The 49,253-nt window shown below is 68.0% G+C and carries 50 protein-coding genes and 2 pseudogenes; 23 read left to right on the top strand and 29 right to left on the bottom strand.

The genetic code is table 11. The annotated features are described in order from the left end of the window. Positions 1–133: 133 nt before the first annotated feature. Positions 134–1,594: an alginate lyase family protein gene (locus ACI2L1_RS31585; protein ID WP_404742816.1), complete on the bottom strand. Its 1,461-nt coding sequence runs from the start codon at positions 1,592–1,594 to the stop codon at positions 134–136. 78 nt (positions 1,595–1,672) lie between these two features. On the opposite strand from ACI2L1_RS31585, the gene ACI2L1_RS31580 reads away from it, so the two are divergent. Further along, positions 1,673–2,044 carry a VOC family protein gene (locus ACI2L1_RS31580; protein WP_404742815.1) on the top strand — a complete coding sequence of 124 codons (372 nt, stop codon included), beginning with the start codon at positions 1,673–1,675 and terminating at the stop codon, positions 2,042–2,044. Here the strand turns inward: ACI2L1_RS31580 and ACI2L1_RS31575 are convergent. From ACI2L1_RS31575 to ACI2L1_RS31555, 5 genes are all read right to left on the bottom strand, one after another. Next, positions 2,016–2,351, bottom strand: coding sequence for a hypothetical protein (locus ACI2L1_RS31575; RefSeq protein ID WP_404742814.1), 336 nt, complete (start codon positions 2,349–2,351; stop codon positions 2,016–2,018). The two genes, ACI2L1_RS31580 and ACI2L1_RS31575, sit on opposite strands and share 29 nt — an antisense overlap. Positions 2,352–2,380: 29 nt before the next feature. Beyond that, complete coding sequence (locus ACI2L1_RS31570; RefSeq protein ID WP_404742813.1) at positions 2,381–2,863, bottom strand: hypothetical protein; 483 nt, start codon at positions 2,861–2,863, stop codon at positions 2,381–2,383. A gap of 306 nt (positions 2,864–3,169) precedes the next feature. Continuing rightward, on the bottom strand, positions 3,170–4,300 hold the full coding sequence (locus ACI2L1_RS31565; protein WP_404742812.1) for an NAD(P)/FAD-dependent oxidoreductase: 1,131 nt from the start codon (positions 4,298–4,300) through the stop codon (positions 3,170–3,172). Further along, positions 4,297–4,728, bottom strand: coding sequence for a signal peptidase I (locus tag ACI2L1_RS31560; RefSeq protein WP_404742811.1), 432 nt, complete (start codon positions 4,726–4,728; stop codon positions 4,297–4,299). The genes ACI2L1_RS31565 and ACI2L1_RS31560 overlap by 4 nt, the downstream gene beginning before the upstream one ends. Before the next feature lie 39 nt (positions 4,729–4,767). Continuing rightward, positions 4,768–5,745 (bottom strand): toll/interleukin-1 receptor domain-containing protein, encoded by a 978-nt coding sequence (locus tag ACI2L1_RS31555; RefSeq protein ID WP_404742810.1) that lies wholly within the window; start codon positions 5,743–5,745, stop codon positions 4,768–4,770. Between the two features lie 130 nt (positions 5,746–5,875). Between ACI2L1_RS31555 and ACI2L1_RS31550 the strand changes: the two are divergent. Continuing rightward, a pseudogene (locus ACI2L1_RS31550) lies at positions 5,876–6,152 on the top strand (transposase); the annotation flags it as partial. Between the two features lie 14 nt (positions 6,153–6,166). Here ACI2L1_RS31550 and ACI2L1_RS31545 read toward each other — a convergent pair. Next, a complete protein-coding gene (locus tag ACI2L1_RS31545) occupies positions 6,167–6,583 on the bottom strand; it encodes an SsgA family sporulation/cell division regulator (protein ID WP_404742809.1) in 417 nt (138 codons plus the stop codon). A 195-nt stretch (positions 6,584–6,778) separates the two neighbouring features. Here ACI2L1_RS31545 and ACI2L1_RS31540 point away from each other — a divergent pair, with 195 nt between their 5' ends. Together ACI2L1_RS31540 and ACI2L1_RS31535 are read left to right on the top strand one after the other, a co-directional pair. Further along, positions 6,779–8,545: a sigma-70 family RNA polymerase sigma factor gene (locus ACI2L1_RS31540; protein ID WP_404742808.1), complete on the top strand. Its 1,767-nt coding sequence runs from the start codon at positions 6,779–6,781 to the stop codon at positions 8,543–8,545. Between the two features lie 117 nt (positions 8,546–8,662). Continuing rightward, the gene (locus tag ACI2L1_RS31535) at positions 8,663–9,460 is read left to right on the top strand and encodes an SAM-dependent methyltransferase (protein ID WP_404742807.1); all 798 of its coding nucleotides are present in this window, start codon (positions 8,663–8,665) and stop codon (positions 9,458–9,460) included. Positions 9,461–9,474: 14 nt separating this feature from the next. On the opposite strand, the gene ACI2L1_RS31530 is transcribed toward ACI2L1_RS31535, so the two are convergent. The 3 genes from ACI2L1_RS31530 to ACI2L1_RS31520 form a co-directional block, all read right to left on the bottom strand. Beyond that, the gene (locus ACI2L1_RS31530; RefSeq protein WP_404742806.1) at positions 9,475–9,777 is read right to left on the bottom strand and encodes a zinc-ribbon domain-containing protein; all 303 of its coding nucleotides are present in this window, start codon (positions 9,775–9,777) and stop codon (positions 9,475–9,477) included. Between the two features lie 207 nt (positions 9,778–9,984). Beyond that, positions 9,985–10,653: a hypothetical protein gene (locus tag ACI2L1_RS31525; RefSeq protein WP_404742805.1), complete on the bottom strand. Its 669-nt coding sequence runs from the start codon at positions 10,651–10,653 to the stop codon at positions 9,985–9,987. Continuing rightward, positions 10,650–11,492, bottom strand: coding sequence for an ATP-binding cassette domain-containing protein (locus ACI2L1_RS31520; protein WP_404742804.1), 843 nt, complete (start codon positions 11,490–11,492; stop codon positions 10,650–10,652). Before ACI2L1_RS31520 ends, ACI2L1_RS31525 begins: the two co-directional genes overlap by 4 nt. A gap of 195 nt (positions 11,493–11,687) precedes the next feature. Here ACI2L1_RS31520 and ACI2L1_RS31515 point away from each other — a divergent pair, with 195 nt between their 5' ends. After that, positions 11,688–12,296, top strand: coding sequence for a dihydrofolate reductase family protein (locus tag ACI2L1_RS31515; protein WP_404742803.1), 609 nt, complete (start codon positions 11,688–11,690; stop codon positions 12,294–12,296). Between the two features lie 22 nt (positions 12,297–12,318). Here the strand turns inward: ACI2L1_RS31515 and ACI2L1_RS31510 are convergent, their stop codons facing one another. After that, positions 12,319–13,302: a BtrH N-terminal domain-containing protein gene (locus tag ACI2L1_RS31510; protein ID WP_404742802.1), complete on the bottom strand. Its 984-nt coding sequence runs from the start codon at positions 13,300–13,302 to the stop codon at positions 12,319–12,321. A 214-nt stretch (positions 13,303–13,516) separates the two neighbouring features. On the opposite strand from ACI2L1_RS31510, the gene ACI2L1_RS31505 reads away from it, so the two are divergent. Both ACI2L1_RS31505 and ACI2L1_RS31500 read left to right on the top strand, forming a co-directional pair. Further along, on the top strand, positions 13,517–13,663 hold the full coding sequence (locus tag ACI2L1_RS31505; protein WP_404742801.1) for a hypothetical protein: 147 nt from the start codon (positions 13,517–13,519) through the stop codon (positions 13,661–13,663). A gap of 105 nt (positions 13,664–13,768) precedes the next feature. After that, entirely contained in the window at positions 13,769–14,809 is a 1,041-nt protein-coding gene (locus ACI2L1_RS31500; RefSeq protein ID WP_404742800.1) for an LD-carboxypeptidase, read from the top strand. A gap of 216 nt (positions 14,810–15,025) precedes the next feature. Here ACI2L1_RS31500 and ACI2L1_RS31495 read toward each other — a convergent pair whose 3' ends face one another. From ACI2L1_RS31495 to ACI2L1_RS31480, 4 genes are all read right to left on the bottom strand, one after another. Next, a complete protein-coding gene (locus ACI2L1_RS31495) occupies positions 15,026–15,703 on the bottom strand; it encodes a Type 1 glutamine amidotransferase-like domain-containing protein (protein ID WP_404742820.1) in 678 nt (225 codons plus the stop codon). Positions 15,704–16,015: 312 nt separating this feature from the next. Continuing rightward, positions 16,016–16,483, bottom strand: coding sequence for a hypothetical protein (locus tag ACI2L1_RS31490; RefSeq protein WP_404742799.1), 468 nt, complete (start codon positions 16,481–16,483; stop codon positions 16,016–16,018). Between the two features lie 85 nt (positions 16,484–16,568). Then, positions 16,569–16,793 (bottom strand): DUF397 domain-containing protein, encoded by a 225-nt coding sequence (locus ACI2L1_RS31485; protein WP_404742798.1) that lies wholly within the window; start codon positions 16,791–16,793, stop codon positions 16,569–16,571. Between the two features lie 121 nt (positions 16,794–16,914). Continuing rightward, positions 16,915–17,403, bottom strand: a complete 489-nt coding sequence (locus ACI2L1_RS31480) for a hypothetical protein (protein WP_404742797.1) — start codon at positions 17,401–17,403, stop codon at positions 16,915–16,917. 194 nt (positions 17,404–17,597) lie between these two features. On the opposite strand from ACI2L1_RS31480, the gene ACI2L1_RS31475 reads away from it, so the two are divergent. Genes ACI2L1_RS31475 through ACI2L1_RS31465 form a run of 3 tightly spaced genes read left to right on the top strand, consistent with a single transcriptional unit; the run spans position 17,598 to position 19,243 of the window. Next, complete coding sequence (locus tag ACI2L1_RS31475) at positions 17,598–17,861, top strand: hypothetical protein (RefSeq protein WP_404742796.1); 264 nt, start codon at positions 17,598–17,600, stop codon at positions 17,859–17,861. Next, positions 17,830–18,363 carry a DUF6879 family protein gene (locus ACI2L1_RS31470; RefSeq protein WP_404742795.1) on the top strand — a complete coding sequence of 178 codons (534 nt, stop codon included), beginning with the start codon at positions 17,830–17,832 and terminating at the stop codon, positions 18,361–18,363. Before ACI2L1_RS31475 ends, ACI2L1_RS31470 begins: the two co-directional genes overlap by 32 nt. Before the next feature lie 25 nt (positions 18,364–18,388). Beyond that, positions 18,389–19,243, top strand: a complete 855-nt coding sequence (locus ACI2L1_RS31465; protein WP_404742794.1) for a helix-turn-helix domain-containing protein — start codon at positions 18,389–18,391, stop codon at positions 19,241–19,243. Between the two features lie 53 nt (positions 19,244–19,296). Here the strand turns inward: ACI2L1_RS31465 and ACI2L1_RS31460 are convergent, their stop codons facing one another. Together ACI2L1_RS31460 and ACI2L1_RS31455 are read right to left on the bottom strand one after the other, a co-directional pair. After that, positions 19,297–19,503: a DUF397 domain-containing protein gene (locus ACI2L1_RS31460; protein ID WP_404742793.1), complete on the bottom strand. Its 207-nt coding sequence runs from the start codon at positions 19,501–19,503 to the stop codon at positions 19,297–19,299. Then, positions 19,503–20,348 carry a helix-turn-helix domain-containing protein gene (locus ACI2L1_RS31455; protein ID WP_404742792.1) on the bottom strand — a complete coding sequence of 282 codons (846 nt, stop codon included), beginning with the start codon at positions 20,346–20,348 and terminating at the stop codon, positions 19,503–19,505. The genes ACI2L1_RS31460 and ACI2L1_RS31455 overlap by 1 nt, the downstream gene beginning before the upstream one ends. A 203-nt stretch (positions 20,349–20,551) precedes the next feature. On the opposite strand from ACI2L1_RS31455, the gene ACI2L1_RS31450 reads away from it, so the two are divergent. Further along, positions 20,552–21,193, top strand: a complete 642-nt coding sequence (locus tag ACI2L1_RS31450) for an ATP-binding protein (RefSeq protein WP_404742791.1) — start codon at positions 20,552–20,554, stop codon at positions 21,191–21,193. Positions 21,194–21,285: 92 nt separating this feature from the next. Here the strand turns inward: ACI2L1_RS31450 and ACI2L1_RS31445 are convergent, their stop codons facing one another. Continuing rightward, complete coding sequence (locus ACI2L1_RS31445; protein ID WP_404742790.1) at positions 21,286–22,323, bottom strand: hypothetical protein; 1,038 nt, start codon at positions 22,321–22,323, stop codon at positions 21,286–21,288. 41 nt (positions 22,324–22,364) lie between these two features. Here ACI2L1_RS31445 and ACI2L1_RS31440 point away from each other — a divergent pair, with 41 nt between their 5' ends. Next, on the top strand, positions 22,365–23,000 hold the full coding sequence (locus ACI2L1_RS31440; protein WP_404742789.1) for a hypothetical protein: 636 nt from the start codon (positions 22,365–22,367) through the stop codon (positions 22,998–23,000). Positions 23,001–23,023: 23 nt separating this feature from the next. Here the strand turns inward: ACI2L1_RS31440 and ACI2L1_RS31435 are convergent, their stop codons facing one another. Further along, a complete protein-coding gene (locus ACI2L1_RS31435) occupies positions 23,024–26,164 on the bottom strand; it encodes a DUF3427 domain-containing protein (RefSeq protein WP_404742788.1) in 3,141 nt (1,046 codons plus the stop codon). Positions 26,165–26,432: 268 nt separating this feature from the next. After that, complete coding sequence (locus ACI2L1_RS31430; protein WP_404742787.1) at positions 26,433–27,281, bottom strand: DUF4394 domain-containing protein; 849 nt, start codon at positions 27,279–27,281, stop codon at positions 26,433–26,435. A 357-nt stretch (positions 27,282–27,638) separates the two neighbouring features. Here ACI2L1_RS31430 and ACI2L1_RS31425 point away from each other — a divergent pair, with 357 nt between their 5' ends. Continuing rightward, on the top strand, positions 27,639–28,892 hold the full coding sequence (locus tag ACI2L1_RS31425; protein ID WP_404742819.1) for a PucR family transcriptional regulator: 1,254 nt from the start codon (positions 27,639–27,641) through the stop codon (positions 28,890–28,892). A gap of 57 nt (positions 28,893–28,949) precedes the next feature. Here the strand turns inward: ACI2L1_RS31425 and ACI2L1_RS31420 are convergent, their stop codons facing one another. Further along, the gene (locus ACI2L1_RS31420) at positions 28,950–29,960 is read right to left on the bottom strand and encodes an SEC-C domain-containing protein (RefSeq protein ID WP_404742786.1); all 1,011 of its coding nucleotides are present in this window, start codon (positions 29,958–29,960) and stop codon (positions 28,950–28,952) included. A 98-nt stretch (positions 29,961–30,058) separates the two neighbouring features. Further along, positions 30,059–31,531: a beta-1,6-galactanase gene (locus ACI2L1_RS31415; protein ID WP_404742785.1), complete on the bottom strand. Its 1,473-nt coding sequence runs from the start codon at positions 31,529–31,531 to the stop codon at positions 30,059–30,061. 310 nt (positions 31,532–31,841) lie between these two features. Between ACI2L1_RS31415 and ACI2L1_RS31410 the strand changes: the two genes are divergently transcribed. From ACI2L1_RS31410 to ACI2L1_RS31395, 4 genes are all read left to right on the top strand, one after another. Then, entirely contained in the window at positions 31,842–32,624 is a 783-nt protein-coding gene (locus tag ACI2L1_RS31410; RefSeq protein WP_404742784.1) for a class E sortase, read from the top strand. Between the two features lie 112 nt (positions 32,625–32,736). After that, complete coding sequence (locus tag ACI2L1_RS31405) at positions 32,737–33,048, top strand: DUF6412 domain-containing protein (RefSeq protein ID WP_404742818.1); 312 nt, start codon at positions 32,737–32,739, stop codon at positions 33,046–33,048. Positions 33,049–33,141: 93 nt separating this feature from the next. Further along, on the top strand, positions 33,142–33,855 hold the full coding sequence (locus tag ACI2L1_RS31400) for a YidC/Oxa1 family membrane protein insertase (RefSeq protein ID WP_404742783.1): 714 nt from the start codon (positions 33,142–33,144) through the stop codon (positions 33,853–33,855). 115 nt (positions 33,856–33,970) lie between these two features. Then, positions 33,971–34,828, top strand: coding sequence for a fumarylacetoacetate hydrolase family protein (locus ACI2L1_RS31395; RefSeq protein WP_404742782.1), 858 nt, complete (start codon positions 33,971–33,973; stop codon positions 34,826–34,828). Positions 34,829–34,936: 108 nt separating this feature from the next. On the opposite strand, the gene ACI2L1_RS31390 is transcribed toward ACI2L1_RS31395, so the two are convergent. From ACI2L1_RS31390 to ACI2L1_RS31380, 3 genes are read right to left on the bottom strand one after another with little or no spacing between them, the layout of a single operon-like run. Then, entirely contained in the window at positions 34,937–35,794 is an 858-nt protein-coding gene (locus tag ACI2L1_RS31390) for an LLM class F420-dependent oxidoreductase (RefSeq protein ID WP_404742781.1), read from the bottom strand. A 45-nt stretch (positions 35,795–35,839) separates the two neighbouring features. Next, entirely contained in the window at positions 35,840–36,349 is a 510-nt protein-coding gene (locus tag ACI2L1_RS31385; protein ID WP_404742780.1) for a heme-degrading domain-containing protein, read from the bottom strand. Continuing rightward, a complete protein-coding gene (locus ACI2L1_RS31380) occupies positions 36,346–37,419 on the bottom strand; it encodes a Gfo/Idh/MocA family oxidoreductase (protein WP_404742779.1) in 1,074 nt (357 codons plus the stop codon). The genes ACI2L1_RS31385 and ACI2L1_RS31380 overlap by 4 nt, the downstream gene beginning before the upstream one ends. 48 nt (positions 37,420–37,467) lie before the next feature. Here ACI2L1_RS31380 and ACI2L1_RS31375 point away from each other — a divergent pair. The 3 genes and pseudogenes from ACI2L1_RS31375 to ACI2L1_RS31365 all read left to right on the top strand — a co-directional run. Further along, positions 37,468–37,605 (top strand): annotated as a pseudogene (locus ACI2L1_RS31375) (ROK family transcriptional regulator); the annotation flags it as partial. A gap of 429 nt (positions 37,606–38,034) precedes the next feature. Then, positions 38,035–39,042 (top strand): ROK family protein, encoded by a 1,008-nt coding sequence (locus tag ACI2L1_RS31370; protein WP_404742817.1) that lies wholly within the window; start codon positions 38,035–38,037, stop codon positions 39,040–39,042. A 105-nt stretch (positions 39,043–39,147) separates the two neighbouring features. Continuing rightward, entirely contained in the window at positions 39,148–39,888 is a 741-nt protein-coding gene (locus ACI2L1_RS31365) for a hypothetical protein (RefSeq protein ID WP_404742778.1), read from the top strand. Between the two features lie 40 nt (positions 39,889–39,928). Here ACI2L1_RS31365 and ACI2L1_RS31360 read toward each other — a convergent pair whose 3' ends face one another. After that, complete coding sequence (locus ACI2L1_RS31360) at positions 39,929–40,708, bottom strand: HAD-IIA family hydrolase (protein WP_404742777.1); 780 nt, start codon at positions 40,706–40,708, stop codon at positions 39,929–39,931. Between the two features lie 184 nt (positions 40,709–40,892). Here ACI2L1_RS31360 and ACI2L1_RS31355 point away from each other — a divergent pair, with 184 nt between their 5' ends. Further along, complete coding sequence (locus ACI2L1_RS31355) at positions 40,893–41,453, top strand: hypothetical protein (RefSeq protein WP_404742776.1); 561 nt, start codon at positions 40,893–40,895, stop codon at positions 41,451–41,453. Positions 41,454–41,459: 6 nt separating this feature from the next. Continuing rightward, positions 41,460–42,155: a class F sortase gene (locus ACI2L1_RS31350; RefSeq protein WP_404742775.1), complete on the top strand. Its 696-nt coding sequence runs from the start codon at positions 41,460–41,462 to the stop codon at positions 42,153–42,155. Between the two features lie 372 nt (positions 42,156–42,527). Here the strand turns inward: ACI2L1_RS31350 and ACI2L1_RS31345 are convergent, their stop codons facing one another. After that, complete coding sequence (locus ACI2L1_RS31345; protein WP_404742774.1) at positions 42,528–43,382, bottom strand: GAF and ANTAR domain-containing protein; 855 nt, start codon at positions 43,380–43,382, stop codon at positions 42,528–42,530. 115 nt (positions 43,383–43,497) lie between these two features. Here ACI2L1_RS31345 and ACI2L1_RS31340 point away from each other — a divergent pair, with 115 nt between their 5' ends. Further along, positions 43,498–44,538 carry a glycoside hydrolase family 6 protein gene (locus ACI2L1_RS31340; RefSeq protein ID WP_404742773.1) on the top strand — a complete coding sequence of 347 codons (1,041 nt, stop codon included), beginning with the start codon at positions 43,498–43,500 and terminating at the stop codon, positions 44,536–44,538. Between the two features lie 74 nt (positions 44,539–44,612). Here ACI2L1_RS31340 and ACI2L1_RS31335 read toward each other — a convergent pair whose 3' ends face one another. After that, positions 44,613–46,550 carry a galactose oxidase-like domain-containing protein gene (locus tag ACI2L1_RS31335; RefSeq protein WP_404742772.1) on the bottom strand — a complete coding sequence of 646 codons (1,938 nt, stop codon included), beginning with the start codon at positions 46,548–46,550 and terminating at the stop codon, positions 44,613–44,615. Next, positions 46,547–48,574 carry a glycosyltransferase family 2 protein gene (locus tag ACI2L1_RS31330; RefSeq protein ID WP_404742771.1) on the bottom strand — a complete coding sequence of 676 codons (2,028 nt, stop codon included), beginning with the start codon at positions 48,572–48,574 and terminating at the stop codon, positions 46,547–46,549. The genes ACI2L1_RS31335 and ACI2L1_RS31330 overlap by 4 nt, the downstream gene beginning before the upstream one ends. Between the last annotated feature and the right edge of the window lie 679 nt (positions 48,575–49,253).

Raw genomic sequence — 49,253 nt, 5'->3', positions numbered from 1 at the left:
GGGCGGACACCCCCCACCCCGTCCCCTTCGCGCCGTACGCGGCGAACAGCCCGTCGTGCTTTTAGGGGCGCGGGGAACTGCGCGATCAGCCCCCACCGGCCCGCAGTCGCCCCACAACCCGACCCGGCACCCCCTACTGCGTACGCCCACGCCGCCGCAGCAGAAGCAGTCCTCCCGCCACCGCGGTGATCCCCGCGGCCGCCGACCACTCGACGATGTCGTTGGAACCCGTGGCAGCCAGGTCCTGGCCGCCGGTGGCGGGGGATGCCGTACCCCCGGTCTGAGGCCGCGCACCGGAACCGGAGCTCGAAGAAGCACTCGAACTCGCCGCAGGCTGAGGCGAAGCCCCCGTGTCCGCCACCTTGTCTCGCGTGAACGTCAGCGTTCCGAAGCCGAGTTGGTCGTAGCCGCCGCTGTTGGGGCCGTAGTCGCCACCGCCCCCCTCCGGCGCCGACTTCGCCGCGGCCCGCGTGACGTACGACGCCGACAGACCCCGCCGCTTCGTGTAGTGGTTGGCGATCACCGCCCAGATGGGACGGGTCATCGCGGGGTCCACCCCGGCCGCCGCGGACGCCGTCTCCCGCCCCGACCAGATCCCGGCCGCCCCCTTCTCGCGGGTGTTCGCGGTGTAGGAGACCTCCCCGCCCAGACTCCACTTCGCCACGTACTGGGCCCCCTTGAGGAACCGGCTGTCGTCGTAGCCGTACAGGTCGTACCCCTGGTTCCACGCCATCTCGCAGAACGTGCCCATGAGGCCGACGCCGAGCAGCGCGTGTCCCTGGTCCCGGCCGGCTTCCAGCCATTCGGCGAGGCCGTCGTCGTGCACGACGGGGATGGCCTTCTTGATGGAGCCGAGGCCCTCGCCGTTCTTGAAGTAGTCGATGGCGCGGGTGACTTGGGACCTGTCGTCGCAGAAGATGCCCGTGGCCAGGACGCAGGCCATGGCGCACAGGTCCCAGTTGGTCCAGTAGTTGGTGATGACGGCGCCGTTGTGGTGGACCAGGAAGTCGTCGCTGAGCGGTGCGAAGACCTTGGAGAGCATCTCCTGGAAGCGGGCGAGTTCGAAGTCCGGGTGGTCGCGGACGAGTTCGGCGGCGTTGGCGAACTGGTAGCCGTAGAGCCCGGCGGCGAGGAAACGGTCCGCGGTGCCTTCGACGGACGTCAGCTTCGCTGACCAGGCGTTGAGGATCGCGACGGCCGTGTCGGCGTAGGCATCCTCGCCGCTGACGTGGTGGCGGAGGCCGTTCTGGTAGGCGGCGTGGATGTCGTTGTAGAGGGTCGCGTAGTTCTCGGGCGAGCCCGATCCCCGGTACACCGTCGCCTGCGGGTTCGCCGTCCAGCCGCTCTGCGCATGGCGGTTGGCGGTCAGCTTGGCGAAACCGGCCGTGTACGGCGCGGCACCCGCCTTCACCTTGGCGGCCATGCGGGAGAGGTCGGCGCTGGTGTGCAGCAGACCCGGGTGCGCGAGAGCGGAGCCGGCGGCGCTGGCGGTGGCGGGCAGTGCGGTCGCGGCGGTCACCGCGACACCCGCGGCTCCCGCCGCCTTGAGCATGCTGCGGCGGCTGATCTGTGCGGTCGAAGTCACGTACGTCATTCCTCGCGTGCCGGTGGCTGGGGACGGTCAGGAGACGCGAGGGTGGGACCGTCGATAACAGAAAAAGGAGCCGTGCCGATGAGCATCCGCAGGATCATGCCCGACATTCATGTCGAGTCGGGGGAGGCCCTGACGGCCAACCGCGCCTTCTACGGCCTGCTCGGCTTCGAGGAGGTCATGGACATGGGGTGGGTCGTGACACTGGCGTCGCCCGCCAACCCCACCGCCCAGATCAGCTTCCTCACCGAGGAGCGCACCGCCCCCGTCGTACCCGACCTGAGCGTGGAGGTCGAGGACGTCGACGCCGTGTACGCGCAGGTGCTGGCCTCGGGCGCGGAGGTCGTACGAGACCTGCGGGACGAGGAGTGGGGCGTACGGCGCTTCTTCGTACGGGATCCGAACGGCCGCGTGGTGAACGTGCTCACGCACCGGGCCGGGGGAGTGCGGTGACCTCTTGGGGTTTGCGGTCCGCCACCGCCCAGGACGCCAGCGCCACCGCGCCCGCGACCCCGAGCACCGCGGGCCATGCGCCCACCTTCCTGGCCAGCGGGTGGGACCCCGCGAAGGCGGCGACATAGGCGGCCGTCAGAGCCCCGGCGGCCTTCCCGCCGGCCCGCTCCCGCCACTGCTGGGCCGCCGCGGCTCCGGCGACGGCCAGCACCGCCCCGCCCAGCTGCCGCTTCTTCGTCCACCGAGCCACGCCGTACCCGCCGACGAGCCCGCTCGCCGCGACCACCGCGCTGGGAACCTTCGCCATGTCCGCCTCCACGGTCGATTTGTCCGAGGCTAACCTTCCGCCTCGCCCTTCCGTACGGCGGCCCTGGCGCGCAGCTCCGTCACATACGCGGAGGAGACGGCACAGCCGGCCGCGGCGAGGGCGAGGCCCACGGCGACGGGAGTGACGTACCCGGGGACCTCGTCGGCCGGGTAGCTGCCGCCGTCGTTCGTCTCGCAGACGAAGGAGAGGGGCAGGAAGCTCACCGAGTAGTCGACGACGTGGACGGCTCGTGCGTCCGTACGGCACGGCATGATCGGTGACGAACTCGTTCCGCCGTCCTCCGCCTCCAGGATCGCGCCGACGACGTACAGCAGGCCCCACGTGTAGACGAGGGCCGCCATCGCCCCCGCGAGCGCGGCGAACCCGCGCAGAGCGGTGGGGAGTTGGGCGCGGCGGGCGAGCCAGTCGGCAGTCCGCCCGCCGCCGTAGCCGAGGAACCCGCAGGCCGTGACCACGAGCACCAGGATGAGCAGCGGAACCAGCAAGAACATCCCCGGGCCCCCGTCCGATCGTTTCCGTGTCCGTCGGGGGTGAGCGTAATCGGGTGGTGGAGCGGCGCCGAGGGAACCTGTCGTCGCACGGCCAACCACGAGGAGACGAGGAGCAGTAGCTCATACAGCAAGGCATACGCCTCGCCGAAGAACGCTACGAGGCACCCGACTGTTCCTCCGGCCGCACACTCGAAAGGCTCGCCGCCGCACGGATCCTCATCGAACGCCGAGCCCGAAGCCGCGTGGGACCGCCTGCGCGGACCCATGAACATCTTCCTCAACGCGGCCCACGAGAACGACGGGTGCCTACTCCATCGATGTCTCGTCCCAGGGCCTCATGGCTACATCTTCGGACGGAAGGTCACGGCATATCCTGTGAACGAGCCTGTCTGTGACATAAGGCGCTTCTGTCAGCTTTCCGGGTAGTACGCAGTACACGTCTTCAGCCAGTTGCCTGATATCAGCTTCTACGGACAGTGGGGCCTGACCTTCCCCTATGTCGACCTTGATGCACGCATATGCCGAGAAGCGTGTCAGATCGGTTCCAGGAAGGACTGTTCTGGCCAGTGCGCCACGCAATAGATCAACTCGCTCCGCTTTCACGGATGTATCGGTGTCCTGGACTTCGTAGGCGTCATTGGTAAGGCCCACTACGTTCAGACCGGGCGGATGGTGCATCACGGCTGCTTCCAGGGAATCGAGCCAGAAAACGGGACGGTCCAGCACTGCCGGCCCATACAGAATGTGACTTTTCCAGAGGCGTATGGGAATGTCACATCCAAGATCCTTCACCATGCGACCCGTCTCACGCCCGGTGGCGAGTACAATTTTTTTCGATTGAACGGTACACGCAAGGACCCCCCTGTCGTCGCGGCATCGAATACCCCCGCCCGGATCGAACACGAGGCGGTGTCCCGTGAGGACCACAACACCATGTAGATTCGCCTCGGTCAGCAGGCGGCGATACAGGATACGCGCATCGAATCCGATATCCTCCACATAATAGGCTCTGTGGACTCGGCTCAGATCAGCAGATGCCAGGTTGGGTCGCAATTCGGCGAGATCGGCCCGCCGGAATGGAACCCCGGCTTCCTTCCAGCGTGCTTCGGCTTCGCCAGAACGATGGGGGTCATTTACCAGAGCGACTGCGGGCTCGTCCGCAGCGTAAAGCGATTCAGGCGCTATTTGCCGGATCTGACTGTTCCCGTAGAGGCACTTACGTGCCACTCGGACGGCAGTGCGGAAATCTGAAATGGCGGCAGCGTGATATGATCCAGAATGTAGCCATCCTTCATTTCTGGAGGACGCACCGGAACCGATCTTCGACGCTTGCTCCACCAGGACCACACGCAGACCGACACGGGCCAGCTTTACGCCGAGAAGCAATCCCGAGATGCCGGCTCCAGCGATCACGACATCGGTCTCGATATCTTTCACGACTTGAGACCACTCCTGATGTCGACCTGACTTCCCAGTGATCCTTCAGGCGGGACTTCAGGCATCCAGCGCACGGTCATGACGACCGATTCTTCAAGTGCCTCCCATGTGTGAAGCACGCTCGGTCCGTACATGACGTAGTCCCCCTGCGACAGCAGCTTCACCTCCGCCGGATCCTCGTCGGGGAAGGTGAAGCAAAAACTCCCCGAAACAAGCACGGCCAGACTCGTCGTTCCGTCACGGCCGCTTACCCCGTCTCTCTGGGCGCCGGCAACATGGTTGCTCCATTTGACTTCAACCAATCCGGAGCCTCGCAGGCCCACGCCTGGTCCCCAGAATGGTCCGACGAACCACCCTCGACAGGCATCGAATGCCGAATCCGTTGCGTTTCCCGTTGCAATGCGATCACCATCTGTGATTCTTAGCACGCGTGACTCCGTCGCGATTAAGAGCCTGCTTACCGGATTTCACGCCCCTGAGCTGGCTGCAAGCCCGCCACGAAGGGAAAATTCCGGGCTACGATCTCGAAACATGCTGTCACAGGTGTAATAGATCGAGTCGATCCAGCCGCCACTCTCGTTCCCCGAATTACGCAGGATGAAAGAGTAGCGTTGGTCGAATGAAAGTCCGGCACCGATCTCGAGTACTCCGCACGGCCCGGCGGAATCCTTGTAGTAGGTGAAGGAAAGGAGAGGGGAGTTTGGCAGGAAGTAAAGATCGAATGATCCCCCTGAGGATGGAGACAGGGGTGGCATCAATCGGAGTTTCTCGACGCTCGGCCCCACGTCGACTGTGGCATACGCTGACGGTGTCAGCCAATCCGAGGCGGCCAATGAAGGGTCCACCAGGCCGAACCGCGCACGCACCGCCTTTTCTTCGCAGACCGTCCAGATTCCTCTGAATTCCCTGGCCCATGCTTCGAGACTGCGTCCGACCACCAGCAGTTCCGACGAGTCTGTAATCCTGTCAAGAATCTGAGACACGGTGTACATCTTGAAGAGCTGAGTCCGACCGGAGAATATGTTGGATACGCCCAGCTTCTGCAGGTGCGCGCCTGTTGCAGGGATCTCGGCACGTGCTCCCTGTATGCGTGAGATCAGCCGGTCCCATTGCCGACTCCGAGCGTCCACGAAATCCAACCGGTCCAAGCCTCCAAGTCCGGCAGGAAATTCCAGAGCCCGCTCATAGACAACCGGAATCACGGGAATTTGCAGCCCAAGAGCGTATGCCCACTCGAACGTCACTTCATGAGACTGAACGGATCGGCTTGTGCAGATGACGACCAATGCGGCAGCTCGATGGATCGCGGCCACGATCTCGTTTCGCCAGTTGTCTCCCGCTTTGATCGTCGAGGAATCGATGAAACATGGAATCGAAGCGTCGCTCAACCGGTCCCGCAGTGCTCGTGCGATGTCCTCGTCATCCCGGCTGTAGCTGACGAACACGCCTTGATCTACTCCCCCCGCCACGGCCACTCCCTGCCCCTCAGCCGATATGTGTCGCTCGTTGTACGGGTCATACCCAAGCCCGGCGTCCATAAGTACGGGGGCCGTGCCGACACGCTGAGACTGGTTTCCGGCTGTTCCGATACGACAGCAGGGTGGTGGCCGGCCTATGTATGGGGACGGGCAGGTGCTGGCAGCCATCGTGTTCGTGGCCACGACGGGCTGCACCTGGAGGCAGCTGCAGCCGGGCTTCGGCCCGTCCGGGCCGAGCGCGCATCGGTGGTTGACCGAGTGGAGCCGAGCCCGGTTGTGGGGCAAAGCTGCGCCTGGTCCTGGACGAGCTCGGCGCCCGGGGTGCTCTGGACTGCTCGCGGTGGAGCGCATGCGGGTCTGGGAGGGCGTCCCTGTCGAGATCGCCGCCTCACACCTCATCGAGCAGCGCCGCCAGCCCGTGGTCCAACTCCGGCCCCAGGTCCTCCGTACCCGGCGCGACGACGTCGTAGGAGCGCAGCAGGAAGCGGCGGAGGGTGGCCGTGCTGAAGCGGATCATGGCGAGGCCGAGTGGTGAGTGGAACTCGATGACGGTTCGGGCCCAGCCGTGCGGCCGTATCCGTACGTCCCCCTCCCCCGTGGGTGAGCTGAGCCCCTCCTCAAGCAGGGCCCGCGCGAACATCCACGTCACGCCCTCGTCGTCGGCCGAGACGTGCGCGGGGAAGTCGATGTGCACGGCGAAGGGCTCGGCGGAGGTGTAGCGCAGGGTGGGGCGGATCGGGAGGTCCGGGTGGTCGGAGGTGATCAGGCGGGCGCGGACGGTCTGTTCCAGGGTGGTGAGGCGCATGAGCGGTGGTCCCCGTTTCGCGTCGGAGATGAGTCGGTTGCCTTGTCGAGTGGCAGCAGCGCCGGTTGATTACGCCGGGACCGGAACGGGTTCATGTGATCTGAATCACGACCGGAACTGAATGATTGAAAGTTTTGTCATCTACGCTGACAAACCCTTCCGCGCCCCGACTGCCGGGAACTGGAGCGTTCCTGCATGACCGATCGACCGGCCCGAGTGCCCGCCCAGACGTCACCCGCCTCCACCTCCGCGACCGCCGCGTACGTGCGGATCTACGAGGAGGAACAGCCGCGCCTCGTCGCGTACGCCCGCTCGCTCACCCGTAACACCTGGGCGGCCGAAGACCTCGTCGCCGAGGCGCACTTCCGCGTGTGGCGGCGGCTGTCCGCCGGGCACGAGATCGACAACGTCCCGGCGTACCTCATGACGACCGTGCGGCACCTCGCCTCCTCCGTCGCGAGTGCCACGCACGAGACCCCGCGCGACCCGCAGATCCCCGAACAGGCGTCCGCCGTTCATGCTCATGCGGAGGACCCGGCCGAACAGGTCTCCTCCACCGACCTGTTGGTACGCGTCCTCGGTGAACTCCCCGAACGCTGGGTGCAGGCCCTGTGGCTCGCCGACGCCGAAGGCCAGCCGCTGGAGACGGTCGGCCGGCAGATCGGCGCCAAGCAGGGCGCGACCGCCGTACTGCTGCACCGCGCCCGCGAAGGCATGCGCCAGGCGTTCCTGCGCGAGCAGACCGAGGCCCCCGACGATCCCGCGTGCGAGGTCCACTGGGTCCGTATGCCGGCCTACGTCCGCGGCAACGCGACCCCGCGCCAGTCCGAACGCCTCCTCGCCCACGTCGACGCCTGCGACGGCTGCCGGGGACGCCTCGCCGTCCTCATCCGCGCCAACAACCGGCTGCCCGCGCTCGTGGGTCCCGCGCTGCTGGTCTTCGCGGTGGCGGGCGGTGGTGCGGGGAAGTTCCTGGCATCGCTCACCTCTCTGACGGCCGGGTCCGCTTCGGCCGGCGGGAACGGTCTTCTTCATACGGCCCGTGCGGCGGGCCCGAAGGCCAAGGCCGCCCTCGCCTCCGGTACGGCGGCCGCCGCGGCCGTCGCGATCGTCATCGCCCTCGGGGTGAACGAGTCGCCCGCGACGGCGACGTTGCCGGGGAAGGCACCGGTCGCGCAGGCGCCGGTGGCGGAGCCGGCGACGGGGACCGTGGAGGAGTCGCCGCCCGGGGAGCCCTCGGTCGGTGAGCGGGTGCGGACGCGGACCCGGGCCGACGGGGTGGATGTGGGCGGCGTGCATTTGGTTGCGCATGTTCAGGGGGCGGGGGGCTCTGAGGGTGCCGGTGACTCCGGTGACTCCGGTGACTCCGGCGCTGCGGGCGGTTCGGATGACGGGGGCACCTCGGGCGGCGGGGGTGTCGTGGACACCTCGGCACCGCCGGAGGAGCCCGCGCAGGGAGGGCCGGACCCGAGTCCGAGCCCTGTGGTGCCCGCGCCCGGGGGAGAGGAGCCCGCGCTTGCGCCCGAGCCGAAGCCCACGGAGCCTGCGCCCGAGCCGAAGCCCACGGAGCCTGCGCCCGAGCCCTACCCCGAGCAGCCGAAGCCCACGGAGCCCGCGCCCGCGCCCGACCCTGAGCAGCCGAAGCCCGCTGACCCCGCACCCGCGCCCGATCCCGAGCAGCCGAAGCCCGCTGACCCCGACCCCGAGCAGCCGACCCCCACCACGCCGGGGGACGAGACGCCCGTACCGGAGCCGACACCGGACACCCCGACTCCCGCGGATCCCGCGCCTGTTGAGGAGACACCGGAGCCGCCGACGACTTCGGAACCGCCGACCGCACCGGAGTCACCCACCACCCCGGAGTCGCCGGCGCCCTCCGACCCCTCGGAGACCCCGACGACCCCGGACCCGTCGCCCGACCCCACCCCGGTCACCCCTCCCACCCCCGGCGACAACTGCTGACCCGAGCCAGCCGCTCCCGGAACTCCCCCCACCCGCAAGAGAGTTGGACCCACGTATGGAAAGCTGACGCGAGCCGCCGCCGGCCAGGCACCCGCGGCCGCCCGAGAGGAGCGCACCGTGAGAGAGAACGGCTTCCGTGCCGAGGAGATCGACACCAGCAAGCCGCACCCCGCACGGATCTACGACTACCTGCTGGGCGGCAAGGACAACTACGAGGTCGATCGCGAGGCAGGCGAGCGGCTGGTCGCGGCGGCCCCGGAGGCGCGGATCGGCGTACGCGCCAACCGGGCCTTCCTCAACCGGGCCGTCCGCCACGTCATCGGCACCGGTGTCCGCCAGATCCTGGACATCGGCACCGGCCTGCCCACCTCACCGAACGTCCACGAGACGGCACTTGAGGTGGCACCGGACATCCGCGTGGCCTACGTCGACAACGACCCGATCGTGAACACCCACGCCGGTGCCCTGCTCAGCGCGGACGGCACGACCAGCATCGTCCTCGCCGACCTGCGCGACCCTCGCTCGATCCTGGACGACCCCGACGTACGAGCCGTCATCGACTTCGACGAACCGGTCGCCCTGCTCCTGGTCGCCGTCGTCCACTTCCTCACCGAGGCGGACAAACCGCAGGAGATCATCGCCACCCTGCGGGACGCCCTCGCCCCCGGCAGCCACCTGATCCTGTCCCACACCACGGGCGACTTCGCGGACCGCAGCGACGCGGCATCGGTCTACAACAAGGCGACCGCCAGCATGAACCTCCGCACCCGTACCGAGATCGAGCGCTTCTTCGACGGCTTCGAGCTGCTCGATCCGGGCGTGGCCCAGGTCCCGTTCTGGCGCCCGGACACACCCCCGCCGCCCCGCTCGGAGGAGATCGGCTTCTACGGCGGGGTGGCCCGCAAACTCACCTGAGGCCAAGTCCCCCTTCAGCGCTGATACGGCTGCTGCGGGGCCTGTCCGCCGTACACCTGACCCCCCTGCCCGCCACCGGCCGCGGCCTGCGCCTGCAGTTGTTCCGCCTCCTGCGAGCTCACCTTGTTCTCCGCCCCGCAGAAGGTGCACTGCATCGCGTACTTGGTGGAGATCGGGAACAGCGGCACGAAGAACAGCGTGAACTTCGTGACGCGCTTGCGCAGGGTGTGCGCGGCCGGGTTTCCGCAGCGCCCGCACACCAGGGTGAGTATCGCGAGCTGGTACAGGTACCCCTTGGTACCGAAGAGGATGAGCATGGTGTCGTCGCCTTCCAGGATCAGTGCTTGAGGGGCAGTATCCCCGCAGACCACCCCTGGTGGCGACGGTGGAGGGTGGACGGCGTACGGCAGGACCGGATCCCGCCGCCACCGGCCGCCACCGGCCGTCAATGGTCGCCACCGACCGCCACCGGTCGCCACGGGGCGCCAACAGCCGCCAACGCGCGCCTCCGCCCGCCGTGACCGTCATCCGCCCTCCTGCCCGGTGGCGGCGCCGACGCGGTCGGCCGCGCGGGCGGAGGCCCACCAGCAGGCCGCGGCCAGGGGGAGCGCGACCAGCAGCGGCACCAGCGGGAAGCGCGGGTCGGCCCCGTCGGAGGAGAAGGCGTCCCGGACGGCGGCGTTCGCCGGTGACGCGGAGACCACAAGGAGCAGCACGGAACCGACGACCAGCCCGCCCGCCGCGCCCGCCGTCGTGCGCACCAGCGGCGGACTGCCGGCCGCGCCGAGCGCGCTGCCCGTCAACGCGCAGACCAGGCCGGTGGCGAGGCCGTTGCCGAGCACCGACGGAAGGTTCTCGGACGCCCGGCAGATCGGCAGCGAGACCGCCGTCGCGACTGCCACGAGCGACAGACCGACGCAGAGGGCGACGACGAGGGCCGCGTACTGGGGCCTCCGGGTGCCGGTCGCGGCGGCGAGACAGGCCCGGGCGGCGGGCGGTTCCGCGGCCAGCAGAGAGCGGGTGAGCCAGGCGAGGGCGGGCACCAGCACGGCGGCGTTCCAGCCGAGCTGGCTGCCGAGCAGGGACTGCCCGTCCAGTGAGATCGCCACCAACCCGACGTAGAGCAGCACGGGCGGGAGCCAGCGCTGGGAGCGCAGGAGGAGGGCGGCGTAGTAGCGGAGCAACGGGCTCACGGCCGGCCTCCGCTCACACGGCGGACGTGCACCCCGGACTCGGCGAGCAGCGCGCGCAGCACCGCGTCCGAGTGCGCCTCGTCCGTCTCCAGCCGTACGCTCCCGTCCGCGAGCGCGCTGACCGCCCGCACCCCCGGCAGCGCGGACAACGCCTCCGTGGACAACGTCTCCACCCCTCCTGCCGTCGCCCCGGTGCACTCGATCCGCACCGACGCGGCGACGACCGCCCCCGTCACGTCCACCGTCCCGCTCCCGACGGCCCACCGCAGTTCGGTGCGCTCGGCGAGCCGGGCCGGGTCGTGGTCGACGAAGACCACGGTCGCCCCCTCGGCCAGCCGCTCCTCCACCGCCTCGTCCAGCGCGTCCCGCGACCCGCTGTCCAACCCCGTCCACGCCTCGTCCAGCACCAACAACTCGGGCTCGGCGAGCAGCGCCTGTACGACGGCCACCTTCTGGCACGTCCCCTTGGACAACCGCGCCAACGGCTGCCCCGCATGCCCCTCCGCACCGAACCGCTCCAGCAGCCGCGCCCCCCGCCGCTCCGCCTCCGCTCCCGGCAGCCCGTGCACCCGCCCCATGAGCCGCAGATACTCCAGCGCGGTGAACGGCAATGCGGGCGGAAACCGCTCCGGTACGTACGCGGTACGCGCAGGGCGCCCGGACACCCGCCCCTGATCGGGCCGTGCGGCCCCCGCGACCACCTTCAGAAGCGTCGACTTCCCACACCCGTTGGCACCCTGGGCCCGGATCAACCGCCCGGCGGGCAGCTCCAGATCCACCCCACGCAACACCCACGGCCCACGCCACCCGTACCGCAGACCAACCCCCTCAAGCCTCATCCGGCTCAGCATAGGAGGGTCGCGGCGGGCGGGAGGCCGTATGACGTGTCGAATGCGCCGTCCCCCGATCGACGTGACAGTGAAGGCAGCCGAAGAAGCCTGACTGAAGACGCCCGAAGAAGCCTGAAGGCGCCCGAAGAAGGCGGGCGGAGGCCCACCAAGGCTGAAGCCCCCGAACCACAGGAGCCCGACCACATGACCGTCACCGCGGATCTCGCCATCTCCCTCGACGGCTGCATCGCCGGCACCGACATCACCCTCGACAACCCCGGCGGCAACGGCGCCGAACCCCTCTTCGAGTGGATCCACAACCTGGCGAGCTGGCGGGAACGCCAGGGCATGACCGGCGGCGAGGAGAACCGCGACTCCGAGCTGATGCGGGAGTGGTTCGACGCGACCGGCGCGGTGGTCATGGGCCGCATGATGTACGACACGGGCGCGGACTTCTGGGGCGAGAACCCCCCGTTCCGCACCCCGGTCTTCGTCCTGACCCACCGCCCTCGCCCGACCCTGGTCAAGCAGGGCGGCACCACCTTCACCTTCGTCACGGACGGCATCCACAGCGCCCTCGCCCAGGCGCGCGCGGCGGCCGGGGAGCGGAACGTCGACATCGCGGGCGGCGCGGACGTCGTACGGCAGTATCTGCGCGAGGGTCTCATCGACGAGCTGCAGCTGCATGTGGTTCCGGCGCTGCTGGGGGACGGGTTGCGGCTGTTCGAGGGGGTCGGAGCCGCAAACCTTGAGCAGATCAGGGTGGTCGAAACACCGCTGGCCACCCATCTGAAGTACCGCGTGGTGGACTGACCTGCCTGGCCCGGGGCGGGGTTCAGGCGTCCAGACGGCTGAGCGCCTGCATGGCCTCGCGCTCGATGTGCGAGAGGTCGTGGAGGACGCTGCCCGCTCGGCCGAGGTACTCCTCCTCGCCGGTCTCCCCTGCTCTCGTGATCAGCGCCGCGACCTCCGTCCACAACTCGGCGGCCTCGGCGTAGAGCCGGTGTCCGGTGCGGAGGCGGTCGTCGTCGACCTGTTGGGCGCATTCGGCCAGGAAGTCGCGGTAGAGGTTGCGGAACAGGGCGCCCCCGGTGCCGGCCTTCTCCATCAGGAGGGCGGCCTGCGGCAGATCCCGCTGCGGATCGTCGGTCCGTCGCAGCCACGTACGTACCAGCTTGCCGCTCTTCTCGATGCCGCGGTGACCGAGGTTGGCGATGGGTGGGTTGAGAAAGTTGTCGGCGCAGGTGGTGATGGCGGGGACGATCAGGTTCTCCCGCAGTTTCCCGGGCGCCGTGAGCGTGAAGGACCGGTGCCGGGCGGTCATCGGCCCCCGCGCCGCCCTGGCCCGGGCGAGCCCGTCCAGACTGGTGGAGACGGCTCCGCCCTGCTGGTCGGTGTCCACGAGGTAGGCATGGCGGTCGTCATACCCGTACAGGGCCACGACATGGCCCCCGAAGTGCACCTTCGACCCGAAGTAGTCCAGGTGGTAGCTGTCCAGCTGCAACCCCACGGGCTGTCCGCCCTCGACTCCGGCCACGACATTCGCCCACCCTTTCCGAGGCGAGGCGGTCTCCCGCACGTCGAGCTCCAGCCCGAGCGTGCCCACCAGATTCCTGGTGAGCTCGAACGGCTTGACCCGTCCCCCGAGAAAGGGGAACCCCATGTGCTTGCTGTCCCAGTAGACGAAGGACAGCCCGGACCCGAGGCCGAACAGCATGGGCTCGGAGAGATCGATTCCCTGGTGCCGAAGCAGTACGCCGAGGGTCGTCGTCTCGCAGTGCTGCATGCCGCGGGCATCGATGCCGGTCAGCGTGGGCATGGCGTGATCTCCTGGGGGCATGGGGGCATGGGGGCATGGGGGCATGGGGGCATGAGGGCATGGGTGGCACCCATCATGCCGAACCCGGACAGCCGGATCCTGCCGTCGCCCGCCCGCCCGCCCGCCCGCCCGTGCGCGACGCAGGGCTGAGTCGTCCCGCAACGGGTAGCCGATCGGACGAAGGGCACTTGCCGATACCGAGGGAGGGGGCCGCATGCCGCGCATGATGGAACGCATCAAGCAGTTCGCAGGGAGTCCGCAGGGGCGTCGTACGGCCGAACAGGCACGGCGGGCCGCAGCCGACCCCCGTCGCCGGGCCCAGGCCAAGCGCCTGCTGGGCAAGCTCCGCGGCCGTCACTGATCACACCCGCCGTACCGAGCAGGCCAGTTCGCGGTAGCCGTAGACCGACTCGGCTGATCGTTAAATGCGTCGCGTGTTGTCGCAGGGCGTCGGGATACTGCCCCGGTGATCCCATCCGCACTGCCTCAACTGCTCCGCCCTCGCGCCCTGGCGCCCGGAGACCTCGTCGTCATCGCGTCGCTGTCCGGGCCGCTTCACGCCCAATACGCGCCCGACCTCAAGCGGGCGGTGGCCGAGATCGAACGGATGGGATTCCGCGTACGCCTGGCACCGCTCCTCGAAGCGGGACGGCACCATTGGTGGAGCGCGGCACGGCCGGCGGAGATCGCCGAGGAACTCAACGCTCTTCTGCGCGATCCCGAGGTGCGGGCGATCATCGCGCATGACGGTGGCCAGACCGCGTTCGGATATCTCGACCTGATCGACGTCGAGGCGATCAGGGCCGACCCCAAGCCGATCCTCGGCTACAGCGACATCTCGCTGCTGCATCTGGTGCTCTACGCCCGCACGGGTCTGGTCGGGTTCCACACCGACCTGGCCACGTCCGGCCTCGGCGGGACGTGGCAGTCCGCGCCCGCGGCCCGCAGGCAGGAGCTCGAGAAGCTCTACTCGACGCTGCTGACCGGCACGGAGGCGATCGGTGCGCTGCCCGCCACCCCGTCGTGGGAGTGCTGGCGTCCCGGTCGCGCCGAAGGCCGCCTCATCGGCGGGGTGATCAATCGCATCGTGCTGGCGCAGGCAACGCCGTACGCGCTGCCCCTCGACTGGTTCGACGGTGCGGTGCTGTTCTGGGAGGAGACGGGCGGCCAGGCGTCGTACATCTGGAACTATCTGCAGGTGCTGCGGCACCGCGGCATCCTCGACCGGATCTCCGGCATGGTCGTGGGTGTCCCGCACGAGATCGAAGGACTCGGTACCTCCGAGGCCTCTCCGACCCTGTCCGAGATCGTCCTCGACGTCCTGGGCGACCGCGACATCCCGGTCCTGGGCAACGTCGAGTTCGGCCATGCGGGCCCCAACCTGCCGATGCCGGTGGGTATCCGCGTCGGCCTCGATGCGCGGCAGCGGACACTCTCACTGCTCGAACCGGCGGTACTGTCCCGTCAGAGCGATGGGACGGGTGGGCTGAGCAACGCGGGCCAGTGAGGATCGTGCGTCCTCAGGCTGAGGCGGTCGACTCCAAGAGGCCGCACGGCATTCGAACTCCTCTGCCTCCAGGCGTGGAACAGAGCTCCACCGGAACCGAGTGTCCCGACGACTGCTTGACCTCCATGCAAGCCGAACGGGCGTACAGGCGGGGGCCGTTACGCCTCACCCGCACAGCCGGATCCCTGGCAGCGCCTCGGGCGTCTCGGCGATCGCTCAGCCCGACTTCGGGTCGAACAGCTTCCAGCGGCCCTCGGAGACCACGTCGACGGCGCCGTCGACCACCTTGATGGCGGTCTGTTCGTCAATCGCATACGCCGGACCGGCGATCCCGGTCGCCCATCGTTCTGCCTCGGCCATGGTGTTCTCCGGACAGGCCGGGTGATCCAGGTGCGGGAAGATCGAGAAATCCACCAGGCCGAGTGTCCTGTCGCCGCCGGTGGGTGGTTTCCAGCCCATGAAGTGCTCGCCGATGCGGGGGGTCATCACCATGCTTCCGGCGCTGAGTCCGACGTAGACCGTGTCGGGCAGCGACGGCAGGAGTGCGGCGAGCCCGGATTCCCGCATCCAGTGGCTCAGGTACAGCGCGTCGCCGCCGTTGACCAGCAGGACGTCGGCCTCCCGGACCCAGGAGACCCAGTGCGCTTCGTCGATGCTGGGCAGCGCGGTGAGCTCCAGCATGCCTACCGACTTCCACCCCAGCCCGGTCATGGGGTGGGCGGATCGGCCGCTGATGAATCGCCATGGCTCGCCCGGGTCGGCGTCGGGGGCGCCGTATCCCGCGGTGGGGATGCAGAGGGCGCTGGACTCGGCGATCGGCTTGCCCAGGAGCTCGACCAGCGCATCCTGGATGCTCGCGTTCTTGATACCTGAGTCGGTGAGGAGAAGCTTCATCATTTCCTTCCCGAGGAATCATGAATGGATACCGGGTCAGGAGCCATCCTCGACGAGCCCAAAGCCTTCAGGGAAGCCCTCCAGGAATCTGTGGCGTGAGGGATCGCTCTTCTCCGTAAGCGAGGGAGGGAGCCATATGCCGCGCTGATGGAACGTATTGAGCAGTTCGTAAGGAGTCCTCAAGGGCGCCATACGGCCGAACAGACACGGCGGGCCGCAGCCGCCCCCCGTCGCCGGGCCCAGGCCAAGGGCTGGTTGGGCACATTCCGCGGCCGTCACTGAGGCACGTCCTCCGCACCGAGGAAGGGCTGGCTATCGACTGGGACACGCGAGGTCAGCCCTTGACCGGTTCGGGGAGCACGTCACCACTGCGAGGGACAGGTAGGAAGGTCGCTCAAGGTAGAAGCCGAGGGAGACATCCGCACCCAGGTTCAGCCTTACGAAGGCCGAGTCGGCCAGGAACGTGAGATGGGTGGCGTCGCGGTCCCACCCGGAGGCGAACCGCGGGGCGTGGTCGCCCAGTTGCTCCGCGAGCCAGGCAGCCGCTTCCTTGGGGTCGTCCCACGTGCCGCGAACCAACGATCGAGGCTTGACCAGCCAGTACGCGGTCTCCAGCGGAGGGAGGTCCGTTGCCGCGAATTCCGCGGACGCCTCTCGATAGCGCTGGATCAACTCCGGCCTGCTTCCGGCGGGAGGAGGCTCAGGATGCGGTGGACGCCGTAGGGCTTCGTCGTCGAAGCGGGCCTTCGGACCGGACCACAGAAAGCCGTGATGATGCACAGGTGTCCCCGTCAGGCGTCGTGGATCGAGGAGAGCCGGTCCCGGTTCAGTCCGGGAGCCGGGACCGGTAGGGGAGGAGGGATGGTCAGACGGACATCCCGAACCTCGCCGGGTCGATGCCGGCCGAGTCCAACTCCTCGGTGGTGAACCGCAACGGCACCGCGTCCGGCACCTTGCTGTCGCCCAGGGCCCAGGCGTCGTCACCGATCCGGGCCAGCGTCACGCACCCTTCGGTGCAGGGCCCTCCGCACGCCTTCACGAAGGAGGCGCCGTCGATGTCCAGCTCGTACAGATCGCTTCCGTTCAGCATTGCTGCACCTTCCTGCTTACCTGCCACGGTCAGCACTGACCGCCACCACCCATGCCGGGCGGAAGTTCATTGAGTGGGGGAGTAGCGGAGGATGCCCCCAGAATCGACCAACGGCAGCGAGTCAGGCTGACGTGTTCTCGCCGACTCGCTGATGGCCCGCGTCGATCAGATCCCTTACAGCCTGGGGCCTGCACAGATCGCCCTCGTATCGAGGCGGGACGACCCAGTAGGTGCCCGGCGGTTCTCGACGACCGATCCGCGGAACTCCCAGATACGTGTCGCTCTGCAGGCACGGTGCTGTCTCGCTGTAGTCCCAGACCAGTCCGGCGTGCCACTGGATGAGGGCGTAATACGTCGGTCCCGCGGTTCGGTAGTCGTGGATCACGGGGCCGTCCAGTCGTTCAGCCAGAGCCTTGGCCACCAGATCAGGGGCGTCTGGGCGCAGAGCGCCGTTCACCAGTGCCTCGGTGAGCCGTACGGCTGCGAAGCTTCGGCCGAGAGGGAGCAGTGCCACCCCGTGCTCGGACCACTCCAGGAGTACCTGAGCGGGCACGGGATGGGCTCGGGCGAGCCACTCGGCGATCAGCCTGTCGAGTACGTGCTTCTCCATCCCCGGCCTCCGTGGGGGTCGCCAGTCCGTCGGCGATGACATTAGAGACGTGATGCGCGCCCGCTCCACTGATGTGCATCTATGTGCAACTGCCCACGTTCATGGGTGACTTCAGCGGAAAGACCCACTTGACGTGAGGCACTGGCGCTACGAATGTGATGCACACAGCTGCACAACTCATGACGGAGGCCGCCATGCCGCTGCTGTTCATCGGGATCGATCCGAACACCGGGGACCACGAGAGCCCGACCATCTGGGTGGACGAGAAGAACGAGGAACTGGTCCTCCAGGGTTGGAAGCCCGGAGCGGACCTGGAAGCAGAATGCGCCGCGTTCGAGGTGCCGGGGCACGCCAAGGGCATCCCGGAGAATGAAGCCGTGATCCGTATCCCTGCCAGGATGGTGCCCATGATCAGGGAGGCATGTGATGCCATCGAACGTGCCGACGGCATTCTCTGACCTACTCGCCGGGTGCACGCGCGCCGCAGTCCACTTGGAGATGCGCGATGCATACGCCGTCGACTACGAGAAGGGTCCGTTCGCCGACTGGCGCAGCGGGTACCGTCCCGACCCGGATGACCGGGCTTCTTGGTGGCGCCCTTGGCTCGATCTCGTTGAGAAGACGGTGAACCGAGGGGTCGTCATACGACGGGCTCGCATTGTGTCCGAGCCCGTGACCGAGTACACCCGCTTCCTGTACGACGGCACGTTCACCAATGTCGCTGCCGGTGAACAAGTCCGTTGGCTGCCTCGACGCCGCGCCTCCGCCATCGCGCTGCCCGGCAATGACTTCTGGCTGTTCGACGACCAGATCGTCCGCTGGAACCACTTCTCCGGCGCCGGCTCATCGCTCGGTGGAGAGGTGTGGGACGACGCCCCCGGAGTGGCGAAACTCTGCGCCGACGCTTTCGAAGCCGTTTGGGAGCAAGGCATCCCGCATCACGAGTACGAGATCCACTGACAGCACGCACCGGACAGGCCAGCTCATGCCCATATCCCCGTCCTCGTCGGCCCAGGCCGCGCGCGAAGTCGTCGCCCGGCGGCTACGCGACCTCCGAAAGGAGGCGGGGTTGACGGTCACAGAGCTGGCCGACCGATGCGGTTGGCACCACGCCAAGACCTCGCGCATCGAAAACGCCCGCACGGCACCGTCGACCAGGGATCTCCGAGCGTGGGCCGCCGCTTGCGGTGCCGCGGAACAAGGCGACGATCTGGTCGCCCAGTCACTGCACGCAGAGTCCATGTACAGCGAGTGGCGCCATCGTGTTCGCAGCGGCCTGAAGCAGTTGCAGGACAGCGCCGTCCAGTTCTTCCACGAGACCCAACTGTTCCGCGTCTATTCCTCGTCTCTGATCCCCGGTCTGCTCCAGACAGAGGGCTATGCCGCCGGCGTACTGGGCATCAGCGCCGCCTTCCGCGAACTTCCCCTCGACGACTCCGCCGAGGCCGCCCGAGCACGAGTGGATCGTTCCCGTGTGATCCACGAACCAGGCCATCGGTTCGTCCTGGTCGTAGAGGAGTCAGCGCTGCACTACCGCGTCGCCGACGAGGATGCCATGGCCGCACAACTCGGCTACCTCCTCACGGCGGGGGCACTGCCTCAGGTGTCGCTCGGCATCATCCCGTCGACGACCAAGGGGCGAACCCAGTGGCCCCGGGAGACGTTTCACGTCTACGACGACAAGCTGGTGTCCGTTGAACTCGTTTCGGCCCAGGTCCGGATCACTCAGCCCTCCGAAATCGCGTTGTACCTGAAGGCGTTCGAGCAGTTGCGGGGGATGGCTGTCTACGGTCCGGATGCTCGGGCGTTGATTCTCAAGGCGATCGAGGCACTGTCGTGACAGCCATGCTCGTACTTGAGGCATGCGGCTATCAGGGATGACGGAAGCTGCCATCAGGTGATCAGTTTGCTTTGGGATCGAGAGATCCCGCAGAGGAAGCCCGCCCACGCCGACGCAGACACGGAGAGGTATGGGCGCTCGGGTGTCTTGGAATCGCGGACGAGCACCTCAGGCTGAGCGAAGGCGGCCTCCACACACTCGGTTCCGCTGCCTCCGCTGTAGGAGGACTTGAACCACTGGAGCGTCGGTGCCGCTGCCATCAAAGCTCCTTGCTTATACGACGGATGACCGCCGCAGAGGACTCAAGATCGAGCGCCTGTGCGCTGAGGTACTCGAACGCCAATCTATAACGCTCCAGTTCTGGCCGCTTCTCCATGAAGAGGCCACCGCCGAGCAGGTCTACGTACACCACGTCCAGTTCGGGAGACGGTCCTCGCAAGACAGCGAAGCTGCCAACGGCGGCTGCGTGTGCACCCGATGAGAAGGGGAGTACCTGGGCCGTGACATGCGGGAGTTGCGTCATGGTGAGGAGATGTCGGAGTTGGTCCCGCATGATCTCCTGCCCTCCTACCTGGCGTCGGAGCGCTGCTTCGTCGATCACGCACCAGAGATGCGGTGGTTCATCCCGCTCAAGCAGTTCCTGCCTCTTCATGCGAATGTCGACCATGTGCTGAACCTCGCGCTCTGGGCACTGCACCTCCGAAGCCCGGTGAACCGCCTCCGCGTAGGCGCGTGTCTGCAGTAGGCCGGGGATGTACATGCAGGCGTAGTGGTCTTCGCGCACGACCTCGTCTTCAAGTGTGAGCATGAGGTTCATGGACTCTGGGATGGGGTCGGCGAGCGAGCGCCACCAGCCCTGGATCCTGGCACCCTTCGCGAGCTCCACGAGGGCGAGACGTTCCTCGTCCGAGGCGCTGTACTCACGGCAAAGGGCATCGACAGCGGGCCACTTGACTGTCCCCTCCTTCGTTTCGTAGCGGCTCAGGGTGGCTTTTGAGATCCCGACGCGTGTGCCTGCCTCTTCGAGGGTCAACCCCTTCCGCTCGCGGAGGCGGCGGAGGTCGGCGCCCAGTTGGCGCCTTCGTGTTGTGGGTCCAACTGCCATTCCAATCGCCCTTCTTGTCGACCTAGCAGATCGTCCTGGTTGTCCCAAGAGGACGGCAAGGTGGCGCGCGCCGGGGGCGCTCGCCGTGTAGACGCACCACCAGAAGCTCCATATGAGAGTTCCATTTTGAGAGTTGCAATGCAACTCTCTGTATGTGGGTGGACGCACCCGGCAACTCGACTTGAAGGTAGAGGTGTTGGTGGATGGACTGCATCGCAGGCGTCTCAAGGAAGCCTTGGAAGCTTCCCTTCACTGCAGAACCGCAGGAGGTCGCGGCGCTGCGGCGGATCATGCGACTTCACTTGGGGCTCTGGGGTCTTCACGGTCTCATCGACGCTGCTCAGCTCTGTATCAGTGAACTCGTGTCGAACGTCATCAATCACGTGGGCACTGGCACACCCGCCACGCTCGTCGTGTCTATGAGTGGAACTCGTGTACGGATCGAGGTTCACGATCCTGACCGCCGGGCCCTGCCGGTGCTCCTTGACGCCACTCCGGATGCCGAGTCCGGCAGAGGAATGGCGCTGGTCAGCGCCGTTGCCGATCGCTGGGGCGTTCAGCTCCAGGCCGACCGGAAGGTGACATGGTGTGAGCTCTCGACAGGGTTGCCTTCAGCTCAGGGGCACTCCGGGGGTGCTCGGGTCAATCGAATGGAGGCCTTGCTGAGCAGCTACGGCTGCGAGCCGGAGCGCTTGTGGCCGGCGGGAGCTGCGGCGGTGGCGGTGGTCGAGGAAGCGGCGATCGATGTGATTGTTGACGTCTTGCACTGGCTGAGGGTGCATGGGCGCGATTCCGGCGAGGCTCTTGACCGCGCGCAGATCCGCTTCGAGGCGGAGGTCGAGTAGCTGTCATGGCCACTCGTGGATTGCCGTCGCCTGAATGATGCGACGGCAATCCACCGACATACTCGCGAGGGCAGAGGTTTGTGGGCTGCAGCTCAGGATGCAAGCGCAGGGCAATCCGCGCAGCGGAGGCCCTGCGGGAGGCCGCTCACGGTTGTGGTGCTCGCTTCGAACTCGGAGAAACCGCCGCTGTCGTTGCGATACACGAGGCCGATGCCATGTTCAGCGAGCAGGCCGCGGAGATCTTCGCGAGGGAGTGTCGGTGCGAGCACCATTAGGTGGAGAGGCTGATGGCGGCTGAGACTTCTCAAGTAGCGGCGCGCGTGGAGGAGTTGAGCTAGAGCCTGAGTGATCGACTCGTTTGCTGCGCTGCTTGTCGGCTCGTACAGTGTGTTGTTCGTCTGGTTGTAGAGGTCGAATACAAGTTGAGATGTCGAGTTCCGCATCGACAGCTCTAATTGAACGATGTTTTCCCCGGCTGCGGTCTCGCGCTCCTCGAAGGCGTCTGCCAGGTCATCACGCGCGGCCGCGCTTATCTGGGCGGCGCCGGTTGGATGCTGCTGACGCCTCTGGCGTCGGTACGCCCGGGCGATGCGGCCTGCGGTCCGGTGGAGTCGAAACCTGGACTGGGGCGCTGGTTGAAGTGTGTCAGAAGGCTCGCGGATGTGAGGGCCGATAGGGCGCAGTCGGAAGACAATTACGTTCCGGTTCTGCCCTAATTCATCTCTGGCTTCCCGTATTTCGAATGCATTGCGTTCGTCGACCTTGAACTGCCCTATATATTTGTGTGTTCGCCTGTCACTTCCTGGAACCTTGCCCACGGCGATGAATAAGTGCAGGGTGCGACCCTTGTTGGCGGCTTCCAGGATTGAAGAATTGCCGCCACTGATGGTCTGATCTCCTTGCTTGCCGACTCCGGTATAGGTGAATATGGGGCCTATGTCGTCATCCTCGGCGAGCCATCCGTCGCGATATCCGTAACGCTCGCCAATCTTGCTGTCGGAGAACAGGAGGACGTTCCTCTTCTCCTTCGCTGGACAGATTCCGGCGTAGCCGCTGCCGCCAAGTACGGGATGAATGTCTGCACGTGTGAGGACGTCACCGGGTTGAAACCCGGTTGGGGGCGTTGTCATGGGTAGAGATTAATAGCTTCAGTGCTCACGGAGTGCAGGGAGTGACGCAGACCGCCTGGAAGGGCGTTGTGGTCGCGCTGGGCGCAAGCGAGGATGGTGTGATGAGTGATGCTACGGGGACGGTCATCTCGGGTGTTATCGCTTTCGCGGCAGCGGTCATCGGGGCTGTGATCGCTGGCAGGTATGCCAAAGGCGGGGCAGAAGCCGGCGGGCGTAAGGCGGTTGAGGCGGCGCTCACGCAAGTGCACGGTCAGGCGGCAGCGGAGCATTGGCAGTGGGTGCGTAGCCAGCGACATCAGTCCTTTGCTGCCCTCCTTGCGGCTTATGCCGCCCTCGATGAGGTGCTTGCCCGTATCGCACCTGAGGTGCGAAGTGGGGCTGGACTGGATGAACCCACAGGGCGTGAGATGCGAGAGCGCGCCCTCGAACTGCAAGCCAAAACAAGTCAATTGGCGCTATGGGGGCCAAGTGAGGCAAATTCTCGGGCCTATGCGATCACCGGCAAGTCGGTAGCGGCCGTGCGCGCCTTGCTGCATATCGAGAGTGTGAGCTCCCCAAGCGCCAGCGTGGATTGGTCCAGTTTTGAGCGGGCTAGGGGTGAGATGGTGCAAGCGCACGCAACCTTCCTCCAGCGCGCTGGCGAGATCATTCGTGACCCACGTCAGCCGGTCAGCTAACGCGTTGCAGGTTGCAGAGTTCGCTAACCCGCGGCGATGGCCGAGTAGGACCACACATCCGCGGGCAACTCATGATGCAGTTGCCAGGTGATGGCCATGGGCTTGCTGCCCTCGTGCCGTACATAGCTCGCCGGACCGAGGAGCATCCACGGTTGGGCTTTGCCGATGTCAGTGTCCTTATAGCGCCGCATGAACAGCAGCACATGGCTGCCGCGTTGGACATGCTCTTGGTAGCGCAGGCCTGTGGGCGAGGTCTCTGCGGTGGTGCTCTGCGACTCCCAGTGGAAGAGGGAAGGGCTCAACGCGTAGTCCTTGTACCTGACTGTGGGGGAGAAGTCCTTCTCGTTCTTCTCCAGAGTGATCAGTAGCGCATCCGTCTGGATCGACTGGTCCCACAGGACGCCCTGTGCGAAGGAGCCAGGCATCTGCCCGTTGAGGCGAGCGACGCCAAGTGCAGCCAGGATCTCCGAGCGGTTATATGCGCTGTGGATCTTCAGAGGGATGTGCGCGTGTGGGCCTTCCAGGGCAATGGGGAAGTGGTCGGCCTGGCCCATCACGTGGTCGAGGACCTGTCGCAGTTCACTACGGAGTGCTCGCTGCTCGCGAAGAGATTCAAGTCCTTGCGCATAGGAGCTGAAGCCACCGGCCTTGTCCCAGAGGTTAAAGAAGAGCATCCGCGCGTACGTCTTGTGCCGCGGGTCCAGAGCCTCGTACGCCGGGGCGTCATCGCTCAGCAGTCGGGTATATGCCTCAGCGCGCTCAAGGTCGTCGACGTGCAGGAACGCGTGTACGCGCTTCAACAGGTCCTCTTCGCCGTCCTGTTCAGGTAGGTCGGCCAGGCCAGACCGCCGCAGAACGGACGTCCACGAGTTGCTCGACTTGTACAACTCCTTGATTTCGCGGCGGCTCTCCCTGAGATAGTCCGCGAGCAGGGGTGTACCGAAGGCCCTGACCTCTTTGGCGAGAGTCTGAACGGTTGCCTTGATCTGGGCGCGGATGTTGTCCAGCACAAGGTCCTTGGACTTGCCTTCAAGGATGATCTGGCAGCCAGACGGCAGTAGCGGGAAGTCGTGCTCGGCATGTTCAAGAAGTCGGTTGCGCGACAGGTTTGTCATGGCGCGGAACTGCTCCTCGAACCGGAACTCGGCGCGATGCTGGCCGATGAAGTCCAGCACAGTGAGCACGGGCTTGTCCGGCGTGCGGCGCAGGCCTCGGCCAAGTTGCTGAAGGAAGACGGTGGCGCTATTCGTCGGACGGAGAAGTAGCAGCGTATCGACGTCGGGGATGTCCAAGCCCTCGTTGAACAGGTCCACGGAGAAGATGATCTGGATCTCACCGGCTTTGAGTTCAGCGAGGATCCGGTCACGGGTTTCGGGCTTCGACTCGCTGTCCAAGGCCGCAGCCTTGAGCCCCGCTTCCTGGAAGCACTTCGCCATGAAGTGGGCGTGCTTCCTGGTGACGCAGAACCCGAGCGCTCGCATGCTCGTAGGGTCCGATACTTTGTCTCTCACCTGCTTGAGGACGATGCGGGCCCGAGCATGGTCGGCTGAGAACAAGTCGCCGAGTTGGCTCTGGTCATACGTTCCTGAACGCCAGTTGAGGCGGGTCAGGTCCGTACCGTCAGGCACTCCGAAGTAGTGGAACGGGCAGAGAAGGTCGTTATCGAGCGCCTCCCATAGCCGCATCTCGGCGGCGATCCTGCCTTCGAAGAACTCGTCCTGGACGTTGAGGCCGTCGGCGCGCTCAGGGGTGGCGGTCAGACCGAGGAGCTGCTTCGGCTTGAAGTGGTTGAGGACGCGGCGGTACGTGGTAGCCGTAGCGTGATGGAACTCGTCGACGACGATGATGTCGAAGTGTTCTGGGTTGAACTGGTCGAGTCGCTGGTCGGTAAGCGATTGGACGCTGGCGAAGACGTGCTGCCAGTCGCGCGGTAGTTCACCGCTGAAGAGCGTTTCCCCGAAGGACGCATCATCGAGCACTTCACGGTACTTACGCAGCGACTGCTTCAGGATTTCTTTGCGGTGGGCCACGAAGAGCAGTCGTGGGTACTTCTTGCCGCCCCACTGCTTGTGCAGATTGCGGTAGTCAAGAGCGGCCATGACGGTCTTGCCCGTCCCGGTCGCGGCGACCAAGAGATTGTGATGGTGACCGCGGACCTCACGCTCGACGCGCAGCCGCTCCAACATGTCGGCCTGGTGCGGGTACGGCCGAACCTCAAGGCCTGAGAGGCTGATCTTTGAGTCCTGGGGAGCTGTCGAACTGCCAGCCACGCCCAGAGCTTCATCCAACTTGAGGGCGTCGCGATCTGGTTCGTAGGCCTCGAAAGCGATGTCGTTCCAGTAGGAGTCAAAGCTGGCCTCGAACTTGTTCAACACCGCCGGTGTCGCCACGGATGACAGACGTACATTCCACTCCAGGCCATCGAGGAGTGCGGCCTTCGAGAGGTTGGAGCTGCCTACGTACGCGGTATCGAAGCCGCTGTTGCGGCGGAACAGCCAGGCCTTGGCGTGTAGACGAGTCGAGCGGGTCTCGTAGTTGACCTTTACTTCGGCGCCGAAGTCTCGGACAAGTCGGTCGAGGGCATGCCGGTCGGTGGCGCCCATGTACGTCGTAGTGATGACGCGAATGGGCACGCCACGATGGGCGGCTTCACGGAGCGAGTTCTCCAGGACGCGGATGCCATACCACTTGACGAACGCGCACAGCAGGTCGATGCGGTCGGCTGTGGCCAGCTCCGCCCGCAGCTCCGCACCGAGATTGGGGTCGTCCGGGGCGTTGGTGATCAACGCGGTTTCAGAGAGGGGTGTCAGCGGGCGGATCGCGTAGACGCCCGGGGCTTCCTGCTCCGCGAGGGCGAGCAACTGTCGGGGGCCGTCGACGATGGTGCTGTTGCGCCCGACCTCATCCAGTTCGGGCGCGCTGCCGGGCAGCGATTGCATGATCTGGTTGGCGAAGGCCACCTGCTCCTTCTGCGGCAGCTCAGCCAACCGACGGCCGATCGTTTCGCCAATGTGCCTGGCCAGCACGTGCGCGGTGGACTCTGCGCTGACCTCCGCGTCGATGGCCTTCCAGCCCGCCGCTTCGAGTCCCTGTATCTGATCGTGCAGCTCCTGAGTGACAAGCCGTTCGTGGACGCCAGCCTTGAGGTCACCCGATTCCGCCACGACCGCTCCCTCGTTCCCTCGTGCCGATGTGGATCTGTTCTAACAGCAGTCACTGACAAACGAAGCCCTTGTGCCGAAAAGTGATCGTTTTCAAGCCGTCGTCCATGGCCGAGGTGGGCGAGTCCGGCAACCGCCGGTAACGCCGAAGGTGCCGGGCGGTCCGGCAACACACCCTCTACGACGGCTGGAACGACACCGGTGCCACCGATTCCGGCCTCGCCAAAGGGGGCGAGGGACATTGTCCTCGCCCCCTCCGAACCGTCGGGGATCAGTACCCCGTGAGCGAGATGGCCAAGTCCGTGATGTTCAGGGGGAACTGGCCGATGGCGGTGGCCTGGCCGGTGAAGATGTTGATGCTGTACAGGGACGGGGTGCCGGCGCCGTAGGGGGTGAGGGTGGCGAAGGCGGCGTTGTCGATCGTTTTTCCGGCGGACAGGGTGCTGTAGATGTCCATGCCGGCGTTGAGGCCGGCGTCGATGCCCAGGGCGCCGGTCGGGGCGAGCGTGCCGTTGTTCGCCGGGGACTGGAGGACGACCTGGTCGCTGGTCGTGTTGATGTCGACCAGTGTGGTCACGGTGGTCGCGTCGAGGTCGTTGTTCGTGTAGGCGGCGGCCGAGACGCCCTTGGTCGTGCCCTCGGTCGGCGGGGTGGTGAGGTTCAGGTCCTGGATGGTCGTGTGGTCGTTCAGGTTGTGCCGCAGGTTCTGGCCGTTGTCGCTGACCACACGCAGGCGGTCGGCCGCCGGGTTGAAGTCGACGCCGAAGTTGGTGCCGTTCAGGGCGTATTGGAGCTGGGACACCTTGGTGACCACGACGTCCATGGTGCCCGTCGGGATCTTGATCGTGTAGATGCCGCCCTTGTTGCCGACGCCGTACATCAGGCCGTCCTGTACCCGGAAGTCGATCCCGATCAGGCCCGTGTCGCCGCTGAGGCCGGTGACGGCCCTGACCCAGTCGAGGACCTGTGGCCGGTCGGTCGTGAACGTGGCCATCAGGGTGCCGTCGCCGCTGATCCCGAACGCGCGCAGGCTGGGGGTGGCGGCAGGTGCGGCCGCGCCGGTGCCCGGGGTGCCGAGCATGAGTGCCGTCGACGTGACCATGACCGCGACCGCCGCCATGATTCTCTTTCTCGTGCCTGCTTTCATCGTGGTTTCCCTCCCGTTTGGGTGGGCGCCCTGCGAGGCGCCTGGCTGAGAATTGGCCTACTACGCCCCTGCTGATTACGGCAGTCATGCCGAAGCCGCGCCGGAATGATTCCGGCTGTTTTCCCCCATGGGCGTGTATGCGGCTCTCATTAAGGCTGTTTCACAGCTCCTCCACAAGTGGGTGAGGTGATGAGAACGCACCGATCCGAGAATTTTGCGCACTGTCACAAAAGCCCTGCCGATATACCCACCATCGCTTTGTGAGGAGTGATGAACGCCGTCCGGATCTCGTCTGTCGCGCTGTTCGTCCTGAATGACATGCTCACGGTCATGGGGAGCCTCTTCGCCGAGCTGGCCCGGCAGGCGTCGACCAACGCCCGCCGTGAGGTCGAGACATACACACGTGAGATCCCGGAGTTCGGGTTCCTGGACAAGGACCCTCGGGCCCGGGCCGAGGCGCTGGAGCACGCACTGTGGTTCCGGCGCCGTACCGTCGAACTGTCACCGGACAACACCGAGTTGAGCGGAGACGATCTCGACTGCATCGCGTCGATGGGGGAGCTGAGGGCGCGTGCCGGGATGTCGCTCGACGCGCGGCAGAGGGTGCTGCGCGTGCACACCGAGCTCATGCTGCGTGAGATCAACGAGGCGACCGAGGCCCAGCGCGGCGGCGGTGTCGACGAACTCATGCGCATGATGGCCTGGTTCGCCCCGCAGGGCGAACGGGGCATCGGTGCCTACCGCCAGGGATTCGTGCGCGTACTGCGCCGCCGAATTCCGTACACAGAGCAGATCGCCCTGCTGACCCGGTCATTGCTGAATGGGGATCCGATTTCGGCAGAACTCGCCGAGGCCGTCGACATGGAACTGCCGGATCACTATGCGGTGGCGGTCTTCCGGATTCCGGACCGGCCCACCGTCGATCGTTTCCTGGAAAGTGAGATCGGGGCGCTGGTGAAGAGTCACCGCGCGCCGGTGATGTGGGGACCGGAAGGCGGCGACGGGAGCGGTGAGCTGGTCGCCCTGCTTCCCCTGTTCTCCGGCGCCGTGGCAGCGGGGGACGCACCGCCGCACCTTGTTCCCGACCTCCTGCCCGACCTCACCCCCGACCACCTGCCGGATCTCGTACGGGACTTCGCCCACGCCCTCGGCCGCTCCTGCGCCGTCGGCACGGCCACCGCACCGCTGGCGGAGCTGGCCGACGCCCTGGACCGAGCCCGGCGGATCAGCCGGGCAGCCCCGCTGCGCCGGGCGTCGGCCCGGCTGCGGCCGCACACCCTCGCGGACGTGTTCGTCGAACTGGCCGCCGCGGACGTGCCGCTCGTCGACGACTGGCTCCGCACGGTGGCCCGTCGCCTGGAGACCGGCCCCGACCTCCTCGTCACCCTCGACGCGTACTACCGCCACGACATGCACCGCGGTGCCACGGCGACCGCGCTCAACGTCCACACCCGCACCCTGGACTACCGCCTGCGCCGGGCCCGCGATCTCACGGGCATCGACCCCGGCTCGACGCGAGGTGTGCGCACGCTCAGCGCCGTCGTCACCCGGCACCTGTCGGGAGCGTGGCGCCGAACGCCGTAGGCACGCGCCGGACCGGCGAGGACCGGGGCGCTGCGCGTCGCCTGCGGCGATCACCCTTCACTCCCCGTGGCACTCCCCGTACATCCGCCCCGACCCGCACCAGCACGCCGTCCCCCGCTGCGGCGGCCACTCCACGGCCCGCCCCCGCGCCGCCAGCGTCGTCGCGTACTGGGGGAGCAGGGTCGTGTCCGCCGGGGACGAGCCCTCCGACGCCGCGAACGCCTCGTACGACGGGACCGTCCCGGTGACAATCCCCAGGTTGGGGGTGCCCGAGGACGACAGTTCCCGAAGTGACGCCTCTATCGTCGCCAGGTGCTCCTCGTGGGAGGGGTACTCCGAGGACAGGGAGGGATATCCGGTCACCAGTTCCGTCAGTTCGGAAGCGGGCCAGTGCAGCACCGCCACCGGGAACGGGCGGGACAGCGCCTCCCGGAAGGTGCCCAGTTCCGCGCGCAGGCGGGAGATCTCCGCCTCCAGCTCCGCCGGGTTCTCCGAGCCCAGCGACCACACGCGCTTCGGGTCGTGCAGCTCGTCCAGGGAGATCGGGGAGGAGTGGAGAGTGTCCGCCAGGACGTCCCAGTCGTCGTGGGCCACGCCCAGCATCCGGCGGACGCGGTGGCGGCCGAAAAGCAGTGGATGCGTGGAGTACGGGGGCTCCGCCACGTCCGTCAGGAGCACCCTGGCGCCCTGCGTGAACGTCTCGTGCGCCTGCTCCAGCTCGTCGTGGGACTCCAGGGCCTCCGCCACGATCACCCAGGGGGCCGGGTCCCGGGGGGCCGCCGCGCGGACGCCGTCGATGATCGCGCGGGCCTCGGCCTCGTGGCCGTACTCCCAGAGGTTGGAGGCCTTCAGGGCGCGGACGAGAAGCGGGTTCTCCAAGCCGTCCTGTGCGGCCAGCAGGCGGTCGTAGAGGGTGGACGCGGCGGGGCGGTCGCCGGCCAGTTCCAGATGGGCCGCGGCCTGCAGGAGCAGGGCTTCGGCGTCCTCGGGGTACCGGTCGGCGGTCCGCTCCAGGCGCGCCGCTTCGGCGTTGTGGTCGACGTTCTCGGCAGGCGTGTCGGGGCGCATGGGGGACACCGTACTGCCGATCAGTGACAAAGGAGAGGGAGGTGCAGGCCAGGGGCCGGTTGACGGAATCCCCCGGCCCCGGGCCCGCACCCGCCTCCTCAGATCGTCACGCCGTCGATCTGCAGCGTCTGCACCGCCTTCGCCGCGAACGGCACCGCCACCGTCTTCCCGCTCAGGTACGTGTTCGAGTACGACGCGTACTTGTCGCCGCCCGTCGTCACCGTGTTCCAGCGCGGGACCAGGCCGCCCGAGCCGCCGGTCACCGTGGTGAAGCCGGACAGGTCGAAGGTCAGGGTCTGGGCCGAGGTCGCGGTGTTCAGGGCCACGATGACCAGGCGCTTGGCCGAGGCGTCGTAGGCCGCCGTGGCGTAGCTCACACCCGTGTCGAGGATCTTCATGCCGGGGCGGATGTGCCGGGCGAACTGGGCCATGACGTAGTACTTCGTCTGAATCGTCGTCGGCTGGAGGGTCGAGGCGTCGTACGCGATCATCGCCCAGCCCGTCGACGGGTCCATGACCTGCCAGTAGACCCAGGCCGTGGGGTGCAGCCAGCGGAAGTCGTAGAGGAGGTTGAAGGCCAAGGTGTAGCCGGTGCCGTCGCTGTCGCCGGTCTCGGAGTTCCACAGCTTCTTGCCGGCCGTGGTCACCACGTCCGTGTAGAGGAGGTCCCTGCGGCCGCCCGAGCCCTGGTAGCCGTGCACGTTGACCTGGTTGACGTACCCCTTCGTCGTGGAACTGAAGGAGTTCCAGGTGGTGCGGGCGAGGTCGTAACTCGTCTCGTCCGAGGCCGAGATCTTCACGCCGGTCAGGCCCCGGCCGTCCAACTCGCTGCGCAGGTACGGCAGTACGGCCGCCTGGACCGTCGAGTCCATGTGGCAGCCCTCCTGTGTGCCGGTCGCCGTCCACCAGGACGACGAGGGCTCGTTGAAGGGGTCCACGGTCGCGAAGTTCACGCCCCAGTGGTTCTTGGCGTACAGGGCGGTCGCGGCCAGATGCGACGCGTGCTGGCGGTAGTTCCAGGTCTGGAGGTTGTTGCCGCCGCCCGAGGCGCCCGACGGGTTGTGGTTGCTGCACATCCACCACATCGGGGAGTTGGCGAAGAGCTCCGACGTCGCGCCCCTCGACGTCGCCTTCACCAGCATCGCCCGCTGGTTCGCGTCCGCCGTCCAGTCCCAGGCCGCGGACGTCGGGTCCTCGTTGTTCCAGTCCTGCCAGTAGCCCTCGATCTGCTTGAAGGCGGGGATGTTGGCCGAGGCGACCATCGACTCGCCGTTCACGGTGTTCCAGCTGCACGCGCCCAGGTTGTAGCGGGCGATGTTCAGGCCGAGGCCGGGGAGCGAAGTGCCGTTGTAGGACGTCGACTTGGTGGTGAAGAAGATGTCCGCGAAGTCGTCCCGGGCGCCGAACACGTTGGCCCACCAGGCCAGGGAGGTGCCCCAGCCCTCCCAGGTGCCGTACGAGGTCCCCGGGCTGACGGCGATCGTGGCGTCGGCCCGGGCGGTGCCGGTGGCCAGGGCGCTGCCGAGGAGGGTGCCTCCTGCGGCTGTCAGCAGCGTTCTGCGTCGGATCATTGCTACTCCGAACTCCGATGGGGCGACGCGGACCTCCGGCCCGTGCCGTGGCCTGTCCCGTTCATGCCACGACGAAGCATCGGATGTGGCCAGTGGGGTTGTCGAGAGTTCTGACATCCCTTTCTAAAACCAGTGAAGGAAGTTCGGTATCTCGGACGTGCGATGCCCCGCGGCGGTGACCTGGGTGCCTGACAGCGGTGATTTGCCTGGGTACCTGACACCGGTGATTTGCCTGGGTACCTGACATTGGTGACTTGCCAGGGTGCCTGGCACTGGTGACTTGAAGGCGCGGCCCCTATCGTGCGGGCGCATGCGGCCCCGCATCGTGCACCACGGCATCCGCCGCCGACGCGCCCGTCGCCGCCGCGCGCTGTGGACCGGCGGCGAGGTCCTGGTGACCGTCGGGGTCGTCCTCATGCTCCTCGTCGTCCATCAGCTGTGGTGGACCAACCGGGAGGCCCGGGAGGGCGCTCGGCGGAAGGTCGAGGCGCTGGAGCGGCAGTGGCGACAGGGTGGCGACGACACCACCACCACGGCGGTCCGGGACGAACCGACCACGGCCACCCCGCCCTCATCGGCGCCCTCATCGGCTCCGGCGGAGCCCGGCCGAACCGCCGACAACACCCGCTCGCAACCCACTTGGTCCCAGGCCTACGCCATCCTCAGCATCCCCCGCCTCCATCTCCGCGTCCCCGTCGCCGAGGGCGTCGGCAAGCAGAGCGTGCTCAACAAGGGGTACGTCGGCCACTACCCCGGCACCGGGCAGCCGGGCCAGGCCGGGAACTTCGCGCTCGCCGGGCATCGCAACACCCACGGCGAACCCTTCCGGTACATCAACCGCCTCGCGCCCGAGGACACCATCCAGGTGGAGACACGGAGCGCGGTCTACACGTACGCCGTGGACAAGACCCTCCGCCAGACCTCGGCCCGCGACTCGGGTGTGATCCGCGCCGTACCGCGCTCGACGCTCCATCCGAACTCCGGCTACACGAGCCCCGGTTACTACATCACCCTCACCACCTGCACCCCGGAGTACACCTCCCGGTACCGGCTGGTGGTGTGGGGCACGTTGGTGTCGACGCGGTCGCGGTGAGCGTCTCAGTGCTCCCGGGCCACCGTCGTGCCGGTCGAACAGGCTCTTGCAGCCGGTCGCGGTCGATCAGGTATAACCGGGGGAGGACCGTGTGGAGAGAGGGGGAGTGGTCGTGATCCGCAGCTGGACGTCCGTGCGCCCCGTCGCCGTGCTGCTGCTCCTCGTCCTCGACGTCGTCCTGCTCGACACCGGCAGCCTCTCCGCCGCCGTCGCGCTCGCCGCGACCGCCGCGGCCGGCTCCGCGTTCGCCGCCTGCTCGCTGATCGCCTCGCGCTGCGCGCCCGCCGTACCGCCCACCCGGGTCCGTACGGCCATCCGCGACCGCGCCCGCCGTACGGCCTTCCTGCCCCAGCGGGACCCCGACGCCAAGGGGCGCCCACGTCCCCGAGCGCCCGGTCACGCCCTCCGGACGACCACCGCGTAGGGGCTCACCTCTTCTGTCACAGCGCCCCCCGCGCGGGTCGTCATGCCGCCTCTCATCACTTCCGGCACGACGAGACCCCCGGAGGGCTCACCCATGTCCGTCTTCGCTGACCTGGTCCAACACCTCGCCGACCTGCTCCACCCGCTCTTCGGCGCCACCGCGGCCGCCGCCGCGATCGTCCTGTTCACCGCTTTCGTACGACTGCTCGTGCATCCCCTGTCCCGCGCCGCCGCCCGGGGCCAGAAGGCCCGCACCCGGCTTCAGCCGAGGATCGCCGAGTTGCGGAAGAAGCACAGGGACAGTCCCGACAAGCTCCAGAAGGCGGTGCTGGAGCTGCACGCCGAGGAGAAGGTGTCGCCGCTCTCCGGCTGTCTGCCCGGACTGCTCCAGCTGCCCGCGTTCTTCCTGCTGTACCACCTCTTCTCCAACACGACGATCGGCGGTCGCGCTAACGAACTCCTCGGCCACGAACTGTTCGCCGCGCCGCTCGGCGGGCGCTGGGCCGACGCCCTCGGTGACGGCGGGGCGTTCGGCGGGGCCGGGCTCGTGTACGTCGGGCTGTTCGTCGTGGTCGCCGCCGTGGCCACCTTCAACTTCCGCCGTACGAAGCGGATGATGGCCGCGAATCCGGTCCTGCCGACGGGTGACGGGGCGTCTGTGCCGGGCGCCGGCGCGGTCGGCAGGCTCATGCCGTTCATGTCCTTCTTCACGCTCTTCACCGTGGCGGTGGTGCCCCTGGCGGCCGCCCTGTACGTGGTGACCAGTTCGACGTGGGCCGCGGTCGAGAGGGCGGCCCTCTACCGCTGACCGGTCCAGTCCGTGAACCGGGTATTGCGGACCGGACACTCAGCTTGGAGGATCGACCAGTCATCCGATGGCTGCACCCGTCGGAGGACGCCCGCGATCGAGGGAGATAGTGATCATGAAGCTGCTGCGAGTCGGTACGGCGGGAACGGAGACGCCCGCGCTGCTCGACACCGACGGGGTCCTGCGAGACCTGTCCGGTGTCGTGGACGACATCGACGGGACGCTGCTCGCCGACGACGCGGCACTCGGCCGGGTCCGCGCGGCCGCGGAGGCCGGGGAGCTGCCGGCGCTGGACGCCACCGGACAGCGGGTCGGGCCGCCGCTCGCACGGATCGGGAAGATCGTCTGCATCGGGCTCAACTACCACGACCACGCGCGCGAGACGGGGGCCGAGCCGCCCGCCGAGCCGGTGATCTTCTTCAAGGCCGCGGACACGGTGGTCGGACCTCACGACACGGTTCTGGTGCCCCGGGGGTCGGTGAAGACCGACTGGGAGGTCGAGCTGGCGGTCGTGATCGGTCGTACGGCCCGGTATCTGGCGTCCGCCGAGGAGGGGCTCGCTCATGTCGCCGGGTATGCGGTGGCGCATGACGTGTCCGAGCGGGAGTTCCAGATCGAGCGGGGCGGGACGTGGGACAAGGGGAAGAACTGCGAGACGTTCAACCCCCTCGGGCCGTGGCTGGTGACGGCGGACGAGGTTCCCGATCCGCAGAGCCTGTCCTTGAAGTTGTGGGTCAACGGGGAGTTGAAGCAGGACGGCACGACCGCCGAGCAGATCTTTGCGGTGGGTGAAGTCGTGCGGTACGTCAGTCAGTTCATGACGCTGTACCCGGGGGATGTGATCAACACGGGTACGCCGGCGGGGGTGGCGTTGGGGGCGCCTGAGCCGAAGCCGTTCCTGCGGGCCGGGGATGTGGTGGAGCTGGAGATCTCGGGGCTCGGCCGTCAGCGGCAGGAGTTCAAGGGAGCCTGAGGGGCGGGGAGCTGCGGTTGCGTTGGCGGGTGCGCGTCCGTTGTGGCTTGTCGCGCCCCGCGGCGGAGCCGCAGATCGACACAGCCCCGCGCCCCTGGAAGCCGTGCCTCACGTCAGTAGGGATGCGAGGTTGCGCCAGGCCTTCACCGGCAGGTGCTCCCTCGGCTGGCCGTCCACCACCTGGAGGGCCACGTGGTTCGCGCCCGCCTTGATGAAGTCGTCGATGCGGGCGCGGATTTTCGTTTCGTCCCCCCAGGCGAAGACCGCGTCGACCAGGCGGTCGCTGCCGCCGTTCTTGAGGTCGTCCTCGGTGAAGCCGTTGCGGAGGAAGTTGTTGGTGTAGTTGGGGAAGCCGAGGTAGAGGGCGAGGTAGTCGCGGGCCAGGGTGCGCGCCTTCGTCGGGTCGGATTCCAGGACGACCTTCAGCTCCGGGGCCAACAAACGTGCCTCGCCCAGGAGTTCGCGGGACCTGGCCGTCTGGTCCGCGGTGATCAGGTACGGGATCGAGCCGGCCGCGCGGTCCCGGGCGAGCTCGATGGTCCTGGGGCCGAGGGCGGCCAGGACCCGGGCCTCGGCCGGGACTCCCGCCCTGTCCAAGGCGTCCAGATAGGTGACCAGGGCCGAGTACGGGCGGCGGTACCGGTCCGCGAGCTTGGCGTGGCTGACGCCGAGGCCCAGGGCGAAGCGGCCGGGGTGGGCGCTGTTCAGGTCGGTGAAGCTCGCGGCGGCGGTGTCGGGTTCGTGGTCCCAGATGCTCTGGATGCTGGTGCCTATGACAATCCGGGACGTCGCCTCAAGGAGCGGGGCGGCGTGGGCGGCCGAACTGCTGCCGCCCAGCCAGATCGCGCCGAACCCGAGCTCCTCCAACTCGGCGGCGGCCTCGGCGCGTTCACCCCGCCCGGACGGTTCCTCCCCGCGCAGACCGCCGCCGTTCCAGATGCCGTACTGTCCGATGCTCTGCTTCATGGCAGGTGCCAACCAGTCGGAGCCCGGTGTCATTCCGGCCGCCGACTACCGCCCCTTGCTCAGGAACTCCTCCAGCGCCTCCACGACGAAACGGTGGTCCTGGAGCTGGGGCAGCCCCGACACCGTCACCGTGCCGACGACGCCCACGCCCTCCACCGAGACCGGGAAGGAGCCGCCGTGGGCCGCGTACTCGTCGGGGTCCAGGCGCGAGGACTCCTCGAAGGTGCTGCCCTTGGCGCGGAAGCGGGCGCCGACCAGATAGGAGGCGGAGCTGTAGCGCTCCACGACCCGGCGCTTGCGGTCGATCCACGCGTCGTTGTCCGGGGTGGAGCCCGGCAGTGCCGCGTGGAAGAGCTGCTGGCCGCCGCGGCGGATGTCGACGGCCACCGGCGCCTGCCGCTCCCGGGCCATCTCCACCAGCAGGGAACCCAGCGCCCACGCGTCCTCGTAGGTGAACTGCCGGAAGACCAGACGGCGTTCCTGCGCCTCCAACTCCTCCAGAGGCGGGGTGAGTTCCGGGTGGAACTTCGGGGTCAGCTCGGTGTTGTGCGTCACAGCTTCACCACCACTCCGTCATGGGCCGAACGACGCGCCGCCTCCAGTACGTCGAGGGCGGCGGCCGCCTCCAGCGCGGGCACCGGGTTGGTGCCGCCGTCGGAGAGAGCCCTGGCCACGGCCGCATAGTAAGCGGGGTAGTCGCCGGAGAGGGTCGGTACGGCGCTGCCGCCGCCCGTCAGCGGGGACTCTCCTGCGCCGAGCCGGCCCCACAGCGACTCGGGCTCCCGGCCCCAGTCGGCCGTCGTGCCGGGCCGCTCGCCCTCCCGCAGTGCCGCCTCCTGCGTGTCCAGGCCGTACTTCACATAGCCCGCCTTCGAGCCCAGGACCCGGAAACGGGGGCCGAGTTGGGCGGTGGTCGCGGAGACGTAGAGGTGGGAGCGGACGCCGCTCGCGTGGGTGATCGCGATGAACGTGTCGTCGTCGATCGAGGCGCCCGGGCGGCGGATGTCGGCCTCGGCGTACACGGAGGCGGCGGGGCCGAAGAGGGTGAGGGCCTGGTCGACGACATGGCTGCCGAGGTCGTAGAGCAGACCTCCGATCTCTGCGGGGTCGCCGGACTCGCGCCAGCCGCCCTTGGGCTGCGGCCGCCACCGCTCGAAACGGGACTCGAACCGCCATACGTCGCCCAGTTCGCCGTCGTCGAGCAGCTTGCGGAGCGTCAGGAAGTCGTTGTCCCAGCGGCGGTTCTGGAAGACGGAGAGGAGCAGACCGCGGTCCTCCGCGAGGGCGGCGAGCTCGCGTGCCTCGGCCGCCGTGCCGGCGATCGGCTTGTCGACCACGACCGGAAGGCCCGCCTGCAGGGCGGTGGTGGCGAGCGGGACGTGCGTCTTGTTCGGGGACGCGACGACGATCAGGTCCAGGTCGGCGGCGCGCGCGAACAGTTCGTCGGCGCCCGCGACGGTACGTGCCTCCGGGAACTCGGCGCGGGCCTGTTCCTGCCGCTCGGGGTTCGATGTGACCACCGTGTCGAGGGTGAGGCCCTCGGTGGCGGCGATCAGCGGGGCGTGGAAGACGGAGCCCGCGAGGCCGTAGCCGATGAGGCCCACGCGGAGATCAGCAGCAGTCATGCCTCCCACTTTCGCAACGGTGTTGCCAAAGTGCAAGTGTGGCGGACAATGGCAGGCGTGAACAGGACGAACGGCGGCGTCAACCTCCTGGCCCTGCGCAGCCACAACACCGCGCTCGTGCTCGACCTGCTGCGACGGGCGGGCACCGAGGGAATCAGCCGACTGGAACTCGCCGAGCGGACCGGGCTGACCCCCCAGGCCGTCAGCAAGATCACCGCCCGGCTGCGGAAGGAGGGCCTCGCGACCGAGGCGGGCCGCCGGGCCTCGACGGGCGGCAAGCCGCGAACGGTCCTGCGACTGGTGCCGGAGGCCGGCCACGCGGTGGGCGTCCATCTGGACCGGGACGCGCTGCGGGCGGTGCTGGTGGATCTGGCGGGGCGCGTGGTGGCGGAGCGGGGCGCCGCGCTGGACCTGGGTGCGGGGGCGGAGGCGGTCGTGGAGGCGGTCGCGGGGGAGGTGGAGGCGCTGGTGAGGGGGGCGCGGGGAGGAGAAGCGGGGGCCGCCGCACCGGGCACGGGCTCATCCACCGCGGCGCTTGCGGTGCCGGGCACGGGTTCGTCCGCCGGTACTGCGGCGGGTGTCGTGCCGGGTTCTGGTTCGTTCTTCGGCGGTGCGGTGGACGCGGTTTCGGGTGCTGGTTCGTCTGCGGGGGTTGCGGGGGCCTCGGTTCTGGGGCGTGACTCGCATGCCGGTACTGCGGCGGGTGTCGTGCCGGGTTCTGGTTCGTTCTTCGGCGGTGCGGTGGACGCGGTTTCGGGTGCTGGTTCGACTGCGGGGGTTGCGGGGGCCTCGGCCCCGGGACTCGACTCGCACGCCGGTATTGCGGTGGCCCCTGCCCCGGGCCCCGACTCGCACGTCGGCGCCGTGGCCGACGCAGCTCCAGGTACCGGTTCGCATGTCGCCCCGCCGGCTTCGGTCTCCGCTCCGGGTCCGGGGGCGGCGCCGCTTTCCGGTGTCGGGGAGGGGGCCGTCCCCGCCCTTCTCGGTGTCGGCGTGGCCCTTCCGGGGCCCCTCGACCACATGCGGGGCGTGCTGCATCGCGTCACCGGAATCCCCGAGTGGGACGGCTTCCCCCTGCGGGACGCGCTCGCGCGGCGGCTGGGTGTGCCCGTCGTGGTCGACAAGGACACCAACGCGGCCGCCCTCGGGCTCGCGGTCGCGGGGGAACGCGGGTCGTTCGCCTATCTCCATCTCGGTACGGGCCTCGGCGCAGGGCTCGTCGTCGAGGGGACCGTGCACCGGGGGGCGCGGACCGGTGCCGGGGAGTTCGGGCACCAGGTCGTCCAGCTCGACGGGCCGCCCTGCGACTGCGGTGACCGCGGCTGTGTCGAGGCGCTGTGCCTGGCGGCGGTGGCCCGGGGCGACCTGGGCGAGGCGGCCCGGGTCCTCGGTATCGCGGCCGGCAACCTCGTCGCCCTGCTCGACATCGACCTGGTCCTGCTGGGTGGCCGTACCGTGGCCACCGCCCCCGACGCGTTCCTACGAGGCGTCGAAACCGTCCTCGACGAACGCGCCCTGCGCACGGGCGAGGAGGCGGTCCCCGTGCGCGCCGCGCCCGGCGAGGTCGCCGAAGGAGCGGCCCAGCTCGTGCTGGCCCCGCTGTTCGGGAGGACGGACGGCTGATGGCGGGGTGTGATCGGCCGATCGGGCGGTCTCCGGGGGCCGTTCGGGGCAGACACCGGAATGGCGTCCCGTCTGAGCGTCCCCGTCCGCCATGGTCATGTGTTCATGCGACTGGCCACTCCCGCTTCCCTCGGTCTCGCGGCGGCAGCCGCCCTCCTCCTCCAGCCCGTGTCTCCCGCGCACGCGGACCCCGACTCCGACCAGAGCGGCTTCCCGATCACCACCCGTATCCACGGCGGCCCCGACGCCTACGTGGCCGGTGGCGGCTTCGGGACCTGGTACCTGGACCTCACCAACACCACCGCCCGCACCCGCACGGACATCCACCCCGTAGTCGTCCTCGTCGACGACCACCACGCACTCGACGCAGCCCAACCCCGCCTGGAGTTCTACGAGGGCGACCGCCCCCGTCCCGTCCGCTTCGAGAGGACCGACGCCGATGAACTCGTCGGAGCCTTCGACGACGGCTTCCCCGGTTTCACCGTCGCACCCGGCAAGACCCTCACCGTGAAGATCCGCCTCGCCCTCACGTCGGACACCGCTCGCAACGCCGTCACCGCCAATGCGGCCGTCGTCCAACGCCAGGCCGACGACGGCGACTGGGTGGGACAGTCGAACGACTACCGCTTCACCATCGACACCGAACCGGGCCACACCACTGCTTCCGGCACCGGCGACACCGAACCGGGCCACACCACTGCTCCCGGCACCGGCGACACCCCGCTCTCCCTCTCCGACGAACTCGCCCGGACCGGCCTCGGTTCACGTCCCGGCATCGCGATCGCCGCGACCATCGCCCTCCTCGTCATCGGCGGCGCGACCCTGCTGGCGAGGCGACGCCGTTGACCGGGGTCGCAGTACTCGTCGCCGCCGACCGGCGCGATGGTCAGACGCGGTCCACGAGGTCCGCGATGGAGTCCACGACCTTCGTGGGCCGATAGGGATAGCGGTCGATGTCACCCTTCGCCGTCAGCCCGGTGAGCACGAGAAAGGTTTCCATCCCGGCCTCCAGACCGGCCAGGACGTCCGTGTCCATACGGTCGCCGATCATGGCGCTGGTCTCCGAGTGCGCGCCGATGGTGTTCAGCGCGGTCCGCATCATCAGCGGGTTGGGCTTGCCGATGAAGTACGGCTCCTTGCCGGTCGCCTTGGTGATCAACGCGGCCACGGAACCGGTCGCCGGAAGCGCGCCCTCGGGGGAGGGGCCGGTGTTGTCGGGGTTGGTGGCGATGAAACGGGCACCGTTGTTGATCAGCCGGATGGCCTTGGTCAGAGCCTCGAAGGAGTACGTCCGGGTCTCACCCAGGATCACGAAGTCGGGGTCGGAATCGGTCAGCACATACCCGGTGTCGTGCAGTGCCGTGGTCAGGCCCGCTTCCCCGATCACGTAGGCGGTTCCGCCGGGATGCTGGTTGTCCAGGAAGCTGGCGGTGGCCAGGGCGGACGTCCAGATGTTCTCCGCCGGTACGTCGAGGCCGATCCGGTTCAGCCGGGCGTGCAGGTCGCGCGCGGTGTAGATCGAGTTGTTCGTCAGCACCAGGAACGGGCGTCCCGAATCACGCAGCTTCTTGATGAAGGCGTCCGCACCCGGCACCGGGATGCCCTCGTGCATCAGTACTCCGTCCATGTCGGTGAGCCACGATTCGATCGGCTTGCGCTCTGTCATGGGTGCGGACTCCTGCTGCAGCGAACGTGTGAGATGACCATGCTATGCAGCAGCTCCGCGACGGCAATGACCGTGGTCGAACGTCTCGATCCGCGGTCACTGACCCGAATGGAGCAGTGGCCGGCCGTCCCGGGATGCGGATCCGGACCCCCGGGGGGACTCTCCAGATGTCTGGAGGTTCACGATGGGTTCCCTACGCCTCACTCTCTGTACCGCGGCCCTGGCTGTCGCCGCCCTCACCCCGGTCGCACAGGCCGCGGACGGCGGCACCGTCTCGGTCACCCCGTCGACCCCCGCCCCCGGCGCCGACCTCACCCTGCGGGTCACCGGCTGTGCCGGGAAGACGGCCACCGCCGCCTCGGCCGCGTTCGTCGCGGACGCCCGGCTCACAGGGGCCGACGGCAGCCTCGCCGGCGAGACCCGGGTCCGCTCCTCGATCGAGCCCGGCTCCTACGACGTGAAGATCATTTGCGCCGACTTCAAGGTGAAGGGCAAGATCACGGTCGTAGCGGCGAAGGGCGAGGGGCCGGAAGGCGTCACCGCCCACGCGTCCCCCGTCGCCCCCGTGGCCGCGGGCGGCGGCTGGACCGCCACCCACCTCTCCGCGATGGAGCCCCACGCCGCCGGCCCCGGCACCGGGCACGCGGTGACCGGCCTGGTTCTCGCCGGGGTCGCCGCGGTGGCCGTCGTGCTGCGGGGCAGCCGCCGTAGCCGCCGCAGCGGCCGCAGCCGGGGGACGGACTGAGCGGCGATGTCCGATCGTTTCTCCGATGACGGCCCCGCCGACGGCGACCGCGTCTCCGGGAGCGGACGGTTGCTGACCGGCGTGACCTGGGCGCTGCTGCTGCTCGGGCTGTGGCTGTGGGGGTGCGACGTGACCGACGTACGGCACGGCATGTCCGCGCCGACCACCGGTGACATGGCCGCCGTGGGGCGCCCGCCGAAGGACGTCGAACTGCCGCCCGCCGCAGGGCCCTTGAAGGGAGCGCGGCCACAGCGCCTCGACATCCCGGACCTCGGCGTGCAGGCACCGGTGGTGGCCCGCGGCCTGGACGTGCGCGGCGCCCTCGACCCGCCCCCGTTCGACCAGCCCGGGGTCGTCGGCTGGTACGCGGCCGGCGCGGCACCGGGGGCCGCCGGGACCGCGCTGATGGTGGGGCATGTCGACACCGAGACCCGGCCCGCGGTCTTCTACAAGATCAGCGCCCTGCGACCCGGCGAGACGGTGCGGGTGGTCCGCGACGACGGCAGGGTCGCCGAGTTCACCGTCGACGACGTCCAGGTCCTCACCCGGGACCGCTTCGACGCCCGCCAGGCCTACGGGCAACGCGCGTCGGGCCGCGCCGAACTGCGGCTGATCACCTGCGGCGGCACCTTCGACCGTGCGAGCCGCAGCTACACGGCCAACGTGATCGTCTCGGCGTATCTGACCGGCACCGGTCTCTAGGGTCTGTCCGGCGGATCAGGCCGACGGCAAGCAGCGGAGCCTCATCAACCCAGATGTGCGTGCCGCGCCCCGCGACGCCGGCATGATCCGCCGGACAGGCCCGGGGCTTCGGGCACCTTACCTGGCCCGGTCGGCGACCCGCTCCCCCCGGAAGTCGCCGACCGGGCTGGTCCTCGACCGCGCGTGCTCGGGCTGCGGGAGTAACCCGGCGACGGCGCGGGAGGCCTGGGGGCTCGGTGGATGGTGACCGCGGCCAGGGGCTGGGGCCGTATGACACGACTCTAGAACGGATGAGCGCCCGGGCCTAGAGGTTGATTGACGCCAAGTCCCGAGCTCATGGCTCTCCGTCATATGAGCTGGTGGCCCGGGGTGCTACGCGGGTCCGCCGGGGCTTGCGTCGGCGCTTCCGTCGAGCTCCCGGCGCAGTTCGGCGCCGTCCGCGACACCCTCGATGACCGCGCGCGCCGCCTGGTCCAGCGGGAGCCGGCGTCGTCGCGCGTACTGCCTGAGCGCCACGAACGCCTGGTCGGCGCGGACACTCCAGCGCTCGGCGAGCATGCCCTTGGCCTGTTCGATGCGGACCCGGCTGGACAGGGCCTCCTGCAACTGCCCGGACAGCGTGCGGTACTGCGTGTAGGTCCGGCGGTTCTGCAGGCCGAGCGCGGCGGCGTCGGCGAGGGCCTGGGCGAGCTGGAGCTCCGGCGCGACGGACGCGACTTCGGCCGGGGTGACCGGGGCGAGGTCGGGCAGTGTCGGCATGAACACATTGAGGGCGCCCAGCAGGTTCTCGTGGCGGCGCAACGGGACCGCGTAGGTCGCCGTGATGTCGTGCCTGAGGGCCCGTTCGGTGAACTCGGGCCAGCGGGCGTCCGCGTGGGCCACCTGGATCGACACCGGCGGCACCGCCCGCCCCGAGCCGTAGCTGTCCACACAGGGCCCGCCGTCGTGCTGCACCTCCAGCAGCTCCAGCGCCACGTTCTCGTGCCGGCTGCTCGCGGCCAGCGACACCGCCCGGCCCCCGTCGATCAGCATCACTCCCGCCGCCGAGGCGTTCAGCAACTCCACGCAGTGATCGGACATCCGTTGTAAGTACCGGGTGGCCTCGAACCCCTCGACGAGGGTGTCCGCCGCCTCCACCAGTGCTGAGGCCAGCTGGATCTCCCTGGTGGCGTACCGCATCCAGAAGCACTCCCCTTCGTCGACGAGCGCCCCCGTACAGACGCGCACCTACCCCGACCTACGGGGCTGTAACAGCTCCTGGACAAGGCTCCGGTGACCTCGTGGGCGGCGCGAGTGGTGTGTCACGATTGAGACTTGGATGGTGCACCCAGGGGGGAATTGGATGTACGTCAGCAGGGGGGCCAGGAGGGCGACCCGTGCACGGGCTTCCGCGGCGGTGCTGGGGGCGGCACTGCTGCTCGCCGCGTGTTCGGCGTCGGGAGACGGGGACAAGGGGGACGGCGAGGGCGACCAGGCCGGTGCCACGATCACCCAGCAGCCCAAGGAGGCCGACCCGTTCTGGGTCAACCCGGACGGCAACGCGGCCAAGCAGGTCGCGGCGTACGCGAAGAGCGGCAAGGACGACAACGCCGAGCAGATCCGCAAGATCGCCCAGCAGCCGGTGGGGGAGTGGATCGGCCCGGAGAACCCGGAGCAGGAGGCGCGCGGCTTCACCGAGGCCGCCGACAAGGCCGGTCGTACGGCCCTCCTGGTCCTCTACAACATCCCGCACCGCGACTGCGGCCAGTACTCCCAGGGCGGCGCCGCCGACGGCAACGCCTACCGGACCTGGATCGACGGCGTGGCCGCGGGCATCGGCGACCGAGCGGCGACGGTGATCCTCGAACCGGACGCCGTACTGCACCTCGTCGACGGCTGCACCGAGGAGGAGTTCCACGAGGAGCGCTACGACCTGCTCAGCGGAGCCGTCGAGAAGCTCAAGTCCCTGAAGAACACGAAGGTCTACGTCGACGCGGGCAACGCCGGCTGGGGCCACCCCGACCAGATCTTCGAGCCCCTGAAGTGGGCCGGCGTCGCCAAGGCCGACGGCTTCTCGGTGAACGTCTCCAACTTCTACTCCACCGAGGACTCCATCACCTACGGCAAGGAACTCTCCGCGAAGGTCGGCAACAAACACTTCGTCATCGACACCAGCCGCAACGGCAACGGCCCGTACACGGACGGCGACGAGAACGAACGCTGGTGCAACCCACCGGGCAGGGCCCTCGGAGAAACCCCGACGATAAAGACAGCGGACCCGCTGGTGGACGCCTACTTGTGGGTCAAGCGCCCAGGAGAATCGGACGGCGAGTGCAAGGGGGGCCCGAAGGCGGGTCAGTGGTGGGCGGATTACGCACTGAAACTGGCGAAGGCCTCTGACTGACGTCAGCCCCCGCGTCCCTAGGGGCGCGGGGAACTGCGCGACCAGCCACGACGGACCCTCAGACGCCGACGACGCTAGGGAACACGAACCCACTGCGCCTTGCTCGGCGTCCCCTGATCGTCATCCACGAACAGCATGTACCACCCCGACTGCACCAGGTTCTTGTTCTCCGGCACAGTCACCTTCACCTTGTCCCCGGACACCGTGAACTTCATCTCGATGGACCGCTGATCCACATCGGTCACATGAGTCGACGCACTGGGCCGGATCAACCGCACCTTCTTGATCACAGAAGCCTGCGGAGAGGTGAACGTCCCGGAAGCCCCCCGAGCAATGGTCTGCGGCCCCCCGGACAGCGAAGGCCGGGAGTCCCGGTACAGATACGGCGGCGTATAGATCTCGATCCGCTGCTCGAAGACACCCGGCTTCGTGTTCGCCTTGTCCTCGTACAACGAGTCCGACCCGAAGAACATCACCCGCCCGTCCGGCAACAGCAGCGACCCTGAGTGGTAGTTCCGCCCCACCAGAGGATCGGCCACCGACTCGAACGTGTTCGTGTCCGGGTGGTACAGCCGCGCCTGGTGGATGTTGGAGTCCCCACGCCCCCGGTAGTCCTCCGATCCCCCGGACACCAGCACGGAGTCGTCGGGAAGGATCGACGCCTGCGGATACCGCGTCCCCTTCTCCAGCGTCGGCCCGTTCACGAACTTCGGGCTGTCCGCCTTCATGTCCACGATCCGCGTCCTGTTGCTGGACTGCGCGGACTCACCGACCCCGCCGCCCCCGATCACCATGTACTTCTCGTCCTGCGCCGGCGGCAGCAGCACGGTCCCGGAGGTCTCCATCTCGTTGGCGTCGCTGAGCCCCGGGATCTTCGTGAACTTGTTGGTGTCCACGTCCCAGATCCCCGGCACCCGCCCGACGTTGTCCGGCCCGTACCCCGCGTTCGACCCCGAGTAGAAGATCTTGCCGTTCTGCATGAGGAACAGCGCGGGGTAGGTCGGGAACTGACGGACCTTCGAGAGGTACGTCCACTTCTTGGTCTTCGGGTCGAACACCTCGTTCTTGCCGGGCACCAGCTGCCCGATGTCGTCGAGCCCGGAGACACTGAGGACCTTCCCGTCGCTCAACGTCGTGAGCGTCGGATACCAGCGGGCCTCCTTCATCGGGTCGACCTTGATGTACTTCTCGGCGACCGGATCGAACTCGAAGGCGTCCCGGATCCCCTGGAAGTCCTTCTTGTCCAGGGCGAGCTTCTGCGCGATCCCGTAGGTGTTGCGCGCGTCGGTCCCGGTGAGCCCCTGGATCCGGTAGTTGTCCTGCGTACCCGTCTCGTACTTCCGGCCGCTCTTCTGCGCCTCGACGTAGATACGCCCGAGCCCGGGATCGTTGCGCAGGAACTTCCCGGTCACCTTGTCGAAGACCTTCGTGGCCCGCTCCACGACCACCGGGTCCTTGGACACGAACGTCTGGCCGTTCTCCTTGCCGGTGAACTTGGTGCCCGCCGGCAGCGTGATCGGCTTGTCCGGGTTCTCGTTGTGGACGATCATCAGGCCGCCGGCCTTGGTGACGTCACCCTTGAGCTTCTCGTACCGCTTGGTGCCACCGGCGATCAGCAGATTGCCGTTCGCGAGCTGCGTGTGCCCGGTGCAGAACAGGTCCTTGGGCGTCGGCACCTTCTTGATGGTGCCCTTGACCGGGTCCCAGATCCGGGTGTCGAACTTCTTCGCGTCGAAGTTGTCCTGGTCGTTGCCCGAACCCGCCACCAGCAGCACCTTCCCGGTGCGCAGCAGCGCCGCGTGGATGGTGTTCTGCCGGTACTCCTTGGGGAACTCGACGATCTCCCACTTGCCGTTCTCGGCTTTGTACTCCGGTCTGTTGATCTGGTACTGGTGGTACTTCTCGGTCCCGAAGCGGTACAGCCACGGCCCGTTCATCCCGGCCAGCGCGAGCACCACCGCCGTACCGATCGCGAGTCGACGGGCCCGGCGGCGGCCTGCACGGTCGTTCATTCCTTACGTCCCCCAAGTCCACCGAGGGCGATCTGCATCGTCTGGTCGTTGCCCTCGTCGTGCGTGTGCGAGTCTGCCCAGGTCGGCTTGTGGGCCGGGGCGTGCTGGGCGGTCGGCAGCGGCTGCGGCTGGTACTGCATCTGTGCCGGAACCTGAGCGGCCGGAGTCTGGGTCGCCGGATCCTGGGCTGCCGGGCCCTGCGCCGGAACCACCGTCCCCTGCGGCGCCCCGGCGGGCTTCTTCCTGGCCTGGCGCAGCATGTGCCGCCAGGTGAAGATCGGTGTCGCGGTGATCAGCATGGCGAAGATCGCCCAGATGATCATCGCGGGGTGCGAGTGCCCCAGGGCGATGCCGGCGCCGATCGAGCCACCGAAGATCGCGATGAAGTACCAGTGGTAGCGGAAGGTGCCGAACCACCGGTCGGGGCTGGCCGAGTCGCCCTTGGGGGTGACCACGAACTTGCTCTTGCGCCGCAGCACCGAGTCGACCAGCGCCTTCGCGTACAGCGGGGCGGACAGCGCCGACATCACCATGCCCGCGACACCTCCGGAGCCCTCCGGCTCGTGCGGCGAGACGTTGTGGCGGCGGTTCCAGATGTACAGGCCGATCTGGAGCACGGAGGCGTTGCCGTAGAGCATCAGCCACACGGTCGGGTCGATGTTCACACCCGAGGCGCCCAGACCCAGGAACAGTGCGCAACTCAGCGCCGCGAGGATCCAGTTGAGGGCGGACATCGGGTAGAAGATGATCATCATCGTGTAGTTGAAGAGCTTGCTCGGCGGCAGCGAGTACCAGCCCTTCCAGTACTGCTTGAGGATCGTCTCGTACGTCCCTCGGGACCAGCGCATCTGCTGGGTGAAGAAGTCGGTCCAGGCACTGGGGCCCTCACCGACGGCGAGCACGTCCGGGGTGTAGACCGAGCGCCACTTCCTTCCGGTGGCCGGATTCTTGTGGCGGTGGATCTCGAACCCGGTGGCCATGTCCTCGGTGATCGAGTCGTACAGGCCGCCGACCTGCTTGAGCGCGCTGATGCGGACGGCGTTGGAGGTGCCCACGAACATCGGGGCGCCGTACTTGTTCCCGGCGCGCTGGATCAGCGCGTGGAAGAGGAACTGCTGGGACTCGGCCGCCTTGGTGACGAAGTTGTCGTAGTTGCCGTAGACCTGCGGGCCGATCACGAAGCCGACGTCCGGGTCGCGGAAGAAACCGAGCATCCGCTCCAGGTAGTTGGGCAGCGGCACGTGGTCGGTGTCGACCGAGGCGAAGTAGTCGTACTGGTCGCCGTGCGCGTCCAGCCAGGCGTTGTAGTTGCCGTGCTTGGTCTTGGCTCGGTGCGGGCCCTTGGGCTGGTTCCACTTCTCGACGCCCTTGCGGGAGAAGTGGTGCACGCCGAGCCGGGCGCACACCTCCTTGACCGCGGGGTCGTCGCCCTCGTCGAGGAGCCAGACATGCATGAGGCCGCGGTGGCGGATCCTCACCGCGGCTTCCAGGGTCTTCGTCACCATCTCCAGCGGCTCCTTGCCGGGCACGAAGGAGGTGAGGAAGGCAACTCTGGTGCCGGTCTCGGGAACCACCGGGACCGGGTCGCGGGCGACCAGGGTGGCGTGTGCGTTGGACAGCACGTTCATGCAGCGGAAGAACTCGATCAGGCCGATCGAGACGAGCATGACGATGTCCAGGGCCGGCAGCCAGGAGAAGGCCGGGTAGTCCCGCTCGGTCCAGTGCTCGGGCTGCAGCAGCCAGGCCAGCAGGACCAGCGAGAGCAGCGGCGCCGCGGCGAGCATCAGGGCGACCCGGATGCGGTGCGGCTCCTGCGAGATCAGTGAGCGGTACTGCACCTTGTAGGGCTGGCCCGGGTCGGGCTGTGTGAGGGGACCTGCCAGCCTGCTGTAGTGCTCGTAGTCGTACTTCGGAAGGGTCTTCTTTATCCGGCGCAGTGTGCCGGTCCGATGCGAAGGCAGCCTGAGCTGAGTGGTTTCTGACGGGTCGAAGTTCTGCCGGGCGCCCGTCGGCGTCGACGTCATGAGTCATCCCCCCACACGCGGACGAGCCGCGTGTCGTCGTTTCCTTACGTCCGCTTCGGTCCCCCTCGACCTTCACAGACGTATCAGTGGTGGGCCGCAGTCACCACAATCTTCACAGCATTAGACAGGTAACCGCGACCTCCGGTTGCAGGACGCCCCCCTCGGCATCCTCTGCGGCGGGGCCCCCTTTCCCCGCAACACCGGCAACCGGCTCCTTGCCCCCCAACTGCCGCGTATCCGCAGCATCTTGGAAACCAGGGTTCTACGGTGCTCATCATGATCGCAAGATGCGAAACGCGGTGTTTACCGGTCATACGCGTTCATTGTGGCGCGTGTGGGGGCCTTGTGGAGTGGTTATGGATATCCGCACGCGTCTCCATACGGCCGTCCGCCCGCTCTGGTTCACGCCGAGGGCCCCCGCGTGAGCAGGGGGTCTTCTGTGGCGGTGGGCCTCCAGAGGGCGCCGGGGCGCCGGAGCGGCTCGCCCCAATGTGGAAGGCCCCCCGTTTTCACGGGGGGCCTTCAGTTGTCTGTGCGCCGCCAGGGACTCGAACCCCGGACCCGCTGATGCTGTGTCTTCCCGGGGGGGGGTGACCCCCGGACCCCCAGCCGCCTCTGCCGCATCCCGGTCTGGTCCGTGCGCCGGAGTGGGTCCTCTCAACGGGGAAGGCCCCCCGTT

The sequence above is a fragment of the Streptomyces sp. NPDC019531 genome (assembly GCF_044903305.1).
Taxonomy (GTDB): Bacteria; Actinomycetota; Actinomycetes; order Streptomycetales; family Streptomycetaceae; genus Streptomyces.
This window is presented reverse-complemented; position numbering and strand designations above follow the sequence as displayed.

What these genes read in the sequence shown, in the direction of transcription:
- ACI2L1_RS31450 (WP_404742791.1), top strand. Translation starts at nt 20,552, where the DNA reads ATGGACTGCATCGCAGGCGTCTCAAGGAAGCCTTGGAAGCTTCCCTTC.
- ACI2L1_RS31355 (WP_404742776.1), top strand. Translation starts at nt 40,893, where the DNA reads ATGGGTTCCCTACGCCTCACTCTCTGTACCGCGGCCCTGGCTGTCGCC.
- ACI2L1_RS31360 (WP_404742777.1), bottom strand. Translation starts at nt 40,708, where the DNA reads ATGACAGAGCGCAAGCCGATCGAATCGTGGCTCACCGACATGGACGGA.
- ACI2L1_RS31350 (WP_404742775.1), top strand. Translation starts at nt 41,460, where the DNA reads ATGTCCGATCGTTTCTCCGATGACGGCCCCGCCGACGGCGACCGCGTC.
- ACI2L1_RS31380 (WP_404742779.1), bottom strand. Translation starts at nt 37,419, where the DNA reads ATGACTGCTGCTGATCTCCGCGTGGGCCTCATCGGCTACGGCCTCGCG.
- ACI2L1_RS31530 (WP_404742806.1), bottom strand. Translation starts at nt 9,777, where the DNA reads ATGCTCATCCTCTTCGGTACCAAGGGGTACCTGTACCAGCTCGCGATA.
- ACI2L1_RS31390 (WP_404742781.1), bottom strand. Translation starts at nt 35,794, where the DNA reads ATGAAGCAGAGCATCGGACAGTACGGCATCTGGAACGGCGGCGGTCTG.
- ACI2L1_RS31465 (WP_404742794.1), top strand. Translation starts at nt 18,389, where the DNA reads ATGCCCATATCCCCGTCCTCGTCGGCCCAGGCCGCGCGCGAAGTCGTC.
- ACI2L1_RS31485 (WP_404742798.1), bottom strand. Translation starts at nt 16,793, where the DNA reads ATGCTGAACGGAAGCGATCTGTACGAGCTGGACATCGACGGCGCCTCC.
- ACI2L1_RS31495 (WP_404742820.1), bottom strand. Translation starts at nt 15,703, where the DNA reads ATGAAGCTTCTCCTCACCGACTCAGGTATCAAGAACGCGAGCATCCAG.
- ACI2L1_RS31425 (WP_404742819.1), top strand. Translation starts at nt 27,639, where the DNA reads ATGGGGAGCCTCTTCGCCGAGCTGGCCCGGCAGGCGTCGACCAACGCC.
- ACI2L1_RS31510 (WP_404742802.1), bottom strand. Translation starts at nt 13,302, where the DNA reads ATGCCCACGCTGACCGGCATCGATGCCCGCGGCATGCAGCACTGCGAG.
- ACI2L1_RS31540 (WP_404742808.1), top strand. Translation starts at nt 6,779, where the DNA reads ATGACCGATCGACCGGCCCGAGTGCCCGCCCAGACGTCACCCGCCTCC.
- ACI2L1_RS31575 (WP_404742814.1), bottom strand. Translation starts at nt 2,351, where the DNA reads ATGGCGAAGGTTCCCAGCGCGGTGGTCGCGGCGAGCGGGCTCGTCGGC.
- ACI2L1_RS31335 (WP_404742772.1), bottom strand. Translation starts at nt 46,550, where the DNA reads ATGAACGACCGTGCAGGCCGCCGCCGGGCCCGTCGACTCGCGATCGGT.
- ACI2L1_RS31430 (WP_404742787.1), bottom strand. Translation starts at nt 27,281, where the DNA reads ATGGCGGCGGTCGCGGTCATGGTCACGTCGACGGCACTCATGCTCGGC.
- ACI2L1_RS31455 (WP_404742792.1), bottom strand. Translation starts at nt 20,348, where the DNA reads ATGGCAGTTGGACCCACAACACGAAGGCGCCAACTGGGCGCCGACCTC.
- ACI2L1_RS31415 (WP_404742785.1), bottom strand. Translation starts at nt 31,531, where the DNA reads ATGATCCGACGCAGAACGCTGCTGACAGCCGCAGGAGGCACCCTCCTC.
- ACI2L1_RS31515 (WP_404742803.1), top strand. Translation starts at nt 11,688, where the DNA reads ATGACCGTCACCGCGGATCTCGCCATCTCCCTCGACGGCTGCATCGCC.
- ACI2L1_RS31470 (WP_404742795.1), top strand. Translation starts at nt 17,830, where the DNA reads ATGCCATCGAACGTGCCGACGGCATTCTCTGACCTACTCGCCGGGTGC.
- ACI2L1_RS31400 (WP_404742783.1), top strand. Translation starts at nt 33,142, where the DNA reads ATGTCCGTCTTCGCTGACCTGGTCCAACACCTCGCCGACCTGCTCCAC.
- ACI2L1_RS31505 (WP_404742801.1), top strand. Translation starts at nt 13,517, where the DNA reads ATGCCGCGCATGATGGAACGCATCAAGCAGTTCGCAGGGAGTCCGCAG.
- ACI2L1_RS31365 (WP_404742778.1), top strand. Translation starts at nt 39,148, where the DNA reads ATGCGACTGGCCACTCCCGCTTCCCTCGGTCTCGCGGCGGCAGCCGCC.
- ACI2L1_RS31570 (WP_404742813.1), bottom strand. Translation starts at nt 2,863, where the DNA reads ATGTTCTTGCTGGTTCCGCTGCTCATCCTGGTGCTCGTGGTCACGGCC.
- ACI2L1_RS31460 (WP_404742793.1), bottom strand. Translation starts at nt 19,503, where the DNA reads ATGGCAGCGGCACCGACGCTCCAGTGGTTCAAGTCCTCCTACAGCGGA.
- ACI2L1_RS31580 (WP_404742815.1), top strand. Translation starts at nt 1,673, where the DNA reads ATGAGCATCCGCAGGATCATGCCCGACATTCATGTCGAGTCGGGGGAG.
- ACI2L1_RS31410 (WP_404742784.1), top strand. Translation starts at nt 31,842, where the DNA reads ATGCGGCCCCGCATCGTGCACCACGGCATCCGCCGCCGACGCGCCCGT.
- ACI2L1_RS31420 (WP_404742786.1), bottom strand. Translation starts at nt 29,960, where the DNA reads ATGCGCCCCGACACGCCTGCCGAGAACGTCGACCACAACGCCGAAGCG.
- ACI2L1_RS31475 (WP_404742796.1), top strand. Translation starts at nt 17,598, where the DNA reads ATGCCGCTGCTGTTCATCGGGATCGATCCGAACACCGGGGACCACGAG.
- ACI2L1_RS31480 (WP_404742797.1), bottom strand. Translation starts at nt 17,403, where the DNA reads ATGGAGAAGCACGTACTCGACAGGCTGATCGCCGAGTGGCTCGCCCGA.
- ACI2L1_RS31585 (WP_404742816.1), bottom strand. Translation starts at nt 1,594, where the DNA reads ATGACGTACGTGACTTCGACCGCACAGATCAGCCGCCGCAGCATGCTC.
- ACI2L1_RS31545 (WP_404742809.1), bottom strand. Translation starts at nt 6,583, where the DNA reads ATGCGCCTCACCACCCTGGAACAGACCGTCCGCGCCCGCCTGATCACC.
- ACI2L1_RS31445 (WP_404742790.1), bottom strand. Translation starts at nt 22,323, where the DNA reads ATGACAACGCCCCCAACCGGGTTTCAACCCGGTGACGTCCTCACACGT.
- ACI2L1_RS31330 (WP_404742771.1), bottom strand. Translation starts at nt 48,574, where the DNA reads ATGACGTCGACGCCGACGGGCGCCCGGCAGAACTTCGACCCGTCAGAA.
- ACI2L1_RS31395 (WP_404742782.1), top strand. Translation starts at nt 33,971, where the DNA reads ATGAAGCTGCTGCGAGTCGGTACGGCGGGAACGGAGACGCCCGCGCTG.
- ACI2L1_RS31520 (WP_404742804.1), bottom strand. Translation starts at nt 11,492, where the DNA reads ATGAGGCTTGAGGGGGTTGGTCTGCGGTACGGGTGGCGTGGGCCGTGG.
- ACI2L1_RS31340 (WP_404742773.1), top strand. Translation starts at nt 43,498, where the DNA reads ATGTACGTCAGCAGGGGGGCCAGGAGGGCGACCCGTGCACGGGCTTCC.